Genomic DNA, 57,671 nt, shown 5'->3' on the forward strand with positions numbered 1-57,671 from the left:
GCGCCGGCGCTGGGCCCGCGCGGTTCGCGCCACCGGATCGAGCCGAAGATGGGAGCCGTGGCATGAGCGGCCCCGTGCTGATCCTCGCCGGCGGCACCGGCGGCCACATCTTCCCGGGCCTGGCCGTGGCGCAGGCGCTGCGCGCGCGCGACGTGCCGGTGCTGTGGCTGGGCGCCGCGGGCGGCATGGAAACGCGGTTGGTGCCGCAGGCCGGCGTGGCGCTGGAGACCATCGCCATCGGTGGCCTGCGCGGCAAGGGCGCCATGACCCTGCTCAAGGCGCCGTTCGTGCTCGCCCGCGCCTGCCTGCAGGCGCTGACGGTGCTGCGGCGGGCCAGGCCGCGCGCGGTGGTCAGCTTCGGCGGCTACGCCGCCGGGCCGGGCGGCCTCTGCGCGTGGCTGCTGCGCCGCCCGCTGCTGGTGCACGAGCAGAACCGCGCGCCCGGCCTGACCAACCGGGTGCTGGCGCGCCTGGCGCGCCGGGTGCTGTGTGGCTTCCCCGGCAGCTTCCCGGGACGCGACACCGCCGACGTCGGCAATCCGGTGCGCCCGGCGATCGCCGCCGTGCCGCCGCCGGCCGAGCGCTTCGCCCGACGCAGCGGCCCGGTCCGGCTGCTGGTGCTTGGCGGCAGCCAGGGCGCCTACGCGCTGAACACCGCGCTGCCGGCCCTGCTGGCGAAGCTGCCCGAGGCGCAGCGGCCGACCGTGCGCCACCAGTGCGGCGAACGCCACGCCGAGGCCTCGCGCCAGGTGTACGCGCAGGCCGGCGTGCCCGCCAGCGTCGAACCGTTCATTGCCGACATGGCCGAGGCCTACGCCTGGGCCGACCTGGTCGTCTGCCGGGCCGGTGCGCTCACCGTGGCCGAGCTTTGCGCCGCCGGCGTCGGCTCGCTGCTGGTGCCGTTCCCGAAGGCGGTGGACGACCACCAGACCCGCAACGCCGAATTCCTGGTCGAGCGCGGCGCGGCCCGACTGCTGCCGGAAGGCGAGGGCTTCGATGCGCGCCTGCTCGACGCGCTCTCGTCGCTGCTGGCCGATGCGCCCGCGCGCCTGGCCATGGCCGAAGCCGCCCGCGCCGCCGCCCGCCCCGATGCGGCCGAGCGCGTTGCCGACCTGGTGCTGAAGGAGGCCCGCGCATGATCCGCCGCCGCCTGCAGGACACCGGCGACCTGGCCCGCGCTTTCCCGCGCGTGCACTTCATCGGCATTGGTGGTGTCGGCATGAGCGGCATCGCCGAGGTGCTGGTGACGCTGGGCTACCAGGTCTCGGGCTCGGACCAGAACGATTCCGCCGCCACCCGCCGCCTGCTGGCGCTGGGCGCCGCCATCCATCGCGGGCACGCGGCGGGCAACATCGCGGGCGCGGATGTGGTCGTGGTGTCGAGCGCGATCCGCGCCGACAACCCCGAACTGGTCGCCGCCCGCGCCGAGCGCATCCCGGTGGTCCCGCGCGCGGAAATGCTGGCCGAGCTGATGCGCTTCAAGCGCGGCATCGCGATCGCCGGCACCCACGGCAAGACCACCACCACCTCGTTGGTCGCCAGCGTGCTCAGCGAGGGCGGCCTGGACCCGACCTTCGTGATCGGCGGCCAGCTGCTCTCGGCCGGCGCCAACGCGCGCCTGGGCGGCGGCCAGTGGCTGGTGGCCGAGGCCGACGAGAGCGACGGCAGCTTCCTGCGCCTGAATCCGCTGGTGGCCGTGGTGACCAACATCGACGCCGACCACCTCGAGAACTACGGCGGCGACTTCGAGCGCGTGAAGGCCGCCTTCAATGAATTCCTGCACCGCCTGCCGTTCTACGGCCTGGCCGTGCTGTGCGTGGACGACGCCGAGGTGGCTGCGCTGGCCGCGGAGACGCCGCGCCACCTGGTCACCTACGGCATCGACCAGCCGGCCGACGTGTTTGCCCGCGACGTGCGCCAGGACGGCGCCTGCATGCGCTTCACCCTGCACCTGCCCGAGAGCGCGCCGCAGGTCGTGACCCTGAACCTGCCGGGTCGCCACAACGTGCTCAATGCGCTGGCCGCGGCCGCGATTGGCTGGCAGCTGGGCGTCGCGCCGGCCGCGATCGCGTCGGCGCTCGAGAAGTTCCAGGGCATCGGCCGCCGCTTCAACCTCAAGGGCGAGCTCGACTTCGGCCGGGGCAAGGCGCTGCTGGTGGACGACTACGGCCACCATCCGAAGGAGCTGGAGGCCGTGTTCGCCGCGGCGCGTGGCGGCTGGCCGCAGCGCCGCCTGGTGGTGGCCTTCCAGCCGCATCGCTACAGCCGTACCCGCGACCTGTTCGACGATTTCGCCGCGGTGCTGTCCAGCGCCGACGCCGTCCTGCTCACCGACGTGTACCCGGCGGGCGAGGCGCCCATCGCGGGCGCCGACGCCAAGTCGCTCGCGCGCGCCATCCGCGCCCGCGGCCGCATCGACCCGGTGCTGGCGGGCGGCGCGCGCGAGCTGCCGCGCGTGCTGGCCGACGTACTGCACGACGGCGACCTGCTGCTGGTGATGGGCGCCGGCGACATCGGCCACGTCGCGGCCGAGCTCGCCCTGCACGGACTCAATGGAGAACCCCAGGCATGACGCCGATCCCCGCCCCGCGCATCACCGACCCGAAGGCCTTCGGCCGCGTCGCCGTCCTGATGGGCGGCACCAGCGCCGAGCGCGAAGTGTCGCTGGAGTCGGGCCGCAACGTGCTCGAGGCGCTGCGCGCCCGGGGCATCGACGCCCAGCCGGTGGACGGCATCCCGGCCCTGCTGGAAGCGCTGCTGGCCAAGCGCTTCGACCGCGTGTTCAACATCCTGCACGGCAACAAGGGCGGCGGCGAAGACGGCACCCTGCAGGGCCTGCTCGAGGCGCTGCGCGTGCCGTACACCGGCTCGGGCGTGCTGGGTTCGGCCCTGGGCATGGACAAGATCCGCACCAAGCAGGTCTGGCTGTCGCTGGGCCTGCCGACGCCGCGCTACGCGCGCCTGGCGCCGGGTGCCAACGTGGTCGAAGCCGCCCGCACGCTCGGCCTGCCCGTGATCGTCAAGCCGTCGTGCGAAGGTTCGAGCGTCGGCGTCTCGCGCGTGTTCGACGAAGCCGGCCTGGCCGCCGCGGTCGACCTGGCCGCGCGCTATCCGGGCGAACTGCTGATGGAGCAGATGATCGTCGGCGGCGAGTTCACGGTCGGCATCCTCGGCGACGTCGCCCTGCCCAGCATCCGCATCGTGCCGGCGGGCGAGTACTACGACTACCACGCCAAGTACGTGGCCGAGGACACGCAGTACCTGTGCCCGGGCCTGGACGGCGAGGCCGAGGCCGCGATCCGCACGCTCGCACTGGCCGCGTTCCGCGCCGCCGGCTGCACCGGCTGGGGCCGCGTCGACGTGATGCGCGATGCCGCTGGCCACAACTACCTGCTCGAGGTGAACACCGCGCCGGGCATGACCAGCCACTCGCTGGTGCCCAAGGCCGCGGGCCAGGTCGGCATCGGCTTCGAAGAACTTTGCTGGCGCGTGCTCGAGACCAGCCTGCCGCGGGAGGACGCCACGCCGTGAACGCCCTGCTGCGCGTCATCGCCTGGACCCTCGCCATCGCCCTGGTGGCGCTGCCCGTGGTCGCCGTGCTCAACGGCTGGATCGCCGGCGAGCGCTGGCCGATGCGCAAGCTGGCCGTGACCGGCGAGTTCGCGCAGGTGGACGAGGCGGCGGTGCGCGAGGCGGTGTTGCCGCTGGTGCAGCGCGGCTTCTTCGCGGTCGACCTGGACCAGGTGCGCGACGCCGTCGCCGGCCTGCCCTGGGTGGAGCGGGTGGAAGTGCGTAAGCGCTGGCCCGACCGCCTCGAGGTCAGCCTGACCGAACACACGCCGGTGGCGCGCTGGACCGACGGCCGCCTGCTGTCCGACGACGGCAAGCTGTTCGCGGCGCCCGAGGGTGCCGGGGCCGGCCTGCCGTTGTTCGAAGGCCCGGAAGGTCGCGCCAGCGAACTAATGTCCTTCCACAGCCTGGCGCGCCCGCTGTTCCTCACCGTCGGCGCCAGGGTCGAGTCGGTGCAGCTCAGCGCCCGCGGCAGCTGGAGCCTGAAGCTCGACGACGGCACCGCGGTCGAAGCCGGCCGCGGCGACCCGCAGGCGCGCCTGGCCCGGTTCGCGCGCCTGCTGCCGAAGCTGCGCGACAACGACCCGCGCGTGCTGGTGCGCGCCGACCTTCGCTACACCAATGGCTTCACCCTGGTCTGGGGCGATCCGCCGCCGGCCATCCCGAACGAAAAAGAGGCGTCGCCCGGCGACGCCGCCGGCCGCACGCAGGAAGGAAACGCATGAATCGCAAAGGCGACAAGTCGCTGATCGTCGGCCTCGACATCGGCACCTCCAAGGTCACCGCCCTGGTGGGTGAATACTCGCCCGGCCAGGAGATCGAGGTGATCGGCATCGGCTCGCACGAATCGCGCGGCATGAAGCGCGGCGTGGTGGTGGACATCGAATCCACCGTCCAGTCGATCCAGCGCGCGGTGGAGGAGGCCGAGCTGATGGCCGGCTGCGAGATCCGCTCGGTCTACGCCTCCATCACCGGCAGCCACACCCAGTGCCGCAATTCGCCCGGCATCGTGCCCGTGGCCGGCGGCGAAGTGACCTACGCCGACCTCGACCGCGTGCTGGAGGCCGCGAAGGCGGTCGCGGTGCCGGCCGACCAGAAGATCCTGCACGCCATCGCACAGGAATACATCGTCGACAACTCGCAGGAAGGCATCCGCAACCCGGTCGGCATGTCCGGCGTGCGGCTCGAGGTGCGCGCGCACCTGGTCACCGGCGCCCAGTCGGCCGCAAGCAACGTGATGAAGTGCGTGCAGCGCTGCGGGCTGCAGGTGGACGACCTGATCCTGAGCTCGCTGGCCTCCAGCACCGCCGTGCTCACCACCGACGAGAAGGAGCTGGGCGTGGTGCTGGTGGACATCGGCGCCGGCACCACCGACATCGCCGTGTTCGTTCAGGGCGCCATTCGCCATTCGGCTTCGCTGCCGATCGCCGGCGACCAGGTCACCAACGACATCGCCCACCTTCTGCGCACGCCCACGCCCGAGGCCGAGCAGATCAAGGTGCGCTACGCCTGCGCGCTGGCGCAGCTGGCCACCGCCGAGGAGTCCATCCAGGTGCCGAGCGTGGGCGACCGCCCGCCGCGCCGCCTGGCCCGCCAGGCCCTCGCCGAGGCGGTGCAGAACCGCTACGAGGAAATCTTCGAGATGGTGCAGGCCGAACTGCGCCGCTCGGGCTTCGAGGAGCTGGTTCGCGCCGGCCTGGTGCTCACCGGCGGCGCCTCGCGGATGGAGGGCGTGGTCGAGCTCGCGGAAGAAATGCTGCACATGCCGGTGCGCGTGGGGATTCCCCAGCACGTCTCCGGCCTGGGCGAAGTGGTGGGCAACCCGGTGCACGCCACCGGCGTCGGCCTGCTGCTGTGGGGCAGCCTGCTGGAACACCCGCGCCGCCCGACGCTGTCGGCGGGCAAGGCGGGAACGATTTGGACGAAGTTCAAGAACTGGTATCGCGGTGAGTTCTGAACGACGTCATTGGCGTAGCGGAACAAGCAACGAACAAGAAAGCACAACAACAACCCCTGGATTCGAATCACGGAGGACGCGGACATGGCACATTTTGAACTGATCGAGAAGTTGGCACCCAATGCGGTAATCAAGGTCATCGGCGTCGGCGGCGGCGGTGGCAACGCCGTGGCGCACATGGTCAACGCGGGCGTGGAGGGCGTGGAGTTCATCACCGCCAACACCGACGCGCAGGCGATCAAGCAGTGCGGCGCCAAGCTGCAGCTGCAGCTCGGCGGCAACGTCACCAAGGGCCTGGGCGCCGGCGCCAATCCCGAGGTCGGCCGCCAGGCCGCGCTCGAGGACCGCGAGCGCATCGTCGAGGCGCTGGAAGGCGCCGACATGGTGTTCATCACCGCCGGCATGGGCGGCGGCACCGGCACGGGCGCCGCCCCGGTCGTGGCGCAGCTGGCCAAGGAGATGGGCATCCTGACCGTCGCGGTGATCACCAAGCCGTTCCCGTTCGAGGGCCGCCGCCGCATGCAGGTGGCGCTCAAGGGCATCGAGGAGCTGAGCCACCACTGCGACTCGCTCATCACCATCCCGAACGAAAAGCTCATCACCGTGCTGGGCCGCCAGGCCACCATGGTGCAGGCCTTCCGTGCCGCCAACGACGTGCTGCTGGGCGCCGTGAAGGGCATCGCCGACCTGATCGTCAGCCCGGGCCTGATCAACGTCGACTTCGCCGACGTCCGCACCGTCATGTCCGAGATGGGCCTGGCGATGATGGGCACCGGCGTCGCCCGCGGCGACGACCGCGCCCAGGCCGCCGCCGAGGCCGCGATCTCCAACCCGCTGCTGGACGAGGTGAACCTGTCCGGCGCCAATGGCGTGCTGGTCAACATCACCGCCGGCCCGGACTTCACCATGGCCGAGTTCGACGAGATCGGCCGCACCATCGAGGACTTCGCCTCCGAGGACGCCACCGTGGTCATCGGCACCTCGCTGGATCCGGACATGCAGGACGAAGTGCGCGTCACCGTGGTGGCCACCGGCCTCAACCGCGGCGTCGTTCGCCAGGCCGCCCCGCGCGCCCCAGAGAAGGAGGTCTACCGCGCCCCGGTCAAGCTGGTGCGCAACGCCAGCACCGGCCAGGTCGACTACGACGCGATGGCCAACGTGACCGCGGCCCCGCCGCAGGCCAATGGCCACATGGGCCTGCGCGCCAGCCGCTCGGCCGAGCCGGCGTCGGCCGCGACCAGCGCGCTGTCGGACTTCCCGACCGACCACAGCTACCTCGACATCCCGGCCTTCCTGCGTCGCCAGGCCGATTGAGTAGAAGGGCGGCCGGCCGCCCGCACCCGACCAGGTGCGGCGGTGCGGTTCGCAGCCGGCCGGCCAGGAAGGTCGCGTCCGGGTAGGGTCCGGTCCCGCTTGCGGGGTTAGACCTGCTGTCCCCAGGGGGTCAGGAAACCTTGACCCGCCGGCCCTGCCGGCGGGTCCTTTTCCGGCCGGAAGGGGCAAGGATGGATACAAAAATGTGAACCAGCTCACGTTTGTTGCTGAAATGGGACGCTGGGAATAATGTTAGGTTTTCGTTTATTGCGCCCTGTGGTATGGTTCGAGCGGTTTTGCGCGCTCCTCCCGGAGAACGCCACAAAAATGATCAGACAAAGAACCCTCAAGAACGTCATCCGCGCCACCGGCGTCGGCCTGCACAGCGGCGAGAAGGTCTACATGACCTTGCGCCCGGCTGCGCCTGATACCGGCATCGTGTTCCGGCGCGTCGACTTCGAATCCCCGATCGAGATCCACGCCAAGGCCGAGAAGGTCGGCGACACCAGCCTGTGCACCGCGCTGGTCGAGGGCAACACCCGGGTCATGACCATCGAGCACCTGCTGTCGGCCATGGCCGGCCTGGGCATCGACAACGCCTACGTGGACCTGTCCACGGCGGAAGTGCCGATCATGGACGGCTCCGCCGGTCCCTTCGTGTTCCTGCTGCAGTCCGCGGGCATCGAGGAGCAGGCCAAGGCCAAGCGCTTCATCCGCATCCTCAAGCCCATCAAGGTCGAGGACGGCGACAAGTGGGCCCGCTTCGAGCCGTTCGAAGGCTTCAAGGTCGGCTTCACCATCGATTTCCAGCACCCCATCTTCAACAAGTCGACCTCGAGCACCGAGATCGACTTCTCGACCACCTCCTTCGTCAAGGAAGTGAGCCGGGCCCGTACCTTCGGCTTCATGAAGGACATCGAGTTCCTGCGCGAGCGCAACCTGGCGCTCGGCGGTTCGATGGACAACGCCATCGTCCTGGACGACTACCGCGTGCTCAACGAGGACGGCCTGCGCTACGAGGACGAGTTCGTGAAGCACAAGATCCTCGACGCCATCGGCGACCTCTACCTGCTGGGCCACAGCCTGATCGGCGCCTTCTACGGCTACAAGTCCGGCCACGCGCTCAACAACCAGCTGCTGCGCACCCTGCTGGCCGATACCTCGGCTTGGGAAGAGGTCACCTTCGAGGATCCGGCCCTGGCGCCGATTTCCTACGCCCACCCCGCCCAGGCGGTGTAAGGCGGCTGTCATCCCGCGGCAGCGGAACGAGACACGGGTCACAAAGTTTGACCCTCCTTTAACGTCTTGTTAACGACTCGACCCGGAGGCCGGGGCATCATGCCCCGTCGGTGCCAGACCGGGACGACGAGGCCAGCCGCAGAAGCTGCGCCCGGAGCTCCGGATCCGAAACCGATTGGGCGGTGGCCCGCAGTGAATCGCGGACTGCCTCGGAGAGTGACCGGGCGGTACCGGTCCCCGTGGGGACGGGCGACACCGGAGTGGACACTTTCACCACGAGCGACCGGCCCCTGAGGCCAGCCGCGGCCGCCGCGCCCAGCAGGGCGTCGGCATGCAGCCGCAGCTTGGCCTTCCAGACCGGCGCGCTCACCAGGAACACCAAGTGCTTGTCATCCACGTTGGCCAGCTTGCATTGGCCGGCCAAGGTGGCGGGGAGACTCTGGCGCAGCAACGGATCCAGCGCAGCCAACCATTTGGCGCGCTCGACCACGTTGGCCAGCCCGGATCCGGCCAGCGCCTCGAGCGCCAGCGGGGGAAGGGCCAGCGACGACGCGGCGCCGCGGACGCGGGTTTTAGGTGGTTCAGACATGATGAATGTCATCATCGCAGCAAAATTCCTCCGGGCGCCAAAAAAACTGGCGTTCGACCAGCCGAAGGTCGCGGGCATCGCGCTGGGCGCCATCGCGCTGGTGCTGGCCACCGCCTTCGGGCTGGGCTACCTGGCGCGCGGCGCCAACGGCGCGGCCCTCCAGGAAATCGCCCGCATGCAGTCCCAGCTCGACGCCCAGGCGCTCGAGCTCACCCAGGCCCGGGAGGAGGCCCAGCGCGAAGTCAACGCCATCGCCGCCCGCGTCGGTGAACTCCAGGCCCAGGCCAACCGCCTCAATGCCCTCGGCGACCGCCTGACCCGGGTCGGCAAGCTCAAGGACGGCGAATTCAACTTCGGCGAACTGCCCGGCCAGGGCGGTGGCGAGGCCGCCGGCGATGTCGCCTCCGGCGACCTGCTCGCCAGCCTCGACCAGCTGCAGGCGCAGTTCGACCACTCCGGCCGCCAGCTCAACGTGCTCGAGGCCCTGCTGTTCGACCAGGACCTCGACGCCAAGCGCACGCCCGCCGGCATGCCGGCGCCGGGCTACATCGTTTCCGGCTACGGCAACCGCAACGACCCCTTCGGCCGCGGACGCGCCCACCACATGGGCATCGACATCGACGCCAACAGCGGCGACCCGATCACCTCCGCCGCCGACGGCGTGGTCAGCTACTCCGGCTGGCGCAACGGCTACGGCAACACCATCGAGATCGACCACGGCAACGGCTTCAAGACCCTGTACGCCCACAACGCGGCGAACCTGGTGAAGGCGGGCGACGTGGTCCGCGCCGGCCAGCTGATCGGCAAGGTCGGCTCCACCGGCCGCTCCACCGGCTCGCACCTGCACTTCGAGATCATGCTCGACGGCCGCCAGGTCAACCCGCGCCAATACCTGGACAAGGTCCGCGGCTGAGCGTCGCGGGCGGGCTTGATAGTCCCGACCCCGTCCCCAAGTTAGACTAGACGGCCGCGACGCCCCTCCTAGGGCTGCCGCGGCCGTTTCATTTCGCGCCCTGCGCGGTCCTTTCCCCTACCGGTTTTCCCCATGCTCAACAGCTTGCTCACCCGCATCTTCGGCAGCCGCAACGATCGACTGCTGCGCCAGTTCCAGAAGAACGTCGCCGCGATCAACGCCCTGGAGCCCGAGCTGGAGCGTCTCAACGACGCCGCCCTGAAGCGCAAGACCGAGGAGTTCCGCGAGCGGGTCGCCAATGGCGCCAGCCTCGATTCGCTGCTGGTCGAGGCCTTCGCCGTCTGCCGCGAGGCCTCGCGCCGCGCGCTCGGCCTGCGCCACTACGACGTCCAGCTGATCGGCGGCATGGTGCTGCATTCCGGCCGCATCGCCGAGATGCGCACCGGCGAGGGCAAGACCCTGGTCGCCACGCTCGCGGTGTACCTCAATGCGCTGGCCGGCAAGGGCGTGCACGTGGTCACCGTCAACGACTACCTGGCCAAGCGCGACTCGGCCTGGATGGGCAAGCTCTACAACTTCCTGGGCCTGAGCGTGGGCGTGGTCTACCCGGGCATGCCGCATTCGGACAAGAAGGGCGCCTACGCCGCCGACATCACCTACGGCACCAACAACGAATACGGCTTCGACTACCTGCGCGACAACATGGCGCTGTCCAAGGACGACCGCTTCCAGCGCGGCCAGTTCTTCGCCATCGTCGACGAGGTCGACTCGATCCTGATCGACGAGGCGCGCACGCCGCTGATCATCTCCGGCCCCGCCGACGACTCCCCGGACCTGTACGTCAAGACCAACCGCATCGTCCCGCACCTGGTCCGCCAGGAGAAGGAAGACGGCGAGGGCGATTACTTCGTTGACGAGAAGGGCAAGCAGGCCCACCTCTCGGAGCAGGGCATGGTCCGCGCCGAGGAGCTGCTGCGCAAGGCCGGCATCATCGGCGAGGACGACACGCTGTACTCGGGCAACAACCTGGCGGTCGTGCACCACCTGAACGCGGCGCTGCGCGCGCACGCGCTGTTCCAGCGCGACGTCGACTACATCGTCCGCGACGGCGAAGTCATCATCGTCGACGAGTTCACCGGCCGCACGCTGGCGGGCCGCCGCTGGTCCGACGGCCTGCACCAGGCCATCGAGGCCAAGGAAGGCGTGCCGATCCAGCGCGAGAACCAGACCCTGGCCTCGATCACCTTCCAGAACTACTTCCGCATGTACGGCAAGCTGGCCGGCATGACCGGCACCGCCGACACCGAGGCCTACGAGTTCCAGACCATCTATGGCCTGGAAGTGGTGGTGATCCCGACCCACCGGCCGATGGTGCGCAAGGACCACCCCGACCTGGTCTACCTCGCGCGCCCGGCCAAGTACGACGCCGTCGTCGAGGACATCAAGGACTGCTACGGCCGCGGCCAGCCGGTGCTGGTCGGCACCACGTCCATCGAGACCTCCGAACTGCTGTCCAGCCAGCTCAAGCAGGCCGGCATCCCGCACGAGGTGCTCAATGCCAAGCAGCATGAACGCGAGGCGCAGATCGTTGCCGACGCCGGCAAGCCCAAGGCCGTCACCATCGCCACCAACATGGCCGGCCGCGGCACCGACATCGTGCTCGGCGGCTCGCTCGAGGCCGAGCTGCACAAGCTGGGCGACGAGGCCACCGAGGCCGACAAGGCCCGCGCCAAGGCCGAGTGGCAGAAGCGCCACGACGAAGTGAAGGCCCTCGGCGGCCTGCACATCATCGGCACCGAGCGCCACGAGAGCCGCCGCATCGACAACCAGCTGCGCGGTCGCGCCGGCCGCCAGGGCGATCCGGGTTCGTCCCGCTTCTACCTCTCGCTCGAAGACAACCTGATGCGCATCTTCGCCGCCGACTGGGTGCAGCGCGCCATGCGCGGCATGGGCATGAAGGAGAACGACGTCATCGAGTCGGGCCTGGTGACCAAGCAGATCCAGAACGCCCAGCGCAAGGTCGAGGCCCACAACTTCGACATCCGCAAGAACCTGCTCGACTTCGACGACGTCGCCAACGACCAGCGCAAGGTCATCTACCAGCAGCGCAACGAACTGCTGGAGTCCGATTCGGTCGAGGACGCCATCGTTGCCATCCGCGAGGACGTGGTCACCGAGATCGTGCGCCGCCACGTGCCGGCCGAGTCGATCGACGAGCAGTGGGACCTGCCCGGCCTCGAGCGCGCGCTGGCCGACGAGTTCGGCCTCGAGGTCGACCTGCAGGGCCCGGCCCGCACCGAGTCGGCGATCGACGACGAGCGCATCCACGACCTGGCCCAGGAAGCCGCGGCGCGCATGTTCGAGGCCAAGCAGGCCCAGCTCGGCCCCGAGATGATGCGCAGCCTGGAAAAGCACCTGATGCTCAACGTGCTCGACCAGAACTGGAAGGAGCACCTGGCCCGCATGGATTACCTGCGCCAGGGCATCCACCTGCGCGGCTTCGCCCAGAAGCAGCCCAAGCAGGAGTACAAGCGCGAGAGCTTCGAGCTCTTCGGCGACATGCTGTCGAAGGTGAAGCTGGAGGTGGTGTCGCTGCTGGCCCGCGTCCGCATCCGCAACGAGGAAGAGGTCGCGGCCATGGAAGCGGCCGAGCGCCAGCGCCTCGCCGCCAAGGCCCAGCAGATGCAGTTCCAGCATCCCGAGACCGGCGGCTACGGCGCCGACGAGGAAGCCGCCGAGGCCCAGGCGCAGGCCGCCCGCGGCGAAGGCGTGCTGGCCAGCCCGACGGTCCGCGAGGAGCCCAAGGTCGGCCGCAACGATCCCTGCCCCTGCGGCAGCGGCAAGAAGTACAAGCAGTGCCACGGGCGCCTGGACTGATCCCGGCGCATGCCCGGCGACCGACCTAAACCCCCGGTGCACGTGGTCGCGGCCGTCCTGCGGGACGCCCGCGGCCGGATCCTGCTGGCCCGCCGCACCGCCGGCCGCGACCTGGCCGGCGCCTGGGAGTTCCCCGGCGGCAAGGTCGAACCCGGCGAAACCCCGCTGCAGGCGCTGGACCGCGAGCTGCAGGAAGAACTGGGCATCCGCATCGGCCCGGCCCGGCCGCTGGTCTCGGTGCCGCAGGCCTATCCCGGCAAGCGCATCGTCCTGGACGTCTACGAAGTCGACCAGTTCGAGGGCACCGCCCGCGGGCTGGAGCGCCAGGCCCTGGCCTGGGCCCCGCTTGAGAAGCTGGCCAGCTACCCGATGCCGCCCGCCGACCGCCCGGTGGTGGCGGCGCTGACGGCGCCCGACCGATATCTGATCACCCCCGAGCCCACGGATCGCCCGGGCTTCCTGTCGAAGTTGGACAAGGCCCTGGCCGCCGGTGCCCGCCGCATCCAGCTGCGGGCCAGGGCGATGGCCCCGGCCGAGCTGGCCATCCTGGCCCGCGACGCCCAGGTCCGCTGCCGCGCCAAGGGCGCCCAGCTGCTGCTCAACGGCGAGCCCGGGCTGGCCGCCGAGCTGGGCCTGGGGCTGCACCTGCGTTCGGCCCAGTTAATGGCCCTGTCCGCACGCCCGGTGCTGGCCGCGGGCCAGCCCGTGGCCGCGTCCTGCCATGACGCCGCGGAGCTGGCACAGGCCGAGCGCCTGGGTCTGGATTTCGTGGTGCTCGGGCCGGTCCGCGCGACCGACTCGCATCCCGATGCCGCGCCTCTGGGCTGGGACGCGTTTGCCGCGCTGCGAGAGGGCGTGTCGCTGCCCATCTACGCCCTGGGCGGCATGAAGCCCGCCGACGCGGCCGTGGCGCGCCGGCATGGCGGGCAGGGCGTGGCGGGGATTCGCGGCCTTTGGCCGAAGTGAAGTTTCGTTACTGAAGTCCCTCCTACCGCGCCTCGCGTAGGGGGGACTTCAGTCCCGAAGCTTCTGTGCCAGGGCCAGGTACCGCGGGTGCAGCTTCCGCACCGCCGCCACCAGTTCCTCGACCGAACCATCATTCACGATCACGTCGTCCGCGATCGCGAGGCGCTGTTCCCGGCTGGCCTGGGCCGCCACCATCCGGCTCGCCAACGCCGCCTCGAGCTGGTCGCGCTGCACCAGTCGCGCCTGCTGGACCGCGCGGGGCACGTCCACCACCAGGATGCGGTCCAGCCAGGGGTAACTGTCGCGGCCGCCCCCTTCCGCCAGCAGCGGGATCGCGACTACGGCGTAGGCGCCCGGGGCGGCGGCACAAGCCGTCTTGAGCCAGGTGCGGATGCGGGGATGCAGCAGGGCCTCGAGGTCGCGCTTGGCGGCCGGATCGGAAAACACCCGTCGCCGCATCGCGACCCGGTCCAGTTGCCCATCGGGCAGCAGGCTGCCGGCGCCGAAGCGCGCCACGATGTCCTGTAGCGCCGGCTGTCCCGGCGCGACGACCTCCCGCGCGGCGACATCGGCATCCACCACGGACACGCCCAAGGCCTCGAAGGCGCGCGTGGCCTCGGACTTGCCCGAAGCCACGCCGCCGGTCACGGCGACCAGGGTCGTGGCCATGGCGTCAGTTCAGGCCAGAGAGGTCGCGGTAGGCCTGGATCAGCTGGGCGCCCCACAGCAGCTGCACCCAGCCGGCGGCCGCGAGGTAGGGGCCGAACGGGATCGGCGTGGCGCGGTCGGCGCCGCGCCAGGTGATCCACAGCGTGCCGACCACCGCGCCGATCAGCGAAGAGATCAGCACGATCGGCAGGATCGCGGTGGCGCCGCACCACGCGCCCAAAGCCGCCAGCAGCTTGAAGTCACCGTAGCCCATGCCTTCCTTGCCGGTCAGCCACTTGAACAGCTTGTAGACCGTCCAGAGGCTGAGGTAGCCGGCGATGGCGCCGAAGATGGCCTGGCTGGGCGAAGTGAACAAGGTCACCGTGGACAGGCCCAGGCCGATCCAGAGCAGGCCCAGCGTGAGCTGGTCGGGCAGCAGGGTGGTGCGCAGGTCGATGCCGGCCAGCGCGACCAGGAAGCCGGTGAACACCATGGCGGCCAGCGCCTCGGGCCCGGCGCCGAAGCGCCAGACGCAGGCGGCGAACAGCAGGCCCGTGACCAGTTCGACCGCCGGGTACTGGATCGAGATCGCGCCGCCGCAGCCGCGGCACCGGCCCCGGAGCGCCAGCCAGCTCAGCACCGGGATGTTCTCCCAGGGCGCCAGCTTGTGGCCGCACTTGGGGCAAGCCGAACCCTGCACGACGATGCCGGGCGGGGCCGGCTCGTAGGGTTCGGGCAGCTCCAGCATTTCGCGGCTGGACTTGCGCCATTCCCACTCCAGCCAGGGCGGCAGGCGCAGTATGACGACGTTGAGGAAGCTGCCGACCAGCAGCCCGAACAGGAGGGCCAGGCCGAGCGCGAGGCCCGGCGTGGCCTGGATCAGCTCGAGCATCGGGTCAGCCGACGGTCGCGGCCAGCTTGAAGATCGGCAGGTACATGCCGATGACCATGCCGCCGACCAGCACGCCGATGACCACCATGATGAAGGGCTCGATCAGGCTGGCGAGCGCGTCCACGGAGTTGTTCACTTCCTGCTCGTAGAACTCGGCCACCTTCAGCAGCATGGTGTCCAGCGCGCCGGCCTCTTCGCCGATGGCGGTCATCTGAACCACCATGTGCGGGAAGACGTTGACCTGCTTCATCGCGACATTGAGCTGGTAGCCCACCGAGACGTCGTCGCGGATGCGCATGACGGCCTCGTTGTAGACGATCGAGCCGGTGGCGCCGCCGACAGTCTCCAGCGCCTCCACCAGCGGCACGCCGGCCTTGAAGGTCAGGGCCAGGGTGCGGGCGAAGCGGGCGATGGCCGACTGGTGCAGGATCATGCCGATCACCGGCAGCTTCAGCATCAGGCGGTCGACGTTGCGCTCGAGCGCAGGCGAACGCTTGTAGATGAAGAGGAAGCCGAAGACGATGCCCACCACGATCGCCAGCACCAGCCACCACCACGCCGTCAGGAAGCGCGAGGCGTTGACGATCATCTGGGTGAAGGCGGGAAGGTCGGCGCCGAAGCCCTTGAACACTTCCTCGAACTGCGGCACCACGTAGATCAGCAGCACGGCGCTGACCAGGATCGCCACCGCGATCACGGCCGCCGGGTAGAACAGCGCTTTCTTGATCTTGCCCTTCAGCGCCTCGGTGCGCTCCTTGTAGGTGGCCACCGTGTCCAGGACGGTATCCAGCACGCCGGCGCCTTCGCCGGCACGGGTGAGGTTGCGGTAAAGCGAGTCGAACTGGACCGGGTGCCGGGCCATGGCCTCGCTGAGCGAGCTGCCGCCGGCGATGGAGTCGCGGATGTCGAGCAGCATGTCGCGCATGCGCGGGTTCTTCTGGCCACCGGCCAGGATCTCGAAGCTCTGCACCATCGGCACGCCGGCCTGCAGCATGGTGGCGATCTGGCGGCTGAAGACCGAGATGTCCTGGGCGCTGATGGCCTTGCCGCTGGCGCCGAACAGCGGTTTGGACTTGGTGCGCACCACCGTGGGGTTGATGCCCTGCTTGCGCAGCTCGGCCTTGAGCAGGTTGGCGTTCTTGGACGTGGTCTCGCCCTTCATCTTGACACCGCGCTTGTCGGTGCCCTCCCAGATGAACTGTTCCATCGCGTTGGTGCGCTGGGGGGGAGTTTTGGCAGCGGTCGTCGCCATGGCTTAGTCCTTCGTCACGCGGTTGATTTCGGCCAGGCTGGTGACGCCCTGCCTGGCCTTGTAGAGGGCGGACTGCCGCAGGTCGCGGACGCCGGCGTCCTGCGCGGCCTGGGCGATCTGCAGGGCGTTGCCGCCCTCGAGGATGATCGACTGGATGTTCTCGGCCATCGGCATGACCTGGTAGATGCCGACGCGGCCCTTGTAGCCGTCGTTGCAGTCTTCGCAGCCGCCCGGCTCGTAGAGGTTGATGCCGGCCTTGATGTCCTCCTGGGTGAAGCCTTCGGCCAGCAGGGCGTTCTCCGGCAGGCTGATGGGCTTCTTGCAGGCATCGTGCAGCCGGCGCGCCAGGCGCTGGGCGATGATGATGGTGACCGACGAGGTGATGTTGTAGGGCGCGATGCCCATGTTCATCAGGCGCGACACCGTCTGCGGGGCGTCGTTGGTATGCAGGGTGGAGAGCACCAGGTGGCCCGTTTGCGCGGCCTTGACCGCGATCTCCGCGGTCTCGAGGTCGCGGATCTCGCCGACCATGATCACGTCCGGGTCCTGGCGCAGGAAGCTGCGCAGGGCCGCGGCGAAGGTCATGCCCTTCTTGACGTTCATCTGCACCTGGTTGATGCCCGGGACCCGGATTTCGACCGGGTCCTCGGCGGTGGAGATGTTGCGCTCCTCGGTGTTGAGGATGTTCAGGCCGGTATAGAGCGACACCGTCTTGCCCGAGCCGGTGGGGCCGGTGACCAGGATCATGCCGTAGGGCTTGGCCAGGGCGTCGAGGTAGAGCTTCTTCTGGTCTTCCTCGTAGCCCAGCTTGTCGATGCCCAGCTTGGCCGCGCTGCCGTCGAGCAGGCGCAGCACCACCTTCTCGCCGAACAGCGTGGGGCAGGTGGACACGCGGAAGTCCATCTGCTTGGTCTTGGAGATGTTGAGCTTGATGCGGCCGTCCTGCGGCAGGCGGCGCTCGGCGATGTCGAGCTGGGCCATGACCTTCAGGCGCGCGGTGATGCGCGGGTGCAGCTTCACCGGGGCCTTGGCGACGCCGCGCAGGATGCCGTCCATGCGCAGGCGGACCCGGAACTCGGTCTCGTAGGGTTCGAAGTGGATGTCGGAGGCGCCGCGCTTGATGGCATCCAGCAGCACCTTGTTGACGAAGCGCACCACCGGGGTGTCGTCGCCGCCCTTGGTGTCGGCGAGGTTGTCGGGGGCATCGTCGTCGCCGCCGGTGGACTCGAGGTTCTCGAGGCCCTCGTCGTCGCCCATGCTGTCGCCCATGCTGTCGGAGGCGGTGAGCGCCTGCTCGATGCTGCGGCGGAGCTTGTCCTCGTCGACCAGGATCGGCTCGACGGTGAGGTTGGCGGCGAACTTGATCTCGTCCAGCGCCCGGGTGTTGGTCGGGTCGGCGATGCCCACGAACAGCCGGTTGCCGCGCTTGAACAGGGGCAGCGCCTGGTGCTTGGTGATCAGCTCTTCGCTGACGAGCTTGGTGGCGGCCTGGCCCAGGTCCAGCGCGGCGCTGTCGAAGAGGGGCATGCCGAACTCGACGGCATTGGCGCCGGCGATGTGGGCGCTGGTGACCAGCTTCTTTTCGAGCAGGTAGAGGTGGATGGGCCGCTTCTGCTTGCTGGCCTCGTCCAGGGCCTTGCGCGCGTCGGCCTCGCCCAGGACGCCGTCCAGCACGAGGCGCCGGGCAATGCCGGTAATGCCCACCAAGTTGGCGGTCGCGTTGGCGTTCACTCTGCTCCCCAGAGACGCACTGATGCGTCAACTGTACCCGAAAAACTGCCGCTGGCCAGCCTCTTGCGAGACGTTCTTATAGTCAGGAGGGGGGTGGGATCAAGTAAGCTTGGACTCGGGTCCATTCAGGGGTGGCCATGAAGGTCAGCGTGGTGTTGCCTGCCAAGAACGAGGCCGAGGGTCTGCGGCGGACACTGCCGGCCCTGGCACAGGCCCTGCCCGGGGCCGAGCTGATCGTGGTGGACGACGGTTCCACGGACGAGACGGCCGCCGTGGCGGCCTCGCTGGGGGCCAGGGTGCTGTCTTCACCGTACTCCATGGGCAATGGCGCGGCCATCAAGCGGGGTGCGCGGGCCGCCAGCGGCGAGGTCATCGTGTTCATGGACGCCGACGGCCAGCACGATCCGGCCCATATTCCCCGGCTGCTGGCCCGCCTCGAAGCCGGCTACGACATGGTGGTCGGCGCCCGCGACGGCAGCGGCCAGGCCAGCCTGGGCCGCAGCCTTGCCAACCGGCTCTACAACCGCCTGGCCAGCTGGATGACCAACCACGACGTGAAGGACCTGACCTCCGGTTTCCGGGCCGTGCGGGCCGACCGCTTCCGCGAGTTCCTGCACCTGCTGCCCAACGGCTTCAGCTACCCCACCACCAGCACCATGGCCTTCTTCCGCAGTGCCTACCCGGTGGACTACGTGCCCATCCGGGTGGACAAGCGGGTGGGCACGGCGAGCCACATCCGGCCGCTGCGGGACGGGGTGCGTTTCCTGCTGATCATCTTCAAGATCGCGACCCTTTACTCGCCGCTGAAGCTTTTCGCGCCGGTGGGTGCGGGGTTCTTCCTGCTCGGGGCCGGCTACTACACCTATACCTTCGTGACCCAGGGGCGGTTCACGAACATGAGCGCGCTGCTGTTCAGTGCCGCCGTCATCGTGTTCCTGATCGGGCTGGTGTCCGAGCAGATCACGTCGCTGACCTACAATCGCCCGTCGCGGCCATGAGCCGGCTGAGGTCCCTGGCGCGTCATGTCGCCAGAACCCCGCTGCATCCGCAGTGGCTTCTGGGTCGGCGGCGCGCGCCGGAGGGCCTGAAGGGCATTGCGGGCAAGGTGCTGGACATCGGTGCTGGCGATCGCTGGATCGAGGCGGAGCTGCCGGCAGGGGCTCGGTACGTTTCGCTGGATTACCCCTCGACCGGTCGCGATCTTTACGGCGCCCGACCCGAGGTTTTCGCCGATGCCGCTGCGCTTCCGTTCCCGGACGGGACGTTCGATGCGGTGGTTTGCCTCGAGGTGCTCGAGCACGTGCCCGACCCCGCGCGCGTGCTTCACGAGGTCGGCCGGGTGCTCAAGCCCGGCGCGCGGGCCTGGCTGTCCATGCCGTTCCTGTACCCGCTGCACGACGCGCCCTTTGATTTCCAGCGGTACACCGAGCACGGCATCCGCCGCGATGCACGCGCCGCCGGACTGGAGGTGGTGTCACTCGCCCCGGGGCTGCACGCGCTTCGCAGCGCGGGGTTGCTGGTGAACCTTGCATTGGCCGGTGGCGCCGCTTCAGGGCCGGCGTGGCGCACCGCACTGCTGGCAATTCCGGTGGCCGTGGCGGTGCTGTCGGTGAACCTCGGTTGTTTCCTCTTGAGCCTGGCGTGGCCGGACTGGCCTGCACTGACTGCCGGGCATGCCTTCGAGCTGCGGCGGCCGTGAGCGGGCGCGGCTTGCTGCTGATCACTACGTCCTATCCGCAGATGGCGGATGGCAGCGAAGCCGCGGGAGCCTTCGTCGCCGACTTCGCCGAAGCAGCGGCCAGGCATGTGCCCGTGCGCGTGGTGGCACCGGGGAACATGGAGTGCCGTGAGGCCGGTCCCGGTGGGATCGAGGTGTTCCGGTTCGCCGCGCCGGGCAAGCCACTGTCGCTTCTTTCGCCCGCGCGCCCCACGGATTATCCGGCGATCCTCCGCACGCTGGTCTCGTTGCGCCGCCAGACCTTGCGGGCCGGGAGCGATGGCGCGGTCGGGCATACGCTCGCGCTATGGGTGCTGCCCTCGGGCTGGGCCGCCCGCGTCCTGTCCCGAGCCCGTGGCGTTCCCTATTCCGTGTGGGCCTTGGGCAGTGACATCTGGAGCCTGGGTCGACTGCCGGGCGTTCGCGGGTTGCTGCGCAACGTGATCCGCAACGCCTCTTTCCGGTTCGCGGATGGGCTCCAACTGGGCGAAGATGCCGCACGCATCGCGGGTCGTGGCTTCGGGTTCCTTCCCAGCAGCCGGCGGCTGGATCGGTTACGGACCCGGCCCTTGGCGGAAGAGGGGCCGTACCGCCTGCTGTTCCTGGGTCGTTGGCACCCCAACAAGGGCATCGACCTTCTGCTTGACGCGCTGGCGCAGCTGGAGGAGTCGGACTGGGGACGCATCCGCGAGGTCCATGTCGCCGGGGGCGGTCCACTTGAGGCCGAGGTCAGGGCAGGGGTGCGGGCACTGGTTTCGGCCGGTCGGCCAGTGCGACTGGACGGATTCCTCGACAAGGCCGCGGCGTCGGCGGCGCTGGAAGCCGCGGACTTCCTGCTGCTGCCTTCCCGCATCGAAAGCATCCCCGTGGTCTTTTCCGATGCGCTGGCGATGCGGCTGCCGGTGGTGGCGATGCCAGTGGGCGATCTCCCGGGGCTGTTGCAAGGAGCCGATCTGGGCGAGATCGCCGGCGAGGTGACGGCGACTGCATTCGCCCGCGCGCTGTCCCGGGCGATTTCCAAGGCCCCGGTGCATCGTGCGGGGCACCTGGCCGTCGCGGCTGCGCGCTTCGACGTCGGCGAGGCGGCGCGCGCCTTCCTCGATGCCGCGGGACTCCTGCCCACGGAGCCGGAGCCGTGAGTCATTGGCGCACGGACGATGACGCGGTGCGTCGGGCGCAGGCCTGGGCGGATTCGTCGGGGCGCCTGTTCTCGTCCGTAGCCTGGGGCCATGTGCTGGGCGCGCTCGGGGCGCAGCCGCGATACGCCTGGAACGAGGCGCTCGGCGAGGGAATGATGGTGCCCGTATTCCGGCGAGGGCCACTGAAGGTGGGATTCCTCGGCTTCCCCGTGGTGCCGCGTTGCGTGGGCGACCTGCCGCTTGCGTTCGTCCCGCCGCTCGCCGAAAGACTGGGGCTGCACATCGTGCGGGTGAACCAGCCAATGGCTGGCGAAGCGGTGGCCTCCGGCCTCCCGGGGCTCGTCCAGCCCGACGCCTGGATCGACGATCTCGGCGCCTGGCGCGAGGATGCCAGCAGGCGTCGCGTACGTGACCTGGCGCATGCGCGTCGGGCGGGGGGGTCGCTGGCCTTCATCGAGGGACCTTGTGCGCCACGCGATCTGCATGGCCTGTATGCGGCGGTCGTACGTGCGCATCGCGGAACCGCCCGTTACAGCGCCGCATACTTCGAACGGCTGCTGTCCATGCCCGGGGATCGGGTGCGGGTGGTCCACGCGCTGGATCCGCAGGGCAGCCTGGCCGGTGCCGCCGTGCTGGCGATGGACGGGGACACTGGCTATTACCTGCATGCCGCGGTTTCGGCGGCGGCCCGACCGCTGGGGGTCAGTGATGAACTGCTGTCGCGACTGATCGCCATCGCCCGTCGCCAGGGACTCTCGCGGTTCAACCTGATGGCATCGCCCGCGAACCAACCGGGATTGCTGCGGTTCAAGGCAAAGTGGGCCGATCGCGAAGGCGTGGTGCTGACCCGCGACTATGGCCAGGGCTGGCTGGGGCGGGTCGCCGTCGGCGTCAATGCCGCGCTTTCCCGGCTCAACCGCTAGGCCGGCCGACGCCGCAGCTGGGCCGCAATGCCGGCGGCGTCGCTACGGATGCCGCGGATGGTGCGGCTTCGATAATTCATGCGGTTGTCGAGGCCGAGGAAATACAGCCCCGGCACGCCGTCCGCCTGCCATCGGATGCAGGCCGGCAGGTCGTCTTCCAGCCTCCTGATGGGGAGGGACTGCAGCGCGGGCAGCGCCGGACGGTAGCCGGTCGCCAGCAGGATGACGCCGGGCTCAAGGCTGCTTCCGTCCCGGAAAGTCACCCGTCCCTCGCGAACCGCGGTGATCTCCGGGTGCGCCATGACTTGCCCGCTCTCGACCATTTGGCGTGACCTGCCGCCGTCCATGACCGGGAACGATGGCGCGCGCAGTTCCGGCTTGAACTTCATCAGCAGCTCCTCGTAGAAGTAGTAGATGAAGTCCTTGGCGTTCCCGAGCAGGCCGTCCCGCCTGAACTCGACCGGCTGACGCGTCGAGAGCGCGACGGATAGTCCGCTATCCGCGAGTTCGACCATGAGCTGTCCGGCGCTGATGCGTCGGCCGACGATCAGCGCAGGCTTTCCGGCGCACAGTCGCGCGATCGCCTCTGTCCCGGGGTAGCTGGCGGCGTGTACTACCGGGATCGACCCATCATGCTGCGGCGCAGGCACCGGCCCGACGGGGTTGGAGAAGTACCCGGTCGCGATTATCACGGCCCGGCAGTGCAGCTGACCCTTGCTGGTCGCGAGTACGAACGGAGCCCCGTCACCCCCGGGGCGGTCTATGGCGTCTACCCGGCAGCCGCCGAGCACCTCGATGCCGTGGCGCCTGGCGAACGCCGCCAGGTAGGTGGCGTAGTCCGCCGCCGAGACCATGGAAAACGGCCAGTGGCGAAGGACGTCACGAAAGGAAAGTACGTTGGTCCACCAAGGGCTCACGAGATGCAAGGTCGCCGGCATGTTCCGCCACGATTCCCCCAGGTCGCCTTGGTCCAGCACGAGGTGTTCGATGCCGTGGTGGCGCAGCTGGCGCGAAGCCGCCAGGCCACCCGGCCCCGCACCCACCACGATCACCGGGAACACGTGTTCCCGCGTCGCATTACCCGCGCCGGCCGTCATGGCGGAGCCGGGGAATCGACCGACAACACGAATCGCACGTCGCAGTAGTCCCAGGGAAGCACGCCCAGCCATCGGCCGATGCGTCGCTCCCACCGTGCGACGGACTCGTGGTGCCGCTCGCTCAGCCAACCGTAGCGGATCGCGTAGGTCATCGGCAGGCGTCCGTATCGAACGATGGCCGTCTCCTCCACGCGGAAACCCGCGGCATTGAAGAGAGCGATGAAGCCCTCGATGGTTCGCCGGTGTTGCCAGGCCGTCCTGTCCACGGTGGGTCGACGACGGACCTGTTCGATGGCAACGAACCTGCCGCCCGGCACCAGGGAGGCCCTGATCTGCACCAGCAGATGGTGCAGTTCGGCATCGTCGAGGATGTGGTTGAGCACCACCCAGGTCACGGCCGCCTTGAAGGAAGCTGCCCGGACGGGCAGGTGCCGGCCGTCATAACGAACGAAGGCGGACTTCCGGCCCAAGTTCCTTTCACCCGTCCGCTTCAGCAGCCCCATCGAGATGTCCACGCCCAGCGTCCAGCAGCCGGTGACGGACAACTGGGAGGAGATGCCGCCATTGCCGCAGCCGAAGTCCAGCACCACGTCGTCCTGGCTGAGCAGGGGCCGGACCGCTTCGAGGATGGCGGCATTCCGCAGTCTGGCGATGTAGCGGTTCTTCCTGCCCGGCAAGTCGTTGGGGTCGATGACCGCTGCATCGAGCTCGGCTGCGGCAAGCTGGTCCCATCTTTCAACCTGGCCGTGCATCGTCACTCCTGGGTGTCGCCGGTATTTCGCCACAACCCGCCCACGCATGGCCAGCAAACGGGCGCATTCACCCGTGCCTCGCGCCGGGCTTCCCGCCGAGCCGCGACACCAGCAGGGCGATTGGAATCAGCGCCAGTTCGCCCAAGGTCATCACGATCCGCAGTGCGGCCGCCAGCACCAGCAGCAATCCCTCCGGGTAAGCACTCAAGCCGCCCAGCGAGACGAACAACGCTTCCCGCACGATCATGCCGGCGGGAACGGCGATGGCCACGATGCCGAGCAGCGATGCCGCGGCGTACCAGGTTCCCAACAGCAGCAGGTCCGGCATTGCCAGCCATCCGTCGGCCGCCACGAGCCACATCGCGTAGAACGCAATCCACTCCAGGCAGAGCAGGGCGGTGCCACGCCAGGGAATCGGCGCGATCGGCGTGCGCGCCAGGTCCTGGGTGCCGAACCGGCCGCGGCTGGCCTTCATGGCCAGGGTCACGATCGATTGTTCCAGCACCGGGCGCCGGTGCAGCGCTTCCACGACCAGAAGCGTCAGCGGCAGGCCCAGCAGCAGCCAGGCCTGCCCTGTCAGGTGTGCCGCGAGGATCGAGCCGATGATCCCCACCGCCATCAGGTTGGTGACCAGCATCTGGAGGAGGTTGGCCAGCATCACCTGCTGCGGCGTGAACAGGCTGGAGAGCTTGTTGGCCTGGTGCACGAGGCCCCACACCTTGCCCGGCAGGTAGCGCACGACCTGTGCCTGGGCATAGGCCGGAACCACGGCCTCCAGGTGTTCGTGCCGGCCAGAGATGCGACTGAGCAGCGTCCGGTGGTAGATCGCCTTGAGATAGCACATCACCAGGGCCAGTGCCGTCGCCGCGAGGAAGCCAGCGACGGAGATGCGGGCCAGCGCGGCCTGCATCTCGTCGACTTCGTCGCGAAGGGTGTAGGCGAGGTAGCCCAGGGCGATCACCAACAGGATCGTCCCCACCCATCGACGCCAGGCCGGCCTTGCGGTGTCCCGCGATATCCCGGGTTGGGTCATGGCAGCGCCGCGTCAGTCCCGGCGCTTGACCAGGGACTGCACGCCACGAACGACGCGGTCCAGGTCGGACTCGGAGAGCTTCGGCGAAAGCGGAAGGCTGACGGTGCTGCGGCCGATGGCCATCGCGCGTGGCCACTGCTCAGGACGCCAGCCGAACCGTTCCTGGTAATACCTGTGCTCGGGAATGGATTGGTAGTGAACTCCCGTGCCGATTCCCAAGGAGTTCATGCCGTCCAGGAAGCCGTCGCGTGACAGCCCGGCTTCGCGTGGATCGACGAGGATGGTGAACAGGTGCAGGGCGTGGCGCGTATCCGGCTCGAAAGCCGCGGGCAGCCCGACCGCGAGGCCACCGAGGCGGTCCATGTAGCAGGCCCACGCGGCCTCGCGCTTCTTCCACGCCGCCTCCACGCGCGCCAGTTGGTGGATGCCGATCGCCGCCTGCATGTCCATCATGTTGTACTTGAAGCCGCACTCCACCACCTGGTAGTGCTTGTAGCCTTCGTCGCTGAAGCGGTGCCAGGCGTCCTGGCTCATGCCGTGCAGCGCGAGCATGCGCGCGCGGGCCGACTTCGCGGGGTCGCGCGACAGCACCATGCCGCCTTCGCCCGTCACCACGTTCTTGGTGACATAGAAGCTGAAGCAGCCGAAGTCGCCGAAAGTGCCTGCCTTCCGGCCGCGGTACTCGGTTTCGATGGCATGCGCGCAGTCCTCGATGACCATGAGGTCGTGCTTGCGCGCGATCGCCATGATCCGATCCATGTTGCAGGGACGGCCGGCGAAGTGGACGGGTAGGATGGCCCGGGTTCGCGGGGTGATGGCGGCCTCGATGGCGTCCGGGTCGATGTTCTGGGTGTCGGCCTCCACGTCGGCCAGCACCGGCGTCAGGCCGGCATGCAGGATGGCGTTGACCGTGGCGCAGAAGGTCAGCGGCGTGGTGATGACTTCCGAGCCGGGCTCGAGTCCGGCGGCCACCATGCTCACGTGCATCGCGGCGGTGCAGGAGTTCACGCCGGCCACCTGGTTCGGCGCGACGCCCTTGTAGGCGGCGAAATCGGCCTCGAAGCGCTTCACGCGCGGGCCCGTGCCCAGCCAGCCCGAACGGAGGCAGGCCTCCACCTCCGCAATCTCTTCCTCTTGGATGTCGGGTGCCGCGAACACCAGGAAATTCGGATTCATTCGGTCGTCTCGTTCTCGGGCGCGGTGTCGGCCAGGCCCAGCAGTTGGTTGTGGCGCGCACGCGCCTCCACGGCGCCGGCGATCGTCGTGCGGCCGTCCATCACCAGTCCGCCGAGTATGCGGGCGGCGTAGTCCGTAGTCATGGCCGGGTGGTCCAGGGCGCCCTCGAACAGCCGGACGGCCAGGGCCTCGTCACCCAGATAGGTCATGGCATGGTTGGCGAACAGGACATGCGCGCCCGGGCTGAGCGGGTTTCTGTCGATCAGGGCCAGGTAGGCTTCGGCGAGGCGCCGGTCGTCGAGCTCGATGCCCTCGAAGCGCTGCTGGACCAGCCCGGTCACGGCCATGATTTCCTGCGGGCTGATCGGCCGGGTGCGGATCTTCTCCACCAGGCTGTCCCACCAGGCCTCGTCCAAGGCGATGCCGGTGGTGGCGGCCATGAGGATCAGGCCCTGCTCGGGCAGGGGCGAGGAGTGGGGCAAGGCGGCTCCGCGCTCGAATTCCATCATGCCGAAGGAGAAGAAGGGGGAGCCCGGATTGCTGTCCGACATCGCGACATAAAGGGTGGCCAGGTCGCTGCTGGCCCGCGGCGACTCCGGGTTGCGCGCCACCATGTCCGTGGCCAGCAGCAGGGGATTGCCCCAGGTGGCCGCCCGCAGGACGCAAAGAATGCCGAAGCCCAGCACCAGCGCGCCCGTGGCGAGACGCGCCAGCTTTTCGTCCGCGGCCTTGGGCAGCAGGGTCGTCAGCCCCAGCAGGGCCAGCAGCACGCCCAGCAGCGCGAAGTAGTTTCGGTGCTCGAACACCAGCTCAAGGTTGATGACATTGCTGGTCAGCAGGTGGCTGGCGAAGAACCAGAGGATGCCGAGGCTGGCCAGCGGTGCGCGCCGACGCAGGCCGAAGGCGGCGCCGAGCAATCCCAGCAGCAGGATCCCGCCGGCCAACGTGGTGGCCGGGTCCAGCAGGCCCCGCGAGACCGGGTAGTTGTCGTAGTAGAAAAGCAGGCTGTCCGGCAGCGGCAGCAGCATCTGGCCCAGGTACAGGGGCAGCACGCGCAGCTGGGTAAGCAGTCGCTCGGCCAGCGTGAAGTCGCGGAGCGCGTAGGCTTCGGGCGCCAGCTGGGCGGGCAGCACGACCGCGAGGAAGACCACGAGGCCGGCCAGCGTCGCGGCGACGTAGGCGCCGATCAGAAGGCGGCGGCTGCCGGCAGATTGCGCACGGAACCCGAGCAACGTGAGTTCGAGCACCAGTGCGAAGGCGGGAAACAGCACGGCCGTTTCCTTGCCCAGCAGTCCGATGGCCGCCAGCACGCCGGAACCGACCAGCCAAGCCCAACCCTGGCTGCCCTGCTGCTGCAGCTGGCGACCCCGCAGGTAGGCCAGCAGGGCCAGCAGCACGAACAGGGTGGCCAGCATTTCCATGCGCTGCACCACGTAAAGCACGGTGGACACCTGCAGCGGATGAATGGCCCAGAGCGTGGCGATGGCCGGGGCGACCCAGGTCGGCCAGGGGCTGCCCGCGCCCGGCAGCGCCAGCAGGCGTCGCACCAGCGCCAGGACCAGCAGGCTGTTGATGCAGTGAATGGTCAGGCTGTGGACCTTGAACACCCAGGCATCTTTTCCGCCGATGGCGAAGTCCAGGGCGAAGCCGAGCGTGGCCAGCGGTCGGCCGTACATCCCGGGGGCATAGGCCTGTGCAGCGCGCTTGAAGGACTCGAAGTCCCAGCTCTCCAGCTGCAGTCGGGTATTGGTGACGATGTTGGGGAAGTCGTCGAACAGGAAGCCGCCCTGGAGGCCCGGGAAGTAGGCCAGTACGCAGGCGAACAGAACGAGCAGCGCAGGGACGATGCCGCTGCGGGGGATTTCGGGGGAGGTCACGGGGTCAGCTTCCGGTTCGCACCAGGCGGATGTCCGCCATCGTCGTGCATAACGGCTGGCGGCGCCAGCCCGGGGAAGCCGGGATCAGCTGCAGCCTTCGGGCTTGTGCCTGTCGGCGGCGACGTTGGTCACGCAGCTCCACTCGCCGCTGCTGTTGCGCTCGATGCGCACTACCTTGCCACTTACATTCGGGTTGCCCACCAACACGCACTGGATGAACCCAAGCGCTGGCGTAAAGTTCATGCTGATGTCGCTGCAGCGCGGCGTCTGCCGTCGAAGACCGATGTCATTCAACGTGAATGTGGTTGCCCCGCGCGCAACGACCTCGGTCTCGAAGGCCGCTTTGGCGCCGGTGATATCCGTCAGCCCGGTGGTGACTTGGGTACGCGTCACGTAGTCCTGGTAGGCCGGGATCGCGATGGCCGCCAGGATGGCGATGATCGCCACGACGATCATCAACTCGATCAGGGTGAACCCACGTTCGTGCTTCATGTTGCACCTGTCCGGCTGGGGCCGTTAGAGGGTTGCAGCGGGCGGAGCTGAATCGGTAGGTCAGTTGGAAGGGGCGGCGATGCCGCCCCTTCCGGTTCCGCGGTGTAACAGTTAGATGCAGCCGGTCGGCAGGTACTTGGCGTCCAGACCACCGGTGATGGTGCAGTCCCAGGCGCCCGACTGGGTGCGGGTCAGCTTGACGAACTTGCCGGCGACCTTCGGGTTGCCCGCCAGCTCGCACTGGATCTGCTGGCCGCTGGTGGCCGCCACGGTGCCGTTGGTGATGGTGGTGGTGCAGCGGGCGGTCTTGCCCTGCAGGCCGATGTCGGCCAGCACGACCGCCGCGGTCGGGGTGCCGCGCTGGATGCGCTCTTCGAACGCCGTCACGCCGCCACGGATGTCGGCCAGGCCGGTGGTGACCTGCGAGCGGGCGATGTAGTCCTGGTAAGCCGGCAGAGCAATGGCGGCCAGGATGGCGATGATCGCGACCACGATCATCAGTTCGATCAGGGTGAAGCCTTTCTGGATGTTCTTCATTTGTGTAACCCCTAGGGTAGATTGTGATTGTCACGTGCCAAAGCCGGTATTGCCGTCCTTGGGTAGCCGTGCGGTTGCACGTGCCATGACACTGATGCATCAACTGTGCCAGCCTCTAGAAGGCCGACACAGGCCGGAGTATAGGCTTGTAGTCGAACGTGAACGCAAGCTTTCCGAGGACAGGTCAATAGCTGACGCAATGGGTCAGTTTGTGACGCCAACCGTGTTTCATCGGCGGCTGGACGGCCCCGCCCCGGGCTGGGCTATCCTCCCGACCTTGCAGGCCGTTTCAGACGGGGAGAGTCGATGAATACTTTGGGGAGGGGCCTGGAACGGTCCCTGATGGGCTTGTTCGTGGCGTCCGGCTTTGCCGGGTTGATCTACCAGGCCATCTGGTCGCACTACCTCGGCCTGAGCCTGGGCCACGCCGCCTACGCCCAAACCCTCGTGCTCGCGATCTTCATGGGCGGCATGGCGCTAGGCGCTTGGCTGGTCAGCCGCTTCGGCACCGGCTGGCGCCGTCTGATCCTCGCCTACGCCATCGTCGAGATCGTGATCGGCGTGGCGGGCTTGCTGTTCCATCCGTTTTTCGTGGCCTACACCGATTTCTCGCAGGGCACGATTTACCCGGGCCTGAGTTCGCCCGGCTCCGTGAGTGCCTGGCAGTGGGGCACCGCGGCCCTGCTGATCGCGCCGCAGAGCGTGCTGCTGGGCATGACCTTCCCGCTCATGAGCGGCGGTTACCTGCGCGTGGCGCCGCGCGAGGACGGCGAGATCCTCGGCGGCCTGTACTTCACCAACAGCATCGGCGCCGCGGCGGGTGCGCTGGCGGCCACCTTCCTGCTGCTGCCCTGGGTAGGCATGCCGGGGGCGATCCTCATTGCCGGTGCCGTGAACCTGGGCGTGGGCGTGCTCGCGTGGATGGTGTCGCGCCGGGCGGACGCCCAGCCTGCGCCCAAGGTCGCGGCCGTCACCGTGGCCGAAACCCCGCCGGCCAATCGCGGCTTCTACCGCATGATGCTGGCGGCCGCGTGCATCACGGGCGCCAGTTCCTTCGTCTATGAGATCGGCTGGGTGCGCCTGCTGAACCAGGCCCTGGGCACCACGGTCCATTCCTTTGAGCTGATGCTGTCGGCGTTCATCCTGGGCCTGGCCTTCGGTGGCCTGTGGATCCGCAAGCGCAGCTCGCGCATTGGTGACCCCGTGGCCTATGCCGGCTATGCCCAGGTGTTCATGGGCATCGCGGCCCTGATCTCCATCCCCATCTTCAGCCAGAGCTTCCGTTGGGTGGGCGCCATGGTGGAGGCCCTGCCCAAGACCGACGCCGGCTACACGATGTTCACCCTGGGAAGCGGCGGCATCGCCCTGCTGGTGATGTTCCCGGCGGCCTTTTTCGCCGGCATGACCCTTCCGCTGTTCACCATGGCCCTGCTGCGCCGCCAGTGCGGCGAGGCCAGCATCGGGCGCGTGTATGCGGCCAACACCCTTGGCGCCATCATCGGCGTGATGCTGGCGGTGCATGTGCTGATCCCGACGCTGGGCCTGCGCCTGGCGGTCACGGTGGGCGCGGTGGCCGACATCGTCCTGGGCGTGGTGCTGCTGCGGATGTACAGCGCCAACGTGTCGCGCAAGGGCTACGGGCTGGCCGTGGCGGCCAGCGTGGTGGTGATCGCGGGCAGCCTGGTGGGCGGCCAGCTGGATCCGCGCTCGCTGGCGTCGGGCGTGTTCCGGCATGGGCAGGCCAGCATCAGTGAAGGCGCGAAGATCTATTACTTCCGCGACGGCAAGACCGCCACCATCGCCGTGATGGGCCACAATTCGATCGCTTCGATCGCCACGAATGGCAAGTCCGACGCTTCCCTGCAGATGATCGATGCCCTGCCGCCTTCGCCCGACGAGGTGACGATGCTGATGGCCGGTTCGTTGCCGCTGGTCATCCATCCCGACCCCAAGGACATCGCCATCATTGGCTGGGGCTCGGGGCTGACCACCCATACCTTGCTCGGCAGTCCGGTGCCGCGCCTGGTCGAGACCATCGAGATCGAGCGGGCCATGTACGACGGGGCCCGGCTGTTCGGTGACCGGGTGGCCCGCGCCTACGAAGATCCCCGGTCGGTGATCCACATCGACGACGCGCGAACCTATTTCTCGACGGGCAAGAAGTCCTACGACGTCATCGTCTCCGAACCGTCGAACCCCTGGGTGAGCGGCGTCAGCTCCCTGTTCACGCAGCAATTCTATGCCTTCCTGCGCGGGCACCTGAACGAGGGCGGCATCCTGATCCAGTGGCTGCAGTCCTACGAGCTCGACGACCAGCTCCTGGCGACGATGCTGGCGGCGCTGCGCGAGGAATTCCCGCACATCGACGTTTACATCACCAACTCGGCCGACCTGCTGTTCGTTTCCAGCCAGCAGCCGCTGCCCCCGCTGGATGCCTCGCGCATCGGCGACGGGCCCTTGGCGCGCGAGTTGGCGCGCGTTGGCCTGGCCGGCAAGTACGACTACCAGGCGCGCCGCATCGGTTCGCAGGACCTGCTCAGCGCCGTGGCACTGCTCAATGGCGCCGTGCCGCATTCGGACTTCTACCCGGTGTTGTCCCTGGAGGGTCCGAAGGCACGCTTCGTCAACGCCAGTGCCTGGGGTCTGAATTCGCTGCTGGTGATGGGCATGCCGGTGCTTGAGATGACGGACGGTCGCGAGCCCGTGCCTGCCGCGGGCTCGGTGGTGTACGACCCGGAAAGCCATGGCGCGCAGTTGCAGTGGACTGCGCTGGGTATTCGCACCTCCATGACCGAAGGCGACGATGTCGTGCTCGAGGCCGTCGAGAAAGACATGGTCACGTGGGTCGAACGTGCGCGCAGCCTGTCCGAGCCCGGGCAGATGGATGTGCAGAAGTGGCTGGAGGCCGTTGGCGTGTTGGCGGAGGCATCCGTTTCACGACTGCCTCCCTCCGACCTGCAGGGCCTTTGGATTGCCCCGTCCTGGATCGATGCCGCGGCGCAGCCGGCCCAGGTCGCGACGGTCTTGGCGGCCTATGAAGCCGTGGCCAGCCGCGACGCCGCCCAGATGCAGCAGCGGGGCATCGAGGCCCTGGACGCGCTCGACGCCAACGCGCCGCAGCGCGTCCGGGAGCACATGCTGATGGCCGCGATGCTGGGAGCCTGTGCCACCGGCGGCCCCGATGCGCTTCGCGCGGTTGAGCGCGAACACGGTTCGAAGGTGCGGCCCGTCGACAGCTACGGTTTTGCGCGGTCCTTCTTGCTGGCCTGGGTCGATCTTCCGGACAGCACCTGCAAGGCCCCCGCCTACTGACGAACACCCACCCGCGCGGCCATGCCGCGCGGGTGGAGGCCCGGGACCTCACTCCATCCCCAACTTCTTCAGCTTGTACCGCAACGCCCGGAACGTGATGCCAAGGTGCATCGCCGTCTTGGTCTTGTTGTAGCGGTTGGCTTCCAGCGCCTTCTGGATCGTCTCGCGCTCCATTTGCTCGATGGCGTCCGGCAGCGGCGTGCCGTCCGGACCAAAGGCGGTGGGCGAGGGCGGGGCGGCGGTGCGCAGCGGCGCGTCGGCTTCCTGGCCGATCAGGCTGTCCACCTGGGGCAGGTAGAGGTCCGCCACTTCAATGCGGTGGCCTTCGCACAGGGCGACGGCGCGTTCGAGGATGTTCTCGAGCTCGCGCACGTTGCCGGGGAAGGGGTAGGCTGCCAGTGCGGCCTCGGCTTCCTCGGAAAGGCCCGGCAGGGCTTCGGGCTGTTCGCCGGCCAGGCGCTTGAGGATGGCGGCGGAGATCACGCCGATGTCCTCGCGGCGCTGGCGCAGCGGCGGCACCGCCAGTTCGATCACGTTGATGCGGTAGTAGAGGTCCTGGCGGAACTTGCCGTCCTCGACCAGGCGCGCCAGGTTCTTGTGGGTGGCCGAGAGGATGCGTACGTCGACCGGCATTTCCGCCGGTGCGCCGACCGGACGCACGCACTTCTCCTGGATCACGCGCAGCAGCTTCACCTGCATGTGCAGCGGCAGTTCGGCCACTTCGTCCAGGAACAGGGTGCCGCCATTGGCGGCCTGGAACAGGCCTTCCTTGTCGGCGTGGGCGCCGGTGAAACTGCCCTTCTTGTGGCCGAACAGTTCGCTCTCCATCAGCTCGGACGGGATCGCGCCGCAGTTCACCGGCACGAAGTTGCCACCCGCGCGTGAACCCTGTTCGTGGATCAGCCGCGCCACCAGCTCCTTGCCCACGCCCGATTCACCGCTGATGTACACCGGCGCCTGGCTGCGCGCGACGCGGCCGATGGTCTGCCGCAGCTGCTGCATGCGCGGCGAATCGCCGATCAGGCGGTTGCTGGCGGGCGTGGCGGTGCGGCGCTGTTCGTTGAGGTCGAGCGCGTGCTGCACCAGCCGGCGCAGCACCGAGAGGTCCACCGGCTTGGTGACGAAATCGAAGGCGCCGGCCTTCAGCGCCTGCACCGCGGCCTCGACGTTGCCGAAGGCGGTGATCATCGCCACCGGCGTGTCCGGATAACGCTGGGCGATGTGCTCGATCAGGTCCTGGCCCGAACCGTCCGGCAGGCGCATGTCGGTCAGGCACAGGTCGTAGTTGGCCTGGGCCAGCTGGGCGCGCGCGCTCGACAGGTCGGCCGCCGTGTCCACCCGCAGGCCCATCCGGCCCAGGGTCAGGACCAGCAACTCCCGGATGTCGCGTTCATCATCGACCACGAGGGCGCTGCGGGGGGTCGTCATCACTTACCGATCGGGGGACGGGAACACCTACACATTAGCTGAAGGCGTGGGTCTCAGGCCAGATTGAGCCGGCCCCTGGGACCGTCGTCCTGCATCAGGGTCATGCCCGGGGGCAGGATGACCCGGAAGCAGCTTCCGCCGCCCGGCACCGGCTGGTAGGTCAGCGTGCACTGGTTGGCCTCGCACAGCTGCTTGGCGATGTAGAGGCCCAGGCCGGTGCCGTGCTCACTGGTCGTATAGAACGGAGTGAAGATCTGTTCGGCCACCGCCGCCGGGATGCCCGGGCCCCGGTCCAGCACGTTCAGTTCGGGCGGCGCCCCGGGCGGCGCGCTGGGTACCGAGACCGTCACCTTGGCCGGCTCGCCCGGCATGCGGCCGTAGGTCAGGGCGTTCTGGACCAGGATGGTCAGCACCTGGTGCAGGTGCCGCGGGTCGGCCATGGCCAGGGTGCTGCGGTGGCTGACCGACTGCAGGATGTCGGTCTCGAGCGGGTGGCTGGCCCGGTACTCGTCCACGAAGCGGCGGGCGAACTGGCTGATGTCCAGGGTTTCCGGCTGCGAGCGCTCGCGGCGGGCCAGGCCCAGGATGTCCTGGACGATGCCGTTCATGCGCTGGCACTGGGTATGGATGATCTCCAGCAGGCGCCGGTCGGCGTCGGGCAGCACCGCGGTTTCCTCCAGCAGCTGCACCGAGTAGTTGATGGCCGCCAGCGGGTTGCGGATCTCGTGGGCGATGCTGGCCGACAGCCGGCCCAGCGTGGCCAGGGTCAGCTCCTCGGCGCGGTCGGAGTAGATGCGGCTGTCGTCCAGGAAGATAAGGAACAGGTTGTCGGTGAGGCTGAGCGATACGAAGCGGGGCAGTACCTCGGGCGCACCCTCGGCCAGGGTCATGGCCCGCGGGATTTCGCCCCGGCCCTGGCGCCACAGCAGCAGGGCGCGATGCAGGTCCTTGGCGATGTCGGCCAGCTGCTGGCGGTCGGGCGAGGGCTTGCCGAGCAGACCCCAGGCGGCCTCGTTGCAGACCTTTACCCGGTGCTCGCCGTCCACCACCAGGATGCCGGTGCGCATGCGCCGGATCACCAGCTCGTTGATCTCGGCCTGGTTGGCGAGCTCTTCGCCGCGCTTCTCGGCCAGGGCCTGGGACTCGGACACCTGGCGGCTGAGCAGTTCGCACAGCACGGCCGTCGCCAGGTAGGTCACGCTGAACATCACCGACTCCGCCAGCGGGCGGGCATTGAGCGGGTCGAAGGTGCGGTTGATCAGGCTGTCGGCCAGCACCAGCACGGCCGCCGCGGTGGCGAAACCCAGGCCTGCGCGCTGCGGCAGGATCAGCGCGCCGGCGCCGACGTTGAAAAGCATCAGCAGCGCGATCCCGCCCTGGCTGCCGCTGGTGGTGGCCAGTACGCCGGCGGCCACCAGCAGGTCCAGCCCCAGGCCCAGCGCCGCCTGCCGCCGTGGCGGCATCTGGCTTCGAAAGCTGGCGTAAACCATGACCAGCGCCGCGATGAAGTAACCCACCACCAGGGCCTGCAGGATCCCGGCCTGCCGGATCTCCAGCATCAGCGAGCCCAGCGGGCTGAAGGCCACCAGCGCAAGCAGCGCCGCTTCCAGCACCCGGTAAAGGGTGAAGAAATACAGCTCCCGGCGCTGCGGGGAGGTGGCGTGGGCGTTTCGACGGGTAGGGGGCGCCATGCCCGGATTATGCCTGTGAACCCGCCCGGCCCCGCCTGCGGGCCCGGGCGGCAGGCCTTTTGCCTTTGCCGGAGGGGTCGGCGACAATACCGCCCCTCGCTCGCGAGCCCTCCCCAAGCACAGGTAGCCGCATGAACTTCCACGAATACCAGGCCAAGCAACTGTTCGCCGACTACGGCATCGCCGTCCCGGCCGGTCGCGTCGCCCGTACCCCTGAAGAGGCCGTGGATGCGGCCAAGGCCATCGGCGGCGACTTCTGGGTGGTCAAGGCCCAGATCCATGCCGGCGGCCGCGGCAAGGCCGGCGGCGTCAAGCTGGCCAAGACCCTGGACCAGGTCCGCGAGTACGCCAAGGGCATGCTCGGCACCAAGATGGCCACCTACCAGACCGCGGGCATCGCCCTGCCGGTCGATTCGGTGCTGGTGACCCAGGCCACCGACATCGCCAAGGAACTCTACCTCTCGGTGCTGGTCGACCGCGGCACGCGCTCGATCACCTTCATCGCCTCGGCCGAGGGCGGCATGGAGATCGAGCAGGTCGCCGCCGAGAACCCGGACGCGATCAAGACCCTCAACGTCAACTTCGTCCAGGGCCTGCAGCCCTACCAGTGCCGCGAGATGGGCTTCGACCTCGGCCTCAACGCCAAGCAGGTCGGCCAGCTCAGCAAGATCATGATGGGCCTGTACAAGCTCTTCAACGAGAAGGACCTGGCCCTGGTCGAGCTCAACCCGCTCGCCATCCTCACCAACGGCGACCTGGCCGTGCTCGACGGCAAGATCAACTCCGACGACAACGCCACCTTCCGCCACCCGGAACTGGCCTCGATGCGCGACATCCGCCAGGAAGACGAGACCGAGGTGCTGGCCAGCCAGCACGACCTCAACTACGTCACCATGGACGGCAACATCGGCTGCATGGTCAACGGCGCCGGCCTGGCCATGGCCACCATGGACGTGATCTCGCTCAACGGCGGCTCGCCCGCCAACTTCCTCGACGTCGGCGGCGGCGCCACCAAGGAGCGCGTCACCGAGGCCTTCAAGCTCATCCTCTCGTCCGACAAGGTCAAGGCCATCTTCGTCAACATCTTCGGCGGCATCGTCCGTTGCGACATGATCGCCGAGGGCATCATCGCCGCGGTGAAGGAAGTGGACGTCAAGGTGCCGGTGATCGTGCGCCTCGAGGGCACCAACGTCGAGAAGGGCAAGGAGATCCTCAAGAACTCCGGCCTGGCCATCCAGGCCGCCAACGACATCAACGACGGCGCCAAGCTCGCCGTCGCCGCCGCCGCCTGAGCCAAGGACACGAATAAAAATGAGCGTTCTCGTCAACAAGAACACCAAGGTCATCGTCCAGGGCTTCACCGGCCAGCAGGGCACCTTCCACGCCGAGCAGATGCTCGACTACGGCACCAAGGTCGTCGGCGGCGTCACCCCGGGCAAGGGCGGCACCACCCACATCGGCCTGCCGGTGTTCAACACCGTGCGTGAAGCGGTCGAAGAGACCGGTGCCGACGCGTCGGTGATCTACGTGCCGCCGCCGTTCGCGGCCGACGCCATCCTGGAAGCGGCCGACGCCGGCATCCGGGTCATCGTCTGCATCACCGAGGGCATCCCGGTGCTGGACATGCTGCGCGTCAAGAACACCCTGATGGGCTACGACGACGTCGTGCTGATCGGCCCGAACTGCCCCGGCGTGATCACCCCGGGCGAGTGCAAGATCGGCATCATGCCGGGCCACATCCACAAGCCGGGCAAGATCGGCATCGTCTCGCGCTCGGGCACGCTGACCTATGAAGCCGTGAAGCAGACCACCGACGCCGGCCTCGGCCAGTCGACCTGCATCGGCATCGGCGGCGACCCGATCAACGGCACCAACTTCATCGACGCGCTCAAGCTCTTCCAGGAAGACCCGCAGACCGAGGGCATCATCATGGTCGGCGAGATCGGCGGCAGCGCCGAAGAGGAAGCGGCCGAGTTCATCGCCGAGTACGTGACCAAGCCGGTGGTCGGCTTCATCGCCGGCGCTTCGGCCCCGGCCGGCAAGCGCATGGGCCACGCGGGTGCGATCGCCTCCGGCGGCCAGGGCACCGCGGCCGGCAAGTTCGCCGCGCTCGAGAAGGCCGGCGTCACCACCGTGAAGTCGCCCGGCGACCTCGGTGCCGCGATCGCGGCCCGCCTGAAGGGCTGACGGCCTTGCGGCCGCGCACGGGGCTTCCCGGGCGCGGCCGTTTCCCCCGGCCCCTGCGCGCCCGGCGGGCATGACCACGCTGGCCTACCGCCCCGAGATCGATGGCCTGCGGGCCATCGCGGTCGCCGCAGTGGTCCTTTACCACGTCGAGCCTCTCTGGCTGCCCGGCGGCTTCGTTGGCGTCGACGTCTTCTTCGTCATTTCCGGCTACCTGATCACGCGGTTGCTGGCCGTTGAGTGGGATCGCGATCGCCGGATCGATTTCGCGGCGTTCTACGCCCGGCGCGTGCGCCGACTGCTGCCTGCGCTGCTCCTGGTCGTGGTGGCGGCGATGGCGATTGCGCTCTGGGTGCTTGGCCGCAGTCCGGTGCTGCTGCAGCAGACCGCTGACTCGGGCATCGCCTCGCTGCTTTTCTTCGCGAACATCCACTTCCAGGTCGTGACCGGCGGCTACTTCGATCCCGCCGCCGACAGCCAGCCGCTCCTGCATCTTTGGTCACTGGCGGTGGAGGAACAGTTCTACCTGGTGTATCCGCTGTTGCTCGCCCTGCTGATGCGTGGCGGCGTGCCGGCGGCGCGCCGTCGACTCCTGTTGCTGGCGCTGGGCTCACTCCTGCTGGCCGAGTACTGGGCCAACATCCGGCCGGAGCTTGCATTCTTCCAGATGCCGGCGCGGTTCTGGGAGTTGGCGGCGGGAGGCTGCGTCGCCTTGTCCGTGGCCGGTGCGGCGCCAGGCGTCGCTGCTCGTCTGGCCTTGCCGGTTGGCCTGGTCCTGGTGCTGCTGGCGTCCATTGCCACGCCGCAATGGGGTCCGTTTCCCGGCAAGTCGGCCTTGCCCGCCGTCGTGGGAAGCGTGCTCGTCCTGTGGGCACTGCACCGCGGCGTGGCCGGCGGGCCTTGGGCCTGGCTACTGCGGTCACGGCCGTTCGTAGGGCTGGGGCTGTTGTCGTACTCGCTCTATCTCTGGCACTGGCCGTTGCTGGTGATCGACAGCCAGTCGCGCATGGAAACGGCCACGGCCGCCTGGCGGCTCGGTATCGCGATGCTTGCCGTGGGATTGGCGGCGTTGACCTGGCGTTTCGTCGAACAACCCCTCCGCAAGGGCTTGTTGCGGCACCCGCTCCGCGTGATCGCCCTGGGCCTGGCCGCGACGGCGTTGAGTGCCGGGCTGCTCGCCGCGATGGCGCGGATCGACCGTGTCCCGCCGGATGCGGCGCGAATCGCGGCGGCTGCGCGCGAGGATGTGCCGGCCTACCGGCGTGACTGCCATTTCGATATCCACGATGCCATCACGGCACTCAAGCCCAGCCGTTGCCATTCGCAGCCGGGAGTCACGCCGCGTTTCGTGCTCTGGGGGGACTCGCATGCGATGGCGTGGCAACCGTTTGCCTGGCGAATCGCAGGCGATGCCGGCCTGTCGGCACAAGGCATCACCATGAATTCCTGTCCGCCCGCCATCGCGCCTGCGAAGGGCACGCCCTGCGAGACGCTCAACATGCTCGCGCTGGAAAGCCTGGCGCAGTCACCGCCCGGCGTACTGCTGCTGGCGCAGCGCTGGCCGTATGCAAGCAGCGATGCGGCGCCCGCGCTGCAGGTCCGCATGGCGAACCTCGAGGCGGTCCTGGCCATCGCGCCAGCGGCGGCGCAGGTGCTCGTTCTCGGGCCGCTGCCGCGACTGGACTGGCCGGGTCCGGATTGCATCACCCGTGGCTGGGAGGCGGATTGCGGGCCGACCCGGGCAGAGCATGAAGCCGCCTTCGCCGGCACCTGGTCGGCGCTGGAGGCCATGGCTCGACGCGATGCCCGGGTGACGCTGGTCGATCCCGCGCCTTTCTTCTGTGGCTCGGGGCGTTGCGAAGCCCGACGCGGGGACCTGGGCCTTTACTGGGATCGCGACCACATCACGGCCGGCGCGGCGGCCGCCTTCGCCGATGCCTATTCCGCCGACCCGGCGCGATACACTCGCCGCGTTTCCCCGCCTGCCGAAGAGTCGCCATGAGATCCCTCCGCATCGCCCTTGCCCAGTTCGACTTCCCCGTGGGTGCGGTGGCCTCGAACACGCAGCGGATCAAGGCGATGCTGGCCGAGGCGCGCGACGAGCACGGCGCCGACCTGGTGCTGTTCCCGGAGCTGGCGCTGTCGGGCTATCCGCCCGAGGACCTGTTGATGCGGCCGGCCTTCCTGGCCGCGTGCGAGCGGGCGATCCAGGACATCGCCGCCAGCTGCCGCGGCATCACGGCCGTGGTGGGCTGGCCGCAGACGGCCGGTTCGGTGGTTTACAACGCCGCCAGCGTGCTGCGCGACGGCCGCATCGACCTGACCTACCGCAAGCGCGAGCTGCCCAACTACGCGGTGTTCGACGAGCGCCGCTACTTTGCGGTGGACCCGGACGGCGAGGCCTGCTGCTTCGAGGTCAGGGGCGTGAAGGTCGGGCTGGTGGTGTGCGAGGACCTGTGGTTCGCCGAGCCGATGGCCGAAACCGCGGCGCTGGGCGCCGAGCTGGTGCTGGTGCCGAACGCCTCGCCCTTCGAGAGCGACAAGACCGCGCAGCGCGACGCGCTGCTGGCCCAGCGCGTGCAGGAGTCCGGCGCCGGGCTGGCCTACCTCAACCTGGTCGGTGGCCAGGACGAGCTGGTGTTCGACGGCGCCTCCGTGCTGGCCGACGGCGACGGTGGCGTGCACCCGGCCGCCCGCGCCTTCGGGGACCATTGGCTGGTGGCCGACTTCGACGCCGACAGCCGCCGCTTCACGCGCGTGCTGTGGCCGGAGGAGGAGGACGAGACCCGCGAATCGCTCGCTTACCGCGCCATCGTGCGCGGCATCCGCGACTACTGCGGCAAGAACGGCTTCGACCGCGTCTGGCTCGGGCTGTCCGGCGGCATCGATTCCGGGCTGGTGCTGGCGCTGGCGGTGGATGCGCTCGGCGCCCGCAACGTCGCCGCGGTGCGGCTGCCCTCGCGCTACACCTCGGGCCTGAGCAACGACCTGGCCGAGGAGCAGGCGCGGCTGCTGGGCGTGCGGCTGGAAACGGTCGCGATCGAAGCGCCGTTCAAGGGCTTCCTCGAGGCGCTGTCGCCGCTGTTCGACGGGCTCGAGCCGGGCATCGCCGAAGAGAACCTGCAGTCGCGCTGCCGGGGCGCACTGATGATGGCGCTGTCGAACAAGTTTGGCGGGCTGCTGCTCACCACCGGCAACAAGAGCGAGTACGCCGTCGGCTACGCCACCATCTACGGCGACATGTGCGGCGGCTTCGGGCCCATCAAGGACCTGTACAAGACCGAGGTGCAGGCGCTGTGCCGCTGGCGCAACGCGCGTTCGCCGGCGATCCCGGAGCAGGTGATCACGCGGCCGCCTTCGGCCGAGCTGCGCGAGAACCAGACCGACCAGGACTCGCTGCCGCCCTACGAGATGCTCGACGCCATCCTGTTCCGTCATGTCGACCAGGAGATGTCGCTGGGCGAGATCGTCGGCGAGGGCTTCGACCCCGCCACGGTCGAGCGCGTGCTGCGGCTGGTGCGCGCCAGCGAATGGAAGCGCCGCCAGTCGGCGCCGGGTCCGAAGCTGTCCAAGCGCGCCTTCGGCCGCGAGCGCCGCTACCCCATCACCTCGGGCTGGCGCGACTGAGAGATCAGGTCATCGTCGGAAGTACGGGTGGGTGCCTTGTCCGGCGCCGGCGCCACCGCGGAAGCGAAGGTCACTTCCTCCTCCGTGAAGCCTTTTATGTCGGAGGAAGTGACCCTCGCTTTCCCGGTGACGACGGCGCCATACCACTTCCACGCTTTCCCGGTGACGACGGCGCCCGTGCCACAGCGTACCCGCTTAGTCGAAGGGGTTGATGCGGCTGATGATGCCGGTGCCCTGCGGCCACTTGTCGCCCTGCGACAGGTAGGCATGGTTGGGGTGGTTGGCTTCCAGCACCTTGCGGGCGTCGGCGGCCAGGTCGTCCTGGCCGAGGGCGGCGTAGGACGCGGCCATCAGGGCCAGGGCGTCGCCATCGTGCTCGCTCTGCGGATAGGTCTGCAGCAGGTACTTGCCGCGGTTGGCGGCGGCCACGTAGGCGCCGCGGCGCAGGTAGTACTGGCCGACGCCCACTTCGTGGCGGGCCAGCAGGTTGCGCAGGAACACCATGCGCTGGCGCGCGTCCGGCGCGTAGCGGCTGTTCGGGTAGCGGCGCACCACGTCGGCGAAATCGTTCAGGCTCTGGGTCGGCGCGCCCAGGTCGCGGGTGGCCAGGTCCTGGCGGGTCAGGCGCAGCAGCGCGCTGGAGCTGCGGTCGAAGTTGATCAGCGCCTTGAGGTAATAGGCGTAATCGATGTGCGGGTGGGTCGGGTAGGTGCGGATGAAGCGGTTGATCGTGGAGGTGGCCTCCTCGGTCATCGCCAGCTTGTACTGCACGTACGCCAGTTCCAGCTGGGCCTGCTCGCTGTACTCGCCGAACGGGAAGCGCGCGACCAGGCGCTGGTAGTAGCGGCCGGCGCGGGCGTAGTTGCGGTTCTCGAGCGCCTCCTTGCCGGTGGCGTACATCTCTTCGACCGGCAGGATCTCGGTCTCGTTGCGCTTGTCGCCGAACCAGCCGCCGATGGTCGAACACCCCGCCAGGCCGGTGGCCAGCATCAGGATCATGAGGAAACGCGTCATTCCGTGCAGTCGGGTCATCAGGTTCGGCAGGTCAGGGCGCTGGAGGCAGCGAGTTCAGGGATAATACCGGAAAGCCCGCTGTCGCCTCCATGAATGCGGCCCCGGGCCCGCCCCGGCCCCACGAGACCCCCATGTCCCAGCCCAATCCGCCAGAAAACGACGACAACGAGCGTGAACTGCTCGAGTCCAGCATCCCCCTGGCCTCGGCGGGACGGCGCTTCGACCAGGTCCTGGCCGAGCTGTTCCCGGATTTCTCCCGCTCCCGCCTCACCGAATGGATCAAGGCCGGCGACGCCCTGCTGGACGGCCGCCTGGTCAAGCCCAAGGAGGCCGTACGCGGCGGCGAGCCGGTCACGCTCTCGGTCCGGATCGAGGTCGAGACCGGCGAGGCCCTGCCCGAGGACATCCCGCTCGAGATCCTCCACGAGGACGAGGACGTGCTGGTGGTCAACAAGCCGGCCGGCCTGGTCGTCCACCCCGGCGCCGGCAATCCGCGCGGCACCCTCGTCAACGCACTGCTGCACTTCGACCCCCGGCTGGCCGGCCTGCCGCGCGCCGGCATCGTCCATCGCCTCGACAAGGACACCTCGGGCCTGATGGTGGTCGCCCGCAACCTGCGGGCGCATACCTCGTTGGTTGAACAGCTCTCAGGCCGCGAGGTCCACCGCCAGTACCTGGCCGTGGTGCAGGGCACCATGGTCGCCGGCACCACCATCAACGCGCCCATCGGCCGCCATCCCACCGACCGGGTGCGCATGGCCGTGGCCAAGGAGGGCGCGCCGGGCCGCGACGCCATCACCCATTACCGGGTCCGCGAGAAGTTCCGCGCCCACACCCTGGTCGAATGCCGCCTGGAGACCGGGCGCACGCACCAGATCCGCGTGCACATGGCCCATGTCCGCCATCCGATCGTGGGCGATCCGCTCTACGGCGGGTCGTTCCGCCTGCCCAAGGCCGCCACCGAGGAACTGGTCGCTCGCCTGCAGGGCTTCAAGCGCCAGGCGCTCCATGCCGAGAAGCTCAGCTTCAGGCACCCGGCCAGTGGCGAGACGGTGACCGTGGAGTCGTCGATGCCCGAGGACATGCAGGGCCTGGTGCTGGACCTGCGCAACGACACCGCGGCCGCCAAGAAGGCGGGATGAGCGCCGCCGGCGCCTGGACCGAGGCCGGCTGGCCGGCGCCGCCCGGCGTCCGCGGCGGCACCAGCCTGCGCGGCGGCGAGGGCGTCTCGCCGCCGCCGTTCGACCGCCTGAATCTGGGGCTGCGCTGCGGCGACGATCCCGCGTACGCCCGCGCCAACCGCGAGCGCCTGGCCGGCTGGCTGGGCCTGCCGTCCGCGCCGCATTGGCTGGAGCAGGTGCATGGCACCACCGTGGTCCGGGTCGACGCGCCGCCGGCGGGTGGGCCCGAGCCGGTGGCTGATGCCGCAGTCACCTCCACGCCCGGCGTCGTGCTGGCCATCCTGACGGCCGACTGCCTGCCGGTGCTGCTGGCCGCCCGCGACGGAAGCGAGATCGGCGCGGCCCATGCCGGCTGGCGCGGCCTGGCCGCCGGCGTGCTCGAGGCGACCGTGCGCGCGATGCGGGCGCCGGCGGGCGACATCATCGCCTGGCTGGGACCCGCGGCCGGCCCCCGGGCCTACGAAATCGGCGGGGAAGTGCGCGAGGCCCTCCTGGCCCACGACCCGGCCGCGGCGGAGGCGTTCACCGCCACCCGTCCCGGCCACTGGCGCGTGGACTTGTACGCGTTGGCGCGCCAGCGGCTGGCCGCCGTCGGCGTGCACGAGGTGCACGGCGGCGGCGAGTGCACGATCAGCGATCCGGCGCGCTATTTCTCGCACCGCCGCGACGGCCGCAGCGGGCGGCTGGCGACGCTGGCCTGGCGCGAAGGCTGAACCGACGCCGATTTCCTGCCTTCCGGCAGGCTGACGCGGCGCGGCGCCCGTGTCATGTTCGCGCCACCCCCGCCCGAGACCACCGCATGCGCGCCACCGCCCTCGCCCTAGTCCTTTCCCTGTGCCTGCCGTCCGCCGCCCTCGCGGCCACCGTCGCCGAGGCCACGGCGTGGCTGGTGGCCAAGGATGCCCGCGCCGCGCCCGCCATCACTGCCTTGCTGAAGGCCCAGCCGCGCAGCGCCGACGTGCACGTGCTGCATGCGCGCCTGCTGCTGCAGCAGCGCGAGCCCGAGGATGCCATCGACGCCGCCGAACGCGCCGTTGGACTGGGGCCGGCCCACGCCCAGGCGCACTATTGGCTCGGCAACGCCCTGGGCCAGCGCATCGGCCAGGTCGGCATGCTTCGGCAGGCGGCGATGGCGCCGAAGCTGCGCGAGGCCTTCGAACGCGCGCTGGAACTGGACCCGGATATCCACGAGGCGCGCCTGAACCTGATCGAGTTCTACCTGCAGGCGCCCTCGTTCGCAGGTGGCAGCGTCGACGCCGCGAAGGCGCATGCGGCCCAGCTGGCCCGCCGCGATCCGCCCCGCGGCCACTACGCCGCCGGCCGCCTGGCCATGCATGCCAAGGACCTGCCGGCAGCGGCCAAGGCCTACGGTGCCGCCTACCGCGCGCGCCCGGACAGCGCCAATTTCCGGATGGCCGCGGGCACCACGTGGCAGGCCACCCAGCAGTGGGACGCCGCCTTCGCGCTCTACCAGGCCTGGACAAAGGAGGACCCCGCGGCTGCTGGTGCCCAGTACCAGCTGGGCCGCACCGCGGCGCTTTCCGGCCAGTTCCTGCCCGAGGGCGAGGCCGCGCTGCGCCGCTACCTGGCGCTGCCGCTGGCGCCGGGGCAACCGCCGCACCACAATGCGTGGTACCGGCTGGGGCAGGTGCAGGCCCACGCGGGCGACAAGGCCGCGGCGCGCGTGTCCTTCCAGAATGCGCTGAAGGGCGAACCGGGCAACGCCGAATTCAAGGCCGCGCTGTCCGCGCTCTGAACCGTCCGGCCGCACTTCGCTTGAAAGCCCGGCGCCGGGGCGCCATTTGCTTGGCATACGGGCGGCACCCCGCCGCCCCGGACTCCCGAGGGGCTCCCCGATGCGCATGGACAAACTCACCTCGCGTTTCCAGCAGGCGCTGAGCGACGCGCAGTCGCTGGCCGTGGGCCGCGACCACAACCTGATCGAACCGCTGCACCTGATGGTGGCCCTGCTCGACCAGCAAGGCGGCAGCACCCGCCCCATGCTCGCCCAGGCCGGCGTCAACGCCGCCGCGCTGCGGCAGCGGCTGGGCGAAGCGCTCGACAAGCTGCCCAGGGTCAGCGGCCAGGCCGGCGACGTGTCGGTGGGCAATGACCTGGCGCGGCTGCTGAACGTCTGCGACAAGCTGGCGCAGCAGCGCGGCGATGGTTTCATCGCCAGCGAACTGTTCGTGCTGGCGGCGCTGGAGGACAAGGGCGCGCTGGGCCAGGCGCTCAAGGCCAGCGGCGCCCAGAAGGCCGCGCTGGAGCAGGCCATCGAAGCGCTGCGCGGCGGCGAAAAGGTGCAGGACGCCAACGCCGAGGAGAACCGGCAGGCGCTGGAGAAGTACTGCATCGATCTCACCGCCCGCGCCGAGGCCGGCAAGCTCGACCCGGTGATCGGCCGCGACGAGGAAATCCGCCGCACCATCCAGGTGCTGCAGCGGCGCACCAAGAACAACCCGGTGCTGATCGGCGAACCCGGCGTCGGCAAGACCGCGATCGTCGAGGGCCTGGCCCAGCGCATCATCCATGGCGAGGTGCCCGAGGGCCTGCGCAACCGCCGCGTGCTGTCGCTGGACATGGGCGCGCTGATCGCCGGCGCCAAGTTCCGCGGCGAGTTCGAGGAGCGGCTCAAGGGCGTGCTCAGCGACCTTTCGAAGCAGGAAGGGCAGGTGATCCTGTTCATCGACGAGCTGCACACCATGGTCGGCGCGGGCAAGGCCGAGGGGTCGATGGACGCGGGCAACATGCTCAAGCCGGCGCTGGCCCGCGGCGAGCTGCACTGCATCGGCGCGACCACGCTGGACGAGTACCGCAAGTACGTCGAGAAGGACGCCGCGCTCGAGCGCCGCTTCCAGAAGGTGTTCGTGGGCGAGCCCTCGGTCGAGGACACCATCGCCATCCTGCGCGGCCTGAAGGAGCGCTACGCCGTGCACCACGGCGTCGAGATCACCGACCCGGCGATCGTCGCCGCGGCGACGCTTTCGCATCGCTACATCGCCGACCGCCAGCTGCCCGACAAGGCCATCGACCTGATGGACGAGGCCGCCTCGCGCATCCGCATGGAGATCGACTCCAAGCCCGAGGAAATGGACCGCAAGGAGCGACGTCTGATCCAGCTCAAGATCCAGCGCGAGGCGCTGAAGAAGGAAAAGGACAGCGAGTCGAAGCAGCGTCTGGCCGACCTGGAAACCGAGATCGCCACGCTCGAGCGTGAGTTCAACGACCTCGAGGAAATCTGGAAGGCCGAGAAGGCCACGCTCACCGGCGCGACCAAGGTCAAGGAGCAGCTGGAGCAGGCGCGCCTGGCGCTCGATGCCGCGCACCGCCAGCAGGATTTCGCCAAGGCCAGCGAACTGCAGTACGGCCGAATCCCCGAGCTCGAGAAGCAGCTCGAAACGGCGCAGGCGGTCGAGACCAAGGGTTTCCAGCTGCTGCAGGACAAGGTCACCGCGGAGGAGATCGCCGAGGTGGTGTCGCGCTGGACCGGCATCCCGGTCAGCAAGATGCTCGAGGGCGAGCGCGAGAAGCTGCTCAAGATGGAGGACGCGCTGCACCACCGCGTGGTCGGCCAGCACGAGGCGGTGAAGGCGGTGTCCGACGCCATCCGCCGTTCGCGCGCGGGCCTGTCGGACCCGAACCGCCCGAACGGAAGCTTCCTGTTCCTTGGCCCCACCGGCGTGGGCAAGACCGAACTATGCAAGGCGCTGGCGGGCTTCCTGTTCGACACCGAGGACGCCATGGTGCGCATCGACATGAGCGAGTTCATGGAGAAGCACTCCGTGGCCCGCCTGATCGGCGCGCCCCCGGGTTACGTCGGCTACGAGGAGGGTGGCTACCTCACCGAGGCCGTGCGTCGCCGCCCCTACAGCGTGCTGCTGCTCGACGAAGTCGAGAAGGCGCATCCGGACGTGTTCAACATCCTGCTGCAGGTGCTCGACGACGGCCGCCTCACCGATGGCCAGGGCCGCACGGTCGATTTCCGCAACACGGTGATCGTGATGACCTCCAACCTCGGCAGCCAGCACATCCAGGAGCTCAGCGGCGAGGGCGATGCCGCCTACGTGCAGATGAAGGCGGCGGTGATGGGCGTGGTGCAGGCGCACTTCCGCCCGGAGTTCATCAACCGGCTCGACGAGATCGTGGTCTTCCACCCGCTGGGCCGCGAGCAGATCCAGTCCATCGCCCGCATCCAGACGGCGTACCTGTCCAAGCGCCTGGCCGACCGCCAGATCAGGCTGGAGATCGACGACGCCGCGCTGGCGCTGCTGGGCAACGTCGGCTTCGACCCGGTCTACGGCGCGCGGCCGCTCAAGCGCGCGATCCAGCAGCAGCTGGAGAACCCGCTGGCCCAGAAGATCCTGGCCGGCGAGTTCGGCCAGGGCGACACCGTGAAGGTCACCGCCGACGGCGGCACCCTGGCCTTCCTCCGCGCCTGACCTGCTTCACCTGTAGGAGGGACTTCAGTCCCGAAGCTCTTCGCGAAGGGCTTCGGGACTGAAGTCCCTCCTACAAAGGGTTCACGGCGATGCGGGCAGGCTGTCGCCATGCCGATCCACCTCGTCTGGTTCAAGCGCGACCTGCGCACGCACGACCACGCGCCGCTGTGCGCCGCGGCGGCGCGCGGGCCGGTGTTGCCGCTCTACGTGGCCGAACCGGGCTACTGGGCGCAGCCCGACGCTAGTGGGCGGCAGTGGGCCGCCACGGCCGAAGCGCTGCACGAACTGCGCGACGACCTCGCCCGCCTCGGGCAGCCCTTGGTCGTGCGCACCGGCGACGTCGTTGGTGTGCTCGAACAGCTGCACCGCCGGTACCGCCTCGCCGGCCTGTGGTCGCACGAGGAAACCGGCAACGACTGGACCTTCGCGCGCGACCGCCGCGTCGGCGCCTGGGCGCGCGCGAACGGCATCCCCTGGGAGGAAACCCCGAGCGGCGGCGTCCAGCGCCGGCTCCGCAGCCGCAACGGCTGGGCGTCCGAGTGGGAGAGAAGGATGGCGCCCGCGCCGTTGGCCGAACCTGCACTCACGCCGGTCCCCGGCATCGAACCCGGACCCATTCCCGCGGGCGAAGCGTTGGGCATCGCGCCCGATCCCTGTCCCGGCCGCCAGCGCGGTGGCCGCCGTCGCGGCGAGCGCGCGCTGCAAACTTTCCTTGCCGGTCGCGGCGCCGGCTACATGCGCGGCATGAGCAGTCCGGTCAGCGCCGAAACCCGCTGCTCGCGCTTCTCGCTGGCGCTGGCCACCGGCGCCCTGTCGCTGCGCGAGGTGGTCCATGCGGTGCGTGGCGCCAGGGCCGAAGGCAGCCCGGTGCCGGCGCGCGACCTCGCCTCGCTCGAGAAGCGCCTGCACTGGCACTGCCACTTCATCCAGAAGCTCGAGAGCGAGCCCGCCATCGAGTTCCGCAACGTGCACCGCGGCTTCGACGGCCTGCGCGAACAGGACTTCAATCGCGACTGGTTCGGCGCCTGGCAGCGCGCGGAAACCGGCTGGCCGTTCGTGGACGCCTGCCTGCGCTCGCTGCAGCAGACCGGCTGGATCAACTTCCGCGCGCGGGCGATGCTGGTCTCGATCAGCAGCTACCACCTGTGGCTGCACTGGCCCGAGCCGGCGCGCCAGCTGGCGCGCTGGTTCACCGACTACGAGCCCGGCATCCACTATCCGCAGGTGCAGATGCAGGCCGGCGTCACCGGCATCAACATCCCGCGCATGTACAACCCGGTAAAGCAGTCGCAGGACCAGGACCCGCAGGGTGCCTTCATCCGCCGCTGGCTGCCCGAACTCGAGGCCGTGCCGGACGCCTGGATCCACACTCCCTGGCGGATGGGCACGGCGCAGCAGCGCGCCGCCGGCCTGCGCCTGGGCGAGACCTATCCGCAGCCCGTCCGCGACCACGAGCAGGCCGCGCGCGAGGCACGCGCCAAGCTCACCGCCTGGAAGCGTGCCCACGTGGCCCGCGAGGAGAGCCTGCGGGTCTTCGAGAAACACGGCAGCCGAAAGCGCCAGCCCGCGCGCGGCTGCACGAAGGGCACGGCGTCCAAGGCGCCGTTACCTGCGGAGCAAGGCGACCTGTTCTAGCCGTCGCCCCTGTAGGAGGGACTTCAGGCGCGCTGGTGGCGGAAGGGCGGGGCGGAGAGCGCCATCTCGGCCATGCTGTGGGCAAGTTCCTTCTCGGCCAGCACCGCGCCGTCGGCGCCGTGCTTGAGCAGGTGCTTCACTTCGGCATCGCTGTGCGCGCGGGCCAGGATGGTCAGGCCGGGATTGAGCGCGCGCAGGCGGGCCACCACCTCGCCGGCTTCCAGCGCCTGCGGGATCGCCAGCACCACCAGCAGGGCCTTGGCCGGCGAGGCCTCGTCCAGCACGCGATGGCTGGCCGCGTTGCCGCGGATGGCCGGGAAGCCGGCATCGCGCGCGTGCTGCACCAGGTCGGCGTCGTCGTCGATCACCACCAGCGGCACCGCGCGTTCACGCAGCAGTTTGGCGATTTCGCCGCCGACGCGTCCGAAGCCGACCAGGATCGCGTGGCCGCCGGTGGGCAGCGGCGGCCCGGGGTGGGGCGCGGGAGCCGGCGCCGGCGCCTCGCCGTCGGCGATCGCCGCGGCGCGGCGCGCCTCGAGCCTGTCCAGTGCGGCGAAGATCAGCGGATTGGCGATGATCGAGAGCAGCGCGCCGGCCAGCACCAGGTCGCGGCCTTCCTGGGGCAGGATCGCCAGCGACACGCCCAGCCCGGCCAGGATGAAGGAGAACTCGCCGATCTGCGCCAGGCTGGCCGAGATCGTCAGCGCGGTGCCGTTGGGGTGGCCGAAGGCGCGCACGATCAGGTAGGCCGCCAGCGACTTGCCGACGGTGATGATCAGGAAGGTGGCCAGCACCGGCAGCGGCTGCGACACAAGGATGCTCGGGTCGAACAGCATGCCCACCGACACGAAGAACAGCACCGCGAACGCATCGCGCAGCGGCAGCGAATCCGACGCAGCCTTGTGGCTCAGGTCGCCGTTGAGCAGCATGCCGGCGAAGAAGGCGCCCAGCGCGAACGACACGCCGAACAGCTTGGCCGAGCCGAAGGCCACGCCCAGGGCGATCGCCAGCACGCTCAGCGTGAACAGCTCGCGCGAGCCGAAGCCCGCCACCCGCTCCAGCAGCCACGGGATCGCGCGCTTGCCCACCAGCAGCATCAGCGCCACGAAGGCGCCGACCTTGAGCAGGGTCCAGCCCAGCGAGGCCATCACGGGGCCCAGCGCCAGCGTGCCGTCGTTCGCACCTTCGCCCAGGGATGCGGCCAGCGCCGGCAGCAGCACCAGGGCCACCACCATCACCAGGTCCTCGACGATCAGCCAGCCCACCGCAATGCGGCCGCGCCGGGTCTCGAGCAGGCGCCGGTCCTCCATCGCCCGCAGCAGCACCACCGTGCTGGCCACCGACAGCGCCAGGCCGAACACGATGCCCTGCAGCGTCGGCCAGCCCAGGAACCACGCCAGGGCCCAGCCCAAGGCCGTAGCCACCGTGATCTGGGCGATCGCGCCCGGGATGGCGATCGCCTTCACCTCCATCAGGTCCTCGACCGAGAAGTGCAGGCCGACGCCGAACATCAGCAGGATCACGCCGATTTCCGACAGCTCCATCGCCAGGTCCGGGTCAGCCACGAAGCCGGGCGTGAACGGTCCCACCAGGATGCCCGCCACCAGGTAGCCCACGATCGGCGACAAGCGCAGCCGGTGCGCCAGGCTTCCGAGCACGAACGCCAGCACCAGGCCGACGGCGAGCAGGGCGATCAGGGGGGTGTCATGGGGCATGGGCGCTCCTCGGGGGTGGGGCGTCCGGGTCGGGGGACGCCGGACCGCCTGATAGACTACGCGACCCTTGCTTCAGCCGACGTCATGATCGCCTTCCGCAACTTCGCCCTCCGCCGCGGCGAACGCCTCCTGCTTTCCCAAGTGGACCTCAGCCTGCACGCCGGCTGGCGCATCGGCGTCATCGGCCGCAACGGCTGCGGCAAGTCCAGCCTGTTCGCGGCGATCATGGGCGAGGTGGACGCCGACCACGGCGACATCGACCTGCCGGGCAAGGTGCGCATCGCCAGCGTGGCGCAGGAAACCCCGTCGCTGCCCGACGCCGCGATTGATTTCGTGCTCTCGGGCGACACCGAGGTGCACGCCATCCTGCAGGCCGAGGCCGCCGCGATGGCCGCCGAGGACTGGGACGCCGTGGCCAACGCGCACCAGCGCCTGGCCGAGATCAACGGCTACGACGCCACCGCCCGCGCCGGCAAGCTGCTGCACGGCCTGGGCTTCCCGGCCGACACCCATTCGCGGGCGGTGTCCTCGTTCTCAGGCGGCTGGCGCGTGCGCCTGAACCTGGCGCGGGCGCTGATGATGCCCTCCGACCTGCTGCTGCTGGACGAACCCACCAACCACCTCGACCTCGACGCGGTGCTGTGGCTGGAGGCCTGGCTGCTCAAGTACCCGGGCACGCTGCTGATGATCTCGCACGACCGCGAGTTCCTCGATGGCGTCAGCACCCACACCCTGCACCTGCATGAAGGCAAGGCCAAGCTCTACGCCGGCGACTACACCAGCTTCGAGCGCCAGCGCGCCGAGCACCTGCGCCAGCAGCAGATCGCGCACGACAAGGAACAGGCCGAGCGCGCCCACCTGCAGAGCTTCATCGACCGCTTCAAGGCCAAGGCCAGCAAGGCCAGGCAGGCCCAGAGCCGCATGAAGCGCCTGGCCAAGCTGGCGGGCACCGAGGCGGTGCGCGCCGAGCGTTCGTTCCGCATCGTCTTCGCCGAGCCCGCCCGCCTGCCGCATTCGCTGATCCGCTTGAACCACGTTGACGCCGGCTACGCGACTCCCACGGGAGCCACGAAGATCCTCGCGGACATTGGCTTCGGGCTCGAGGCCGGCGACCGCGTGGGCCTGCTCGGGCCCAACGGCGCCGGCAAGTCCACGCTGGTGAAGACGCTGGTGGGCGAGCTGCCGCTGCTGGCCGGCGAGCGCGTCGCCCACCCCGACCTGCGCATCGGCTACTTCGCCCAGCACACCGTGGAAAGCCTGCACGAGGGCCAGAGCCCGCTGTGGCACCTGAAAGAGCTGGCGCCCAACGCCGGCGAACAAGTGCTGCGTAATTACCTGGGCCGCTGGAACTTCGTCGGCGACCGGGCGTTCGAGAACATCGACGGCTTCTCCGGCGGCGAGCGCGCGCGCCTGGCGCTGGCCCTGATCGCCTACCTCGAGCCGAACGTGCTGCTGCTCGACGAACCCACCAACCACCTCGACCTCGACATGCGCGAGGCCCTGGCCGAGGCGTTGAGCGATTTCCCCGGCGCCATCGTGCTGGTCTCGCACGACCGCCACCTGATCGGCCTGGTCTGCGAAACCTTCTGGCGCGTGGCCGACGGCAAGGTCGAGGAGTTCAACGGCGACCTCGACGAGTACGCCGCCTGGCTGCGCAGCCGGAACAACGAGCCGCGCGCCGCCAAGCCGGCCGCGGTCGCCAAGCCGGCGCCGCCGCCGAAGCCGGTGCGCAGCAAGCAGGAAGCCGACGCGGCCGCGAAGCGACTCAAGCAGGTCGAGGCGCGCATCGCCGTGCTGCAGGCCGAGCTCGACAAGCTGGAGTCGCAGTTGGCCGACCCGGCGATCTACGGCAACGACGGCGGCATCGAGGTCGCGCAGCTGGCGCAGCGCCAGGGCGAACTGGCCAAGGAAAAGGACCAGCTCGAGTCCGAGTGGCTCGAACTGGCGGAGTGAGGCCCGCCCCGCGCCCGCGCTAGCCGGGCGTGGCGGCCAGGCAAGGCAGGGACACGTCGAAGGTGCTGCCGCGGTGCTCGCCCCGGCTGCGCGCGGCGATGCGGCCGCCATGCGCTTCCACCAGTTCGCGCGCCACCGCCAGCCCGATGCCCAGGCCGCCGCGGTGCACCGCCATGGCATCGGGGCCGCGCGCGAACAGGTCGAAGATGCATTCCAGCAGGTCTTCGGGCAGCCCCATGCCGTTGTCCACCAACTGGATGGTGACGCGACCCCGCGCCCGGCGCGCCACCAGTCGAAGCCGCCCGCCCGCGGGCGTGTAGCGGCAGGCGTTGTCCAGCAGGTTCACCAGCACCTGGGCCAACCGGTCCGGGTCACCGCGCACCCAGAGCGCGCCCTCCGGCAGCTGCAGGGCCAGGGCATGGCCCCTGAGCGTGATCGCCGGCTGCCACGCTTCCGCCACGTCCCGCAGCACCTGGCATACGTCCACCGGCACCGACGCCATCCGGAAGCGTTGGCCGCCGGCGCGGCCGTCGTCCAGCAGGTCGTCCACCCGCCGGGCCATGTGCAGCACTTGCTTCTCGATCGCCCGGTGCAGGCGTTCCATCCCGGCTTCGTCGCCGCTGGCCCGGCGCGCCAGGTCGGCGGCCTTGCGGATCGGCGCCAGCGGGTAGCGCAGCTCGTGCGCCACCATCGCCAGGAAGCGCACCCGGCGCGCGTGCATCGCCTCCGACTCGGCGTCCACCGGCGCCTTGCCCAGCACGGTCAGGACGAAACGTTCGTTGGACTGGCGCAGGTCCTGGTCGGATTCGGCCCGCCGCGCTTCGTCGCCCTCGCCGCGCCCGCGGGCACGGGCCTCACCCGGGGAGTCGGCGTGGAACCGATAGCGGCTGCCGCGGTCGGCCTTGGCGCGATACATGGCGGCGTCTGCGGCTTCGAGCAGGACCGGCACCTGGTCGCCGTCCTCCGGGTACAGGCTGATGCCGATGCTGGCCAGTACGCCAGCGTGGTCCGCGGGCGGTTCGCCGGGCAGCGCAAGGGCGTCGAGCATCTTGGCGGCGATCGCACCGGCGTCGGCCGCGCAGCTGATCTCGGGCAGCAGCACCACGAACTCGTCGCCGCCGAAGCGGCTGACGGTGTCCGAGTCGCGGACCACCGATTGCAGCCGGCGCGCCACGCACCTGAGCACCTCGTCGCCGAACGCATGTCCCTGGCTGTCATTGACGCGCTTGAAGTGGTCCAGGTCCACGAACATCACCGCCAGCCGCGCCGAACGCCGCTGCGCCAGCGCGAGTGCGCTGCCGATCCGGTCGAGCATCAACGTGCGGTTCGGCGTGTCGGTGAGCGGGTCGCGCTGGGTGGCGCGGACCAGAAGGTCCAGGCTGTGGACCGCGCTCTCGGCGATCCGTGCCGCGGAATGCGCGGCGTCGCTCAGGCGCTGGTAAGCGAGCTGGCGCTGTTCCTCGCTGAGTCCGCGATGGTCGTGCGGGACATCGTGCAGGTCGCGGCGGAAGGCCTCGAGCAGTTCGCGCAAGTGTTCCGCGCGCAGGCCGGGGGCTGGCCCGCCACCGGACGGGGCCGACGCGACAAGGGTCGACGCTTCCGCCTGCGGCGCGTCCGCGATCAGGGTCTGGCCCGTCATGCACTGCTCCTTGGGTCGATGTAGGTGCGTGAGTGTTGCAGCTAAACGCATCGGCAAAGGCGGGCGCCGTGGCTGCGGTTCAGTTCCGGCGCGCGCCACGCAGCTATGTGCGCCGGCGCACGGAGAGAGGTGGCCTCCGCGCTTGCTGGCTTACATCGTCGCGGTCTACCTGATCTTCATCGGCATCATCGGCCTGCTGGGGTCCGGCGTGTTGCGCTGAACACGCGCGTCGCCGCGACCGCGGCTTGATCAACGACCGCCTCCCATGTTTCCCTGAAGCCGGGTTCTCCGCGGGCAAGGAGCGATGGGAGCGCTGCACACGCTCGATTACCTGGTGCTGGCGGTTTATTTCGCGATCGTCATCGCTGTCTGCGCGCGGGTGTCCCGGCGCAGCCCGGACAGCGACGAGCTGTTCCTGGCCGGGCGCACGCTCGGCGTCGGCGTGGTCGGCCTGTCCCTGTTCGCCTCGAACATTTCCTCCACCACCCTGATCGGCCTGCCGGGCGCGGCCTGGCAGTCCGGCATCGCGGTCGCCAACTACGAATGGATGGCGGCGCTGGTGCTGGTGCTCACCGCCGTGTTCGTGGCGCCGGTGCTGCTCGGCAACCGCCTGACCACGATCCCCGAGTTGCTCGAGCGCCGCTTCGACGCGCGCATGCGCCAGTACCTCTCGGCGGTGTCCATCTTCCTTTCCATCGTGCTCGACACCGCCGGCAGCCTGTTCGCCGGCGCGCTGGTGCTGCAGGTGTTCTTCCCGGCGCTGCCGCTGGGGGGCACCATCGCCGCCCTGGCCCTCTTCGCAGGCGCCTACACCGCGGCCGGCGGGCTGCGCGCGGTGGTCTACACCGACGTGCTGCAGTCGGTGGTGCTGCTGTTGGGTTCGGCGTTCCTCGCGCTGCTGGTGTTCGCCGAGTTCGACTACTCCTGGGCGGCGGTGAAGGCCGCGGTGCCGGCCGACCACCTGTCGCTGGTCCGCCCGTTCGACGATCCGGACCTGCCGTGGCTCGGCACCCTGATCGGCCTGCCGGTGCTCGGCTTCTACTACTGGACCATGAACCAGTACGTCTCCCAGCGCCTGCTCGGCGCCCGTGACATGCGCGCGGCCGGCGGCGGCGCGCTGCTGGCCGCGGGGCTGAAACTGTTGCCGCTGTTCCTGATGGTGCTGCCGGGGGCCCTGGCGATCACGCTGCTGCCCGACCTCGAGCGCGCGGACGAAGTGTTCCCGCGGCTGCTGGCCGAGTACGCGCCGGCGGGCGTGGTCGGCCTGGTGCTGGCCGGGCTGCTCGCAGCGATCATGTCCAGCGTGGATTCGGCGCTGAACTCGGCGTCCACCCTGCTCACCGTCGACTTCATCCAGCCGCGGCGGCCCGGGCTCACGCCGCAGGCGCTGGCCAGGCTGGGCCGCTGGCTCACGCTCGGGCTGATGGTGCTGGCCGCGGCCTGGGCGCCGATGATCGACCGATTCCCCGGGCTGTTCGCCTATCTGCAGCAAGCCTTCGCCTACGTCACGCCGCCGCTGGTGGCGGTGTTCGCGCTGGGCTTCGTCGACCGGCGCCTCGGTGCGCGCGCGGCGCTGCGAGCGGCGCTGTGCGGCCATGCGCTCAGTGCCGCCTGGTTCGTGGCGACGCAGCTGGGCTGGATTGAAATCCATTTCACCATCGTCGCCGGCCTGCTGTTCGCGGCGACGATCCTGTTCGCGATGGGTTGGCGCGCCGTGCTCGACGACGTGCCCGCCCCGGCGGCCTTGGCCGCCGTCTCTCAGGCCCGGGCGGCACCGTCCCCGCGCTGGCTGCGGCCGCTGGCGGCGGCCATGGTCGCGCTGACGCTGGGTGTCGTGTTCGTGTTCCGCTGAGGCCCCGCCCCGCGCACCGCCGCCAGGAAATCGCGGCCCCAGCGATCCACGTCGTAGTTCTCGACGATGCCGTAGAGCTGGCGCAGCCGGCCCTCGGCCTCATCGGGATCCATCGCCAGCGCCTGCCCCAGGGCCGCGGTGAGGTCGGCCGGGTCGTGCGGGTTGGTCAGCAGCGCGCCCTTCATCTCGGCGGCGGCACCCGCGAACTCCGACAGCACCAGCACGCCGCGCCCGCCCTCGATGCCCTGGGTGGCCACGAATTCCTTGGCCACCAGGTTCAGGCCGTCGCGCAGCGGGGTGATCCACATCACGTCGGCGGCGGCGTAGTGCGCCACCACTTCCTCGAAGGGCAGCGGCCGCGCGAAGAAGCGCACCGGCGTCCAGTCCAGGCGCGAATGGCGGCCGTTGATGCGGCCCACCGCCTGCTCGATCTGCGTCTGCAGCTGGCGGTAGATGGTCATCTCCTTCGCGGCCGGCACGCACACCATCACCAGCGTCACCTTGCCCTGCAGCTGCGGCTGGGCCTCGAGCAGGCGGTCGAAGGCCTCGAGTTTCTCAAGCGTGCCCTTGGTGTAGTCGAGGCGCTCGATCGAGAGCACCAGCTTGCGCGGGCTGATTTCGCGCCGCAGCTTCTCCAGGCTGTTGCGCACGCTCCGCTGGGCCAGCACGTCGCGGATCCGGCCCAGGTCCGTGCCCACCGGGTGCGCGCCCAGCCCGACCTCGCGGTCGCCCACGCGCAGGCGCGTGGTCATGGTGTCGAGACCGACCGCGCAGCCATAGGTGAGGAAGCGGGGCGCGCAGCCCTGGCGCTCCAGCGTTTCGGTCGGCATCGCGCCGCGCACCACGTCCACGAAGTTCTCGACCTGGCGCGGGATGTGGAAGCCGATGTAGTCGCAGCTGAGCAGGCTGCCCAGGATCTCGCGCCGCCACGGCACCACGTTGAAGATGTCGGCGGAGGGGAAGTAGGTGTGGTGGAAGAAGGCGATCTTCAGGTCCGGGCGCAGCTCGCGCAGGCGTGCCGGCACCATCCACAGGTTGTAGTCGTGCAGCCACACGGTGGCACCGTGCGCGGCCTCCGCCGCGGCGGCCTCGGCGAAGCGGCGGTTGACCTTCAGGAACACCTTCCAGTCGTCCTCGCGGAAGCGCGCGCGCTCCCAGAAGGTGTGCAGCATTGGCCAGAAGGCTTCCTTCGAGAACCGCTTGTAGAACGCGTCCACCTCCGCCTTCGACAGCGGCACGCGCGCGGCGGTGAGGTTCGGGTAGCGGTCCACGTCCACCGGCGTGCGCGCCTCGAAGCCCTCGCGCTTGGC

Annotated in this window: 45 protein-coding genes (1 of these 45 running past the window's edge); 27 read left to right on the forward strand and 18 right to left on the reverse strand. The window is 69.5% G+C overall.

Going from position 1 to position 57,671, the window contains the following annotated elements; all coding sequences use genetic code 11:
- The first annotated feature begins 62 nt into the window (after positions 1–62).
- From murG to lpxC, 7 genes are all read left to right on the forward strand, one after another.
- Positions 63–1,139: an undecaprenyldiphospho-muramoylpentapeptide beta-N-acetylglucosaminyltransferase gene (gene murG, locus Q0C12_RS01380; RefSeq protein ID WP_290885131.1), complete on the forward strand. Its 1,077-nt coding sequence runs from the start codon at positions 63–65 to the stop codon at positions 1,137–1,139.
- Positions 1,139–2,572, forward strand: a complete 1,434-nt coding sequence (gene murC, locus Q0C12_RS01385) for a UDP-N-acetylmuramate--L-alanine ligase (protein WP_290885329.1) — start codon at positions 1,139–1,141, stop codon at positions 2,570–2,572. The genes murG and murC overlap by 1 nt, the downstream gene beginning before the upstream one ends.
- Positions 2,569–3,531 (forward strand): D-alanine--D-alanine ligase, encoded by a 963-nt coding sequence (locus Q0C12_RS01390; protein WP_290885134.1) that lies wholly within the window; start codon positions 2,569–2,571, stop codon positions 3,529–3,531. Before murC ends, Q0C12_RS01390 begins: the two co-directional genes overlap by 4 nt.
- Positions 3,528–4,295 (forward strand): cell division protein FtsQ/DivIB, encoded by a 768-nt coding sequence (locus Q0C12_RS01395; RefSeq protein WP_290885136.1) that lies wholly within the window; start codon positions 3,528–3,530, stop codon positions 4,293–4,295. Before Q0C12_RS01390 ends, Q0C12_RS01395 begins: the two co-directional genes overlap by 4 nt.
- The gene (gene ftsA / locus Q0C12_RS01400; protein ID WP_290885139.1) at positions 4,292–5,527 is read left to right on the forward strand and encodes a cell division protein FtsA; all 1,236 of its coding nucleotides are present in this window, start codon (positions 4,292–4,294) and stop codon (positions 5,525–5,527) included. The genes Q0C12_RS01395 and ftsA overlap by 4 nt, the downstream gene beginning before the upstream one ends.
- A gap of 84 nt (positions 5,528–5,611) precedes the next feature.
- Positions 5,612–6,841, forward strand: a complete 1,230-nt coding sequence (gene ftsZ / locus Q0C12_RS01405) for a cell division protein FtsZ (protein WP_290885142.1) — start codon at positions 5,612–5,614, stop codon at positions 6,839–6,841.
- 327 nt (positions 6,842–7,168) lie between these two features.
- A complete protein-coding gene (lpxC, locus tag Q0C12_RS01410; RefSeq protein WP_290885146.1) occupies positions 7,169–8,080 on the forward strand; it encodes a UDP-3-O-acyl-N-acetylglucosamine deacetylase in 912 nt (303 codons plus the stop codon).
- 97 nt (positions 8,081–8,177) lie between these two features.
- On the opposite strand, the gene Q0C12_RS01415 is transcribed toward lpxC, so the two are convergent.
- Positions 8,178–8,681: a DciA family protein gene (locus tag Q0C12_RS01415; RefSeq protein ID WP_290885148.1), complete on the reverse strand. Its 504-nt coding sequence runs from the start codon at positions 8,679–8,681 to the stop codon at positions 8,178–8,180.
- Between Q0C12_RS01415 and Q0C12_RS01420 the strand changes: the two genes are divergently transcribed.
- From Q0C12_RS01420 to Q0C12_RS01430, 3 genes are all read left to right on the forward strand, one after another.
- Positions 8,671–9,582, forward strand: a complete 912-nt coding sequence (locus tag Q0C12_RS01420; protein WP_290885152.1) for a M23 family metallopeptidase — start codon at positions 8,671–8,673, stop codon at positions 9,580–9,582. The two genes, Q0C12_RS01415 and Q0C12_RS01420, sit on opposite strands and share 11 nt — an antisense overlap.
- 132 nt (positions 9,583–9,714) lie before the next feature.
- A complete protein-coding gene (gene secA, locus Q0C12_RS01425) occupies positions 9,715–12,459 on the forward strand; it encodes a preprotein translocase subunit SecA (protein ID WP_290885155.1) in 2,745 nt (914 codons plus the stop codon).
- A gap of 9 nt (positions 12,460–12,468) precedes the next feature.
- Entirely contained in the window at positions 12,469–13,425 is a 957-nt protein-coding gene (locus Q0C12_RS01430; RefSeq protein WP_290885158.1) for a Nudix family hydrolase, read from the forward strand.
- Between the two features lie 48 nt (positions 13,426–13,473).
- On the opposite strand, the gene coaE is transcribed toward Q0C12_RS01430, so the two are convergent.
- Genes coaE through pilB form a run of 4 tightly spaced genes read right to left on the reverse strand, consistent with a single transcriptional unit; the run spans position 13,474 to position 17,948 of the window.
- Positions 13,474–14,094 carry a dephospho-CoA kinase gene (coaE, locus tag Q0C12_RS01435; RefSeq protein WP_290885161.1) on the reverse strand — a complete coding sequence of 207 codons (621 nt, stop codon included), beginning with the start codon at positions 14,092–14,094 and terminating at the stop codon, positions 13,474–13,476.
- Positions 14,095–14,098: 4 nt separating this feature from the next.
- On the reverse strand, positions 14,099–14,965 hold the full coding sequence (locus Q0C12_RS01440) for an A24 family peptidase (protein ID WP_290885164.1): 867 nt from the start codon (positions 14,963–14,965) through the stop codon (positions 14,099–14,101).
- Positions 14,966–14,969: 4 nt separating this feature from the next.
- Positions 14,970–16,217, reverse strand: coding sequence for a type II secretion system F family protein (locus Q0C12_RS01445; protein ID WP_290885167.1), 1,248 nt, complete (start codon positions 16,215–16,217; stop codon positions 14,970–14,972).
- Positions 16,218–16,220: 3 nt separating this feature from the next.
- Positions 16,221–17,948, reverse strand: coding sequence for a type IV-A pilus assembly ATPase PilB (gene pilB, locus Q0C12_RS01450; RefSeq protein WP_290885170.1), 1,728 nt, complete (start codon positions 17,946–17,948; stop codon positions 16,221–16,223).
- Between the two features lie 137 nt (positions 17,949–18,085).
- Between pilB and Q0C12_RS01455 the strand changes: the two genes are divergently transcribed.
- Genes Q0C12_RS01455 through Q0C12_RS01470 form a run of 4 tightly spaced genes read left to right on the forward strand, consistent with a single transcriptional unit; the run spans position 18,086 to position 21,727 of the window.
- Complete coding sequence (locus Q0C12_RS01455; RefSeq protein ID WP_290885172.1) at positions 18,086–18,946, forward strand: glycosyltransferase family 2 protein; 861 nt, start codon at positions 18,086–18,088, stop codon at positions 18,944–18,946.
- On the forward strand, positions 18,943–19,647 hold the full coding sequence (locus Q0C12_RS01460) for a class I SAM-dependent methyltransferase (protein WP_290885175.1): 705 nt from the start codon (positions 18,943–18,945) through the stop codon (positions 19,645–19,647). Before Q0C12_RS01455 ends, Q0C12_RS01460 begins: the two co-directional genes overlap by 4 nt.
- A gap of 11 nt (positions 19,648–19,658) precedes the next feature.
- On the forward strand, positions 19,659–20,804 hold the full coding sequence (locus tag Q0C12_RS01465) for a glycosyltransferase (RefSeq protein WP_290885178.1): 1,146 nt from the start codon (positions 19,659–19,661) through the stop codon (positions 20,802–20,804).
- Entirely contained in the window at positions 20,801–21,727 is a 927-nt protein-coding gene (locus tag Q0C12_RS01470) for a GNAT family N-acetyltransferase (protein WP_290885181.1), read from the forward strand. The genes Q0C12_RS01465 and Q0C12_RS01470 overlap by 4 nt, the downstream gene beginning before the upstream one ends.
- On the opposite strand, the gene Q0C12_RS01475 is transcribed toward Q0C12_RS01470, so the two are convergent.
- The 7 genes from Q0C12_RS01475 to Q0C12_RS01505 form a co-directional block, all read right to left on the reverse strand.
- Positions 21,724–22,824, reverse strand: a complete 1,101-nt coding sequence (locus Q0C12_RS01475) for an FAD-dependent oxidoreductase (RefSeq protein ID WP_290885184.1) — start codon at positions 22,822–22,824, stop codon at positions 21,724–21,726. The genes Q0C12_RS01470 and Q0C12_RS01475 overlap by 4 nt on opposite strands.
- A complete protein-coding gene (locus Q0C12_RS01480) occupies positions 22,821–23,576 on the reverse strand; it encodes a class I SAM-dependent methyltransferase (RefSeq protein ID WP_290885187.1) in 756 nt (251 codons plus the stop codon). Before Q0C12_RS01480 ends, Q0C12_RS01475 begins: the two co-directional genes overlap by 4 nt.
- Before the next feature lie 67 nt (positions 23,577–23,643).
- A complete protein-coding gene (locus Q0C12_RS01485) occupies positions 23,644–24,555 on the reverse strand; it encodes a hypothetical protein (protein WP_290885190.1) in 912 nt (303 codons plus the stop codon).
- Positions 24,556–24,621: 66 nt separating this feature from the next.
- Positions 24,622–25,785 carry a DegT/DnrJ/EryC1/StrS family aminotransferase gene (locus Q0C12_RS01490; protein ID WP_290885193.1) on the reverse strand — a complete coding sequence of 388 codons (1,164 nt, stop codon included), beginning with the start codon at positions 25,783–25,785 and terminating at the stop codon, positions 24,622–24,624.
- Positions 25,782–27,662, reverse strand: coding sequence for a hypothetical protein (locus Q0C12_RS01495; protein WP_290885196.1), 1,881 nt, complete (start codon positions 27,660–27,662; stop codon positions 25,782–25,784). The genes Q0C12_RS01490 and Q0C12_RS01495 overlap by 4 nt, the downstream gene beginning before the upstream one ends.
- A gap of 84 nt (positions 27,663–27,746) precedes the next feature.
- Entirely contained in the window at positions 27,747–28,154 is a 408-nt protein-coding gene (locus Q0C12_RS01500) for a pilin (protein ID WP_290885199.1), read from the reverse strand.
- Between the two features lie 111 nt (positions 28,155–28,265).
- Entirely contained in the window at positions 28,266–28,691 is a 426-nt protein-coding gene (locus tag Q0C12_RS01505; protein ID WP_290885202.1) for a pilin, read from the reverse strand.
- Positions 28,692–29,033: 342 nt separating this feature from the next.
- Here Q0C12_RS01505 and Q0C12_RS01510 point away from each other — a divergent pair, with 342 nt between their 5' ends.
- Complete coding sequence (locus Q0C12_RS01510; RefSeq protein ID WP_290885205.1) at positions 29,034–32,003, forward strand: spermine synthase; 2,970 nt, start codon at positions 29,034–29,036, stop codon at positions 32,001–32,003.
- Positions 32,004–32,051: 48 nt separating this feature from the next.
- Here Q0C12_RS01510 and Q0C12_RS01515 read toward each other — a convergent pair whose 3' ends face one another.
- Both Q0C12_RS01515 and Q0C12_RS01520 read right to left on the reverse strand, forming a co-directional pair.
- A complete protein-coding gene (locus Q0C12_RS01515; RefSeq protein WP_290885208.1) occupies positions 32,052–33,431 on the reverse strand; it encodes a sigma-54 dependent transcriptional regulator in 1,380 nt (459 codons plus the stop codon).
- A gap of 53 nt (positions 33,432–33,484) precedes the next feature.
- Positions 33,485–35,122 carry a HAMP domain-containing sensor histidine kinase gene (locus Q0C12_RS01520; RefSeq protein ID WP_290885211.1) on the reverse strand — a complete coding sequence of 546 codons (1,638 nt, stop codon included), beginning with the start codon at positions 35,120–35,122 and terminating at the stop codon, positions 33,485–33,487.
- Positions 35,123–35,253: 131 nt separating this feature from the next.
- Between Q0C12_RS01520 and sucC the strand changes: the two genes are divergently transcribed.
- The 4 genes from sucC (at position 35,254) to Q0C12_RS01540 (ending at position 40,933) form a co-directional block, all read left to right on the forward strand.
- Positions 35,254–36,414 (forward strand): ADP-forming succinate--CoA ligase subunit beta, encoded by a 1,161-nt coding sequence (gene sucC, locus Q0C12_RS01525; protein ID WP_290885214.1) that lies wholly within the window; start codon positions 35,254–35,256, stop codon positions 36,412–36,414.
- A gap of 19 nt (positions 36,415–36,433) precedes the next feature.
- Entirely contained in the window at positions 36,434–37,309 is an 876-nt protein-coding gene (gene sucD / locus Q0C12_RS01530; protein WP_290885217.1) for a succinate--CoA ligase subunit alpha, read from the forward strand.
- A gap of 70 nt (positions 37,310–37,379) precedes the next feature.
- The gene (locus tag Q0C12_RS01535) at positions 37,380–39,308 is read left to right on the forward strand and encodes an acyltransferase family protein (RefSeq protein WP_290885220.1); all 1,929 of its coding nucleotides are present in this window, start codon (positions 37,380–37,382) and stop codon (positions 39,306–39,308) included.
- On the forward strand, positions 39,305–40,933 hold the full coding sequence (locus Q0C12_RS01540) for an NAD+ synthase (RefSeq protein ID WP_290885223.1): 1,629 nt from the start codon (positions 39,305–39,307) through the stop codon (positions 40,931–40,933). The genes Q0C12_RS01535 and Q0C12_RS01540 overlap by 4 nt, the downstream gene beginning before the upstream one ends.
- A gap of 195 nt (positions 40,934–41,128) precedes the next feature.
- On the opposite strand, the gene Q0C12_RS01545 is transcribed toward Q0C12_RS01540, so the two are convergent.
- Complete coding sequence (locus Q0C12_RS01545) at positions 41,129–41,947, reverse strand: outer membrane protein assembly factor BamD (protein WP_290885226.1); 819 nt, start codon at positions 41,945–41,947, stop codon at positions 41,129–41,131.
- Between the two features lie 131 nt (positions 41,948–42,078).
- On the opposite strand from Q0C12_RS01545, the gene rluD reads away from it, so the two are divergent.
- The 5 genes from rluD to Q0C12_RS01570 all read left to right on the forward strand — a co-directional run bounded on the left by rluD (position 42,079) and on the right by Q0C12_RS01570 (position 49,202).
- Complete coding sequence (gene rluD, locus Q0C12_RS01550) at positions 42,079–43,089, forward strand: 23S rRNA pseudouridine(1911/1915/1917) synthase RluD (RefSeq protein ID WP_290885229.1); 1,011 nt, start codon at positions 42,079–42,081, stop codon at positions 43,087–43,089.
- A complete protein-coding gene (gene pgeF, locus Q0C12_RS01555) occupies positions 43,086–43,841 on the forward strand; it encodes a peptidoglycan editing factor PgeF (protein WP_290885233.1) in 756 nt (251 codons plus the stop codon). Before rluD ends, pgeF begins: the two co-directional genes overlap by 4 nt.
- 86 nt (positions 43,842–43,927) lie before the next feature.
- Entirely contained in the window at positions 43,928–44,884 is a 957-nt protein-coding gene (locus Q0C12_RS01560) for a tetratricopeptide repeat protein (RefSeq protein ID WP_290885236.1), read from the forward strand.
- A 100-nt stretch (positions 44,885–44,984) separates the two neighbouring features.
- The gene (clpB, locus tag Q0C12_RS01565) at positions 44,985–47,567 is read left to right on the forward strand and encodes an ATP-dependent chaperone ClpB (protein WP_290885239.1); all 2,583 of its coding nucleotides are present in this window, start codon (positions 44,985–44,987) and stop codon (positions 47,565–47,567) included.
- 108 nt (positions 47,568–47,675) lie between these two features.
- Positions 47,676–49,202 (forward strand): FAD-binding domain-containing protein, encoded by a 1,527-nt coding sequence (locus tag Q0C12_RS01570; protein ID WP_290885242.1) that lies wholly within the window; start codon positions 47,676–47,678, stop codon positions 49,200–49,202.
- 23 nt (positions 49,203–49,225) lie between these two features.
- Here Q0C12_RS01570 and ybaL read toward each other — a convergent pair whose 3' ends face one another.
- Positions 49,226–50,917 carry a YbaL family putative K(+) efflux transporter gene (gene ybaL / locus Q0C12_RS01575; protein ID WP_290885245.1) on the reverse strand — a complete coding sequence of 564 codons (1,692 nt, stop codon included), beginning with the start codon at positions 50,915–50,917 and terminating at the stop codon, positions 49,226–49,228.
- An 84-nt stretch (positions 50,918–51,001) separates the two neighbouring features.
- Here ybaL and Q0C12_RS01580 point away from each other — a divergent pair, with 84 nt between their 5' ends.
- Complete coding sequence (locus Q0C12_RS01580) at positions 51,002–52,870, forward strand: ATP-binding cassette domain-containing protein (protein ID WP_290885248.1); 1,869 nt, start codon at positions 51,002–51,004, stop codon at positions 52,868–52,870.
- A gap of 19 nt (positions 52,871–52,889) precedes the next feature.
- Here the strand turns inward: Q0C12_RS01580 and Q0C12_RS01585 are convergent, their stop codons facing one another.
- The gene (locus tag Q0C12_RS01585) at positions 52,890–54,509 is read right to left on the reverse strand and encodes a diguanylate cyclase (RefSeq protein WP_290885250.1); all 1,620 of its coding nucleotides are present in this window, start codon (positions 54,507–54,509) and stop codon (positions 52,890–52,892) included.
- Between Q0C12_RS01585 and Q0C12_RS01590 the strand changes: the two genes are divergently transcribed.
- Together Q0C12_RS01590 and Q0C12_RS01595 are read left to right on the forward strand one after the other, a co-directional pair.
- Entirely contained in the window at positions 54,508–54,729 is a 222-nt protein-coding gene (locus Q0C12_RS01590; protein WP_290885253.1) for a DUF3096 domain-containing protein, read from the forward strand. The two genes, Q0C12_RS01585 and Q0C12_RS01590, sit on opposite strands and share 2 nt — an antisense overlap.
- Positions 54,730–54,813: 84 nt before the next feature.
- Positions 54,814–56,361 carry a sodium/solute symporter gene (locus Q0C12_RS01595; RefSeq protein WP_290885255.1) on the forward strand — a complete coding sequence of 516 codons (1,548 nt, stop codon included), beginning with the start codon at positions 54,814–54,816 and terminating at the stop codon, positions 56,359–56,361.
- Here the strand turns inward: Q0C12_RS01595 and ggpS are convergent.
- A protein-coding gene (ggpS, locus tag Q0C12_RS01600) for a glucosylglycerol-phosphate synthase (protein ID WP_290885258.1) crosses the window boundary here: on the reverse strand, positions 56,268–57,671 show its 3' portion. The gene runs 978 nt beyond the window's last position; 1,404 of the gene's 2,382 nt are visible here — the last part of the coding sequence; the start codon falls outside the window, past its right edge; the stop codon is at positions 56,268–56,270. The genes Q0C12_RS01595 and ggpS overlap by 94 nt on opposite strands.

It is taken from the genome of Arenimonas sp. (assembly GCF_022842045.1).
GTDB lineage: Bacteria > Pseudomonadota > Gammaproteobacteria > Xanthomonadales > Xanthomonadaceae > Arenimonas.

Coding starts and splice junctions, on each gene's coding strand:
- murG (WP_290885131.1), top strand. CDS start 63: ATGAGCGGCCCCGTGCTGATCCTCGCCGGCGGCACCGGCGGCCACATC.
- Q0C12_RS01390 (WP_290885134.1), top strand. CDS start 2,569: ATGACGCCGATCCCCGCCCCGCGCATCACCGACCCGAAGGCCTTCGGC.
- ftsA (WP_290885139.1), top strand. CDS start 4,292: ATGAATCGCAAAGGCGACAAGTCGCTGATCGTCGGCCTCGACATCGGC.
- ftsZ (WP_290885142.1), top strand. CDS start 5,612: ATGGCACATTTTGAACTGATCGAGAAGTTGGCACCCAATGCGGTAATC.
- lpxC (WP_290885146.1), top strand. CDS start 7,169: ATGATCAGACAAAGAACCCTCAAGAACGTCATCCGCGCCACCGGCGTC.
- Q0C12_RS01420 (WP_290885152.1), top strand. CDS start 8,671: ATGAATGTCATCATCGCAGCAAAATTCCTCCGGGCGCCAAAAAAACTG.
- Q0C12_RS01415 (WP_290885148.1), bottom strand. CDS start 8,681: ATGACATTCATCATGTCTGAACCACCTAAAACCCGCGTCCGCGGCGCC.
- secA (WP_290885155.1), top strand. CDS start 9,715: ATGCTCAACAGCTTGCTCACCCGCATCTTCGGCAGCCGCAACGATCGA.
- Q0C12_RS01430 (WP_290885158.1), top strand. CDS start 12,469: ATGCCCGGCGACCGACCTAAACCCCCGGTGCACGTGGTCGCGGCCGTC.
- coaE (WP_290885161.1), bottom strand. CDS start 14,094: ATGGCCACGACCCTGGTCGCCGTGACCGGCGGCGTGGCTTCGGGCAAG.
- Q0C12_RS01440 (WP_290885164.1), bottom strand. CDS start 14,965: ATGCTCGAGCTGATCCAGGCCACGCCGGGCCTCGCGCTCGGCCTGGCC.
- Q0C12_RS01445 (WP_290885167.1), bottom strand. CDS start 16,217: ATGGCGACGACCGCTGCCAAAACTCCCCCCCAGCGCACCAACGCGATG.
- Q0C12_RS01455 (WP_290885172.1), top strand. CDS start 18,086: ATGAAGGTCAGCGTGGTGTTGCCTGCCAAGAACGAGGCCGAGGGTCTG.
- Q0C12_RS01460 (WP_290885175.1), top strand. CDS start 18,943: ATGAGCCGGCTGAGGTCCCTGGCGCGTCATGTCGCCAGAACCCCGCTG.
- Q0C12_RS01475 (WP_290885184.1), bottom strand. CDS start 22,824: ATGACGGCCGGCGCGGGTAATGCGACGCGGGAACACGTGTTCCCGGTG.
- Q0C12_RS01480 (WP_290885187.1), bottom strand. CDS start 23,576: ATGCACGGCCAGGTTGAAAGATGGGACCAGCTTGCCGCAGCCGAGCTC.
- Q0C12_RS01490 (WP_290885193.1), bottom strand. CDS start 25,785: ATGAATCCGAATTTCCTGGTGTTCGCGGCACCCGACATCCAAGAGGAA.
- Q0C12_RS01500 (WP_290885199.1), bottom strand. CDS start 28,154: ATGAAGCACGAACGTGGGTTCACCCTGATCGAGTTGATGATCGTCGTG.
- Q0C12_RS01505 (WP_290885202.1), bottom strand. CDS start 28,691: ATGAAGAACATCCAGAAAGGCTTCACCCTGATCGAACTGATGATCGTG.
- Q0C12_RS01510 (WP_290885205.1), top strand. CDS start 29,034: ATGGGCTTGTTCGTGGCGTCCGGCTTTGCCGGGTTGATCTACCAGGCC.
- Q0C12_RS01515 (WP_290885208.1), bottom strand. CDS start 33,431: ATGACGACCCCCCGCAGCGCCCTCGTGGTCGATGATGAACGCGACATC.
- Q0C12_RS01520 (WP_290885211.1), bottom strand. CDS start 35,122: ATGGCGCCCCCTACCCGTCGAAACGCCCACGCCACCTCCCCGCAGCGC.
- sucC (WP_290885214.1), top strand. CDS start 35,254: ATGAACTTCCACGAATACCAGGCCAAGCAACTGTTCGCCGACTACGGC.
- sucD (WP_290885217.1), top strand. CDS start 36,434: ATGAGCGTTCTCGTCAACAAGAACACCAAGGTCATCGTCCAGGGCTTC.
- Q0C12_RS01535 (WP_290885220.1), top strand. CDS start 37,380: ATGACCACGCTGGCCTACCGCCCCGAGATCGATGGCCTGCGGGCCATC.
- Q0C12_RS01540 (WP_290885223.1), top strand. CDS start 39,305: ATGAGATCCCTCCGCATCGCCCTTGCCCAGTTCGACTTCCCCGTGGGT.
- Q0C12_RS01545 (WP_290885226.1), bottom strand. CDS start 41,947: ATGACGCGTTTCCTCATGATCCTGATGCTGGCCACCGGCCTGGCGGGG.
- rluD (WP_290885229.1), top strand. CDS start 42,079: ATGTCCCAGCCCAATCCGCCAGAAAACGACGACAACGAGCGTGAACTG.
- pgeF (WP_290885233.1), top strand. CDS start 43,086: ATGAGCGCCGCCGGCGCCTGGACCGAGGCCGGCTGGCCGGCGCCGCCC.
- Q0C12_RS01560 (WP_290885236.1), top strand. CDS start 43,928: ATGCGCGCCACCGCCCTCGCCCTAGTCCTTTCCCTGTGCCTGCCGTCC.
- clpB (WP_290885239.1), top strand. CDS start 44,985: ATGCGCATGGACAAACTCACCTCGCGTTTCCAGCAGGCGCTGAGCGAC.
- Q0C12_RS01570 (WP_290885242.1), top strand. CDS start 47,676: ATGCCGATCCACCTCGTCTGGTTCAAGCGCGACCTGCGCACGCACGAC.
- ybaL (WP_290885245.1), bottom strand. CDS start 50,917: ATGCCCCATGACACCCCCCTGATCGCCCTGCTCGCCGTCGGCCTGGTG.
- Q0C12_RS01580 (WP_290885248.1), top strand. CDS start 51,002: ATGATCGCCTTCCGCAACTTCGCCCTCCGCCGCGGCGAACGCCTCCTG.
- Q0C12_RS01590 (WP_290885253.1), top strand. CDS start 54,508: ATGCACTGCTCCTTGGGTCGATGTAGGTGCGTGAGTGTTGCAGCTAAA.
- Q0C12_RS01585 (WP_290885250.1), bottom strand. CDS start 54,509: ATGACGGGCCAGACCCTGATCGCGGACGCGCCGCAGGCGGAAGCGTCG.
- Q0C12_RS01595 (WP_290885255.1), top strand. CDS start 54,814: ATGGGAGCGCTGCACACGCTCGATTACCTGGTGCTGGCGGTTTATTTC.